A 51205-nucleotide genomic window follows, 5' to 3' on the forward strand; every position below is an offset into this window, starting at 1 on the left:
CGTATCGGGAGCGACAAATGGGTAGTGGAGGTGATGAGTAAATTTTCAACTTCCTACATAACATAACACCGGTGTTAAGTAGTATTATGTTGCGCCGGGTGAGCTAAAGCTACTGTTCAAAGGGCTAGCATGTCGCAAAAAATGAGTGTAGTGAGCGAACATAACACCTTAACTTCCCACATAACATAACACCGGTGTTATGTTGAGTGTTATGTTCAGGTTGGGCCTGAATCCGGCTTCTTTCTCTTTCTTTTTGTTAAACCTTGGATGATTTCAGCTACAGCACTGACAGCGGTTATTGCTAGAAAAGCGGCAAAGAAGAACCAAGGAGACTCAGGGGAGGGAAGCGTGACCCACACTATAAGGATCGCAATTCCGCCAATGGCTATTCCAAGTAGTCCATTGAGTAACGCCTTATAGATAATTAGCTGCTCCTTACTTTATGTGTCTTGAGTGAACGATAGCAGCTTCCACGAGACTTCAGCGCTTATTATTTTTTGTTAAGTCTGGTCTCACTTCGAACCGCGACCACCGGCCGAACCGCACCTACCGCCGCAGTTTCCGCACCCCATGCAACACCTGCGGCAACCAGCTAGCCAGCAATAACACCGCCAACAAGCGGATGATCTGGATCGCCACCACCTCGGCACCAGCACTGCCTTCCGCAGACAACGCCAACACCGTCTCCAGCGCGCCGGGGCTAGTGGCCAAGTAGGCCTCGAAATACGAGATATCCAGCCACACCGTCAGCGGCCACGCGCTCAGCGCGCACACCGCCATCAACGCACCCAAAAACGCGAACGTTGCAGGCAACTGCTTCGAGAAAAACGCCAGCGTATCGCGCTGCAGCGAACCACCGCACACCCAACCGATGGACAAAAACGCGACAATCGCCAAATATGCCGGCGGTGCCACCTCCACGCTGTCGGGAAGCAACGCGGCCGCCAACACCGTCGCCAAGAGTGGCCCCAACGCCGTCGGGGCGGGCACATGCAACCGCCGCGCGGCGGGCTCGGCACCCAGGGCAATCACGGCGAATATCACCAGCATCCACCACGGGCTATCGTTGCTCAAGCCTTCTTCGTGTAGCTGCTCACTCATGAACAAGTGCACGATCACCGGCAGCGTCAGCGAGAGCACCAGCACACGCAAAAACTGCGTGAGCATGACGTAGCGGAAATTCGCCCCGAAATCGATCGCCAGCGTGGACACCACCGACGCCCCACCCGGCAACATCGACAGCACACCCGTCTCCGGGCTGATGTGTCGCGGTTGCGCGCGCGATAACAGCACTCCACCGATCACGCCCACGGTCACCGTAAACACGGTCACAAACAACCCGGGAAGCAAGAAATGCAGCAGGTCAGCCGCCGGAATCTGCGTCAACGGCACCGCCGCCAGCGTCATGATGATGCCGCGGCCGAAACGATAAAACACCGGGTGCACATTCAGCTGCTCGCTCGTCGATAAGCTCCAGGTGCCAGAGATCAAAATCGCGGCGATAATCCACGCCGCCGGCAGCCCCACCGCATCCAACGTCCACCCGAGCGCCACGGACGCCGGTGCGAGCAGGAACCATCGCCAGGAATGCGGTCTCATCGCCGTCCACTGTAGTCCGCCCGTCCACTACCATGTGTGCCATGACTACTCAGCAGAAAACCGCCCTGGTTACCGGCGCGTCCTCTGGTATCGGAGCCGCCACCGCGAAAGCTCTTGCCGACGACGGCTGGCGCGTGGTCATAGCCGCCCGCCGCATGGATCGGCTGGAGAAACTCGCAGAACAAATCGGTGCCACCGCGCACCAGCTGGATGTGACCAGCCAGGAAAGCGTCGACAAGCTGGCGGCTGCCGTTGGGCGCATCGACCTGTTGGTGAACAACACCGGTGGTGCGATTGGCCTGGAATCGATCGCGGAATCCTCGCTGGAAGATTGGGACCGCATGTATGAGGTCAACGTCGCGGGTACGGTGCGCGTGACCAAAGCGTTTTTGCCGTCGCTGTTGGCGGTGGACGGCAACGCCGGCCTGGTGGTGAACATTGGTTCGGTCGCTGGCTGGACCCCGTATGCCGGCGGCGCGGGCTATAACGCCGCCAAGCACGGGGTGCGCGCGTTCAACCGGGTGCTGCGCTTGGAACACCCGGGTACGCTGCGGGTGACAGAGATCGATCCTGGCCGGGTGGCTACCGAGGAGTTTTCGCTGAATCGCTTCCGCGGCGATGCTGAAAAAGCCGCCGAGGTCTATGCCGACAAGCTGAACCTGAGCGCTGAGGATATCGCCGAGGCCGTGCGCTGGGTTGCGGCGTTGCCTGCGCACATGAACATCGACACCATGCAGATCACCCCGCGCGACCAGGTGTAAGGAATACCGCCGCGGTTCGGTAACCTGGCCGCTATGACGACTGCGGATAATTACCCCTCGATCCCCATCAGTGGTGCGTCGATCAAGCTGGGCCAATTCATCAAACTGGCCAGCCTGGTCGCCACCGGTGGGGAGGCGAAAGAGCTGATCGCTGCCGGTGCGGTGACTGTCAACGGCGCGCCCGTCGACAAGCGTGGCGCCGCGCTGCACCCTGGCGATGTGGTGTGCATTGACGACGAATGCGTGCTGGTGGCTGCGGCAGATGATCTTGGCGATGATCTCGCTGATGACGATTACTTTGACGAAGCCACCGCCGATGACGATTTTGATCCCGAGAAGTGGAGGAACCTGTAATGCCCGCATTTATTGCCGAAGTTGGCATGCCTTATTGGACGGATCTGACCACCTCGAACCCGCAGGCCGCGGCCGAGTTTTATTCCGAGCTGTTGGGCTGGGAGATCAGCGGTGATGATTACCGCATCGCGCGCCTGCAGGGTTTGCCGGTTGCCGGGCTGATTCCGCAACCGGAAGGCACGAATGCGCCGGATACCTGGGTGACGTACTTCTTGAGTGCCGATATCGCCGGTGACATCGCGAAGGTGCAGAAGCTCGGCGGCAGCGTGTTGGCGGACCCGCGCGAGGTGGAGCTGGGCACCATGACCGTGCTTGCCGACGCCGCCGGTGGCCTGTTTGGCCTGTTGCAGCCGAAGGGTGAGGATAAGTTCATCGCTGCTGGTGAGCCGTCGACCCCGGTGTGGCATGAGTTGACCTGCAATGCCGGTTTTGAGGATGCGGTGGAGTTTTATCACGAGCTGTTTGACTGGGGTATCCGCACGCTGACCGACGACGAAGCCAATGCCGACGGCGTATACCCGAACGGCACCTATGCCGCGGCGATGGCCGACGGTGCACCTTTCGCGGGCCTGTGGAAAGCAGAAGGTCAGTTCCCGCCGCAGGTCAAGGGCTTTTGGCAGACGTATCTGGGAGTCTCCGATGCTGACGAAGCCGCACGTCGTTGTGCCGAGCTGGGTGGGGAAGTGATCCGCGAGCCGTGGGATTCGCCGTTCGGGCGCCTGTGCTTGATCGCGGATCCGACCGGCGCCACCGTCACTTTGTGCGAGGTAGAAGAAGCACCGGAGGAAGGCCGCGAAGAAGATCCGCTGGACGGCATCGACCTGCCGTAGGCTTGCGTCGTAGTTTCGTGCCATAGATCTGGGTGGAGAAATGCCGCACCTTCTGGTGGAGAAATCCGGTAGGCAGAAGTGGAGAAATGCCGCAGGCTGCTGGGCCGAGGGTGTGCATGAATATCAAAAAAGCCACCTTGACCAGTCAATTTCCACGGCGTTTTCGTCGTCCCGCTGACAGTGCTTGGGGAATAACTGCGATCAGCAATTTTTGCCGAAAGTGAAGTGCCCAGCCATCTGTTGTGCTTCCTGCTCTGGCCCCAGCGGGATGCCTTTGCGCTCGCGCAGCAGGAAGGTGCAGACGAACCCGACAGTGGACATGCCGACTAGGTAAACAGAGATTGCAAACGTGGTGCCGGTAGCTTCCAGCAGAGCGGCGGCAATCATTGGGGCGAAGGCACCACCAAAGATGGACCCGATGGCGTAGGTGATGGATACGCCGGAAGCACGAATTGAGGCCGGGAATAGCTCCGCGTACAGCGCGGACTGTGGACCGTAGGTTAGGCCCAAACCGATGGTTAGACCGATGAGTGCCAGGTAGAGCATGCCCAATGAACCTGTGTTCACCAGCGGGAATAGTGCGGCTGCGCCGATGCCCTGCAGCACGAAGCCGATCAGGTACGTCATTCGTCGTCCGATATGGTCGGAGACCCACCCAGCAAATAGCGTCGAGAAGAGCCAGGTCACAGCAGATAAGGTGACAGCGTTTAGGACATCGCCACGATCCAGACCAATGGGGCCTTCTGGATTGGTGGTGTAGTTCTGGATGTACCCACCAGTGGTCATATAACCCACGGCTCCGTTACCCGCGAAGACCAGCGCTGCGGTGAATACCAGCGGCAAATAGCGCTTGAATAGGATGCCAATGGGATTGGGAGCTTCGGCGTCTTTGCGTTCAGAAATCTCGCGGAAAACCGGGGATTCGTCGACGCCCATGCGCACGGCATAACCAATGACCACCAGAACGATGCTGAACAGGAACGGGATGCGCCAACCCCACTCCAGGAACGCGTCACCTGGTGCGATGGTGTTCATGATCGACAGAACACCAGAGGACATGAGTAGACCCATAGGCACACCGACCTGTGGGCCAGCGCCGTATACGCCACGTTTGTTGTTTGGAGCGTGCTCTACGGCCAGCAGTACAGCTGAGCCCCACTCACCACCAGCGGAAATTCCCTGAATGATGCGCAGTGTGATCAGCAGAATTGGAGCCCAGATTCCCCAGGTGTCGTACGTTGGCAGCAAACCAATCAGGGTGGTGGCACCACCCATGGCAAACAGCGTGACCATCAAGACGGTGCGTCGGCCCAGTTTGTCACCGAAGTGACCAGCAAGGATCGCGCCGAGCGGGCGGAATAGGAATGAAAGGCCGACCGAGGCGAAGGAGATGATCGTCGCTAAGCCGCCTTCTAGGGGGCCGAACATAAGCTGGTTGAAGACCAGGCCAGCGACGGCAGCGTAAAGGAAGTAGTCGTACCATTCGATTGCTGTGCCGATGGTGGTTGCCGCGATTACGCGGCGACGTTCTTTCGCTGAGATCGTCGGTGCCGTGGTTATCGTCATAGACGTCCTTTCGGGAGGGGCGGGGCTTGCTTGTATATGAGTCTTGTGTATGAGTTAGGGTCGTGCATTGAGTAATCGTGAACTGTGGCTAATGTGTTGCACGTTCTTCTTGATTCTGCCTCGTCGCTAGCCTCGGGCCTGCGTATCGTACTTCGTGAGCTTTGCTTCCAGCTGCTTGTGATGCACCGGCGCTAGGCAACCGATCTTGACGACGTGCCGGGCTAAGTCCATATCGCCCATTTTCGCGCGGAAGGCCATGCCCATGGTCACGTCGTGGTCTGGCTTGCCGACGAGCTCCATGCCGTCACCTGCGGTGATGGTTCCTGGTGTGATGATGCGCAGGTACGCACCGCAGTCGCCGTGGTTGGTGAAGGATTTCAGAAAACCTTTTTCGTTGATCCAGCCGGCGAACGTGGCGCAGGGGCTGCGTGGAATAGAGACTTCTAAGAGTGCGTCGCCGATGGAGATTTGTTGGTTAATCAGAAGGTTTGCCAGGCTGATTCCGCTGGTGGTGAGGTTTTCGCCGAAGAATCCATTGCGAAAGTCACGGTGTAGTTCGGTTTCCCAGTAGTCGAGTTCTTCGCGGGCGAAGGCGTAGATGGCCTTGTCGGCGCCTCCGTGGTGTTTGTGGTCGCCGATGGAATCACCGATGATCCCGGACCCGTCGCCATAGTGTGGGCCGGGAGTGGATAATTCAATGGCTGGTTGCGGCTGTTTGTCGATGCCGGTGTATGTGTGCCTTCTACTCGGATCAGCCCGGCGGACGGCGACGTTGGTGGAGATGACCTTCATGGTTTCATTCTGGCAGAGTCTGATGGCCTGAATGCGTGGTGTTCTGAATCGAGAAGTACTGGCACGATTGTGCTTGGCAACATGTGCAATCAGGGTCATCAGAGCTGCCGTTGATGACCCTATGTGCGGGGCTAAGCCATACTCAGGATGTGATTATTGATGTGGTGAGTTTCGCTGAACGGTTTAAGTATACGTATTTGGCGAATTTGCCCGCTGGAAGAATGCTACGAAGCGGGAGATGGATTTTTTGGCTGTGATGGCGGAGCACGAAACTCCTTATGTTAAACGAGCGGCGATCGCTGACTCAATGGGCGTGAACACGACGAATAACGATCGAAATAACGCGTCTGATTTTTAAAACGGTGGCGGATCGTCAGACTTCTGCCGGGCGGCTGCCACCCAGGGGTCGCCTGCAACCTTGGGTTGAGTGATTGTGCACTCGTCTGTGCGATCCCGGGATTCAGCCACTGGGTCGAGGTTCCGTATCGCAGTGATTGCTTGTTGGATTTTGTTGATGTGTTTCCGGCAGGCGGCAATTTTGATCGTGCGGAAACTGTCGTGATTCAGCATGCTTTGTAGTTTTAAAATGTCGCTGTACCAGAGCTGTTGCTCTTCCGTCATTGTTTCCGATGTTCTGGATGATCTCGAAGTTCCGGATGCTTTCGGGGTTTGCGACGAGTTCGACATGCCCGGTGTATCTGTTTGGTTGTTCTCTGCGGCCAGGCGCTGCATTTTTTGTGCTTCTTCGCGCTGGGCATTGCGGTAGCACGACATTTTCTGTGCCACGGTTTGTACCCACCGGCGGTTTGGCTTAGCTAGTGGGCCTTCTGCTTCGGTGGATTGCCAGGTGCCGTCGGCGAATAGCCACACGATGGTTGCGGTGGCTGGTTCGAAGATGGGGCGGGCGCGTTTGTCGGTTTTGATGTTGTGGTGGTGCTGGCACAGTGATATGAGGTTGGCTGGGGTTGTGGGCCCGCCGTCGTCGTATTCGATGACGTGGTCCATTTGGCATATGGTTGCGGGTTCCTCACAGCCTGGGTAGCGGCAGTGTCCATCGCGGCCGGTTACGGCAGCGCGCATGGCTGGTGTGGTGGCATAGCCTGTGACCTCGTGGTTCGCAGCGGCATCCATGTCGTGGTGCTTGCAAGCTTGGTCGGCTAGGTTGTCGGCAGCGGTGCCAAACAGCGTGGTTATACCGGCACCGGTATCCGTGGAGACGAACAGTGGGGCGTCGGCAACGTCGTTGGCACGGTAGCAATTTAGGGTCACGGATGTTTGTGTTTTGCCCAAGAGCAGATCGATGGTGGCGTCGCGAAGCGAAAGTCCGGCTTGTTTCGCATGCTCACGGATGTGCGCATCGATTGTGACTGCAGTGGCGGCGTCAGTATCGAAGCGAATTTCATGCGTATCGGTATCGTTTCGCTCAAAATCGGGAATATCGTTAACATCGTAGGTTTTCCTGGGTGATTCCTTCTTCTTGTCTTTGCGCACCGAGGAATCAAGGGCATCAATTTCGCGAGTGATTCGGTTTCTGATGGTTCTTCTCGACGCCATCTGCTGGTTAGGTTTGGTAGGAGTGAGGAGCTCTACGAGCAGCTCATCGATGGCGGCAAACAGGCTGGCATTGACGGCACCTGCTTTATTCAGAGCACGATCAATGGTGATCCAATGTTCGAGATCTAATTGCCACATCGAGGTTGCTAGCTCGCGCAGCTGCGGAAGGTCTGACATGCGGTAAAACGCGCTGGCGATGTTACCAGCCTTGTGGCTGCCAACACCGCTGGCTGCAGTGATATACCGCAACATGAGGTCGTAATCATCGCTGGCAAGATCAGTGATTCGTTTCCACGCAAAATAAGCGTGACGACGCAGCTCCAGCATCGTCATGGCGTCTTTATCGTGTGGATTGCAGTGGGTGAAATATACCTCTGGGAACTCAGAAGAATGCTGGACGCCTTGCTGGCTTTTGCGGCGATGGTTGTTCTTTGCCATGACGTCCCTCCCCGAACGTGATTGCTAACTAGAATGATTTTAGTCTAGCGATGAAAAGACTAAAAAGCAATGGTGTTCGAATGAAAGTATGCCCCAAGAATTTGGGACACAGTGCTATGGAACTCTGGGAACCTTGGTTGTGGTGTGTGAATGTGCATGTAAAACTGCTGATAATGGCAGGGTTTTGGGGTTGTTTCTCGAGAATGCACGAGATCATGGCTGTTTTGTTGAACTAGAAGGCATGTTCGTATTTGTCGCATCAGTCTGCTAGTGTGCTGAATATGAAAGGTTATTTATGTTCGAATCGTTGCGGGCCGGTTTTTGGCAGGCGTTTGGCTAAAAATCCGTCGGCGTGAGGAGGGATAAAACACATATGGGGCGCACCACAAATGCCCTGATTTTGAAAACCAAACCGACTGAGTGCGAGACAATGGAAGTGCGGGCATAACTGTAAACAACTAAACAGAGTTACAAGCAGTCAAAAGCTACAGGCAGCCACAGGCAACTACAAGCAGCTACAAGAAAATGAAAGGGAGCATGGGCGTGGTTATTGTTCACATTGCTATCGTGCTCGGCGCCATCTTCCTCGGCGCACGAATTGGTTCCATCGGCATCGGTATGGCCGGCGGTTTAGGCGTCGTTCTGCTGGGCCTTTCTGGAATTCCCGTAACCCGGGAAGATATTCCTTTCGACGTCATCGCCATCATCATGACGGTCATCGCGGCGATCGCAGCGATGCAACGCGCTGGCGGCATGGACTACCTCGTGCACATTGCCGAGCGTTTCCTGCGCAAACACCCCAAGCGCATTACCTTCTACGCACCCATCGTTACCTGGCTGATGACGGTCCTCGCAGGTACTGGTCACACGGCTTTTTCGACGCTTCCGGTCATCGTGGAAGTTGCAAAAGAAGGCAAGGTGCGCCCATCACGCCCCCTGTCGGTAGCTGTTGTTGCCTCGCAAATGGCTATCTGTGCCTCACCGATCTCCGCCGCCGTCGTGTTGTTGGCTGGCCTGCTGGAACCTATGGGCATTGGCTACCTGCAGGTGCTCGCGGTTGTTGTCCCGGCGACCTTCATTTCAATCTTCCCGGCCGCCTGGTTAGCCAATAAATTCGGCAAAGAACTTGTCGACGACCCCGTCTACCTGGAGCGCAAAGCACAAGGCTTGGTGGCAGAACCACTCGGGGCAAAAAACTACCAGCCGCAAGCTGGCGCCAAAGCCTCTGTTTTGATTTTCCTCGCCGCCATCGTCATCGTCATGGCCTGGGCAACCATCACCTCCGATCAGGTCGGCCTCATCGCCGAGCCAACCTTGCCGCGAAATGAAGCCATCATGACGGTCATGCTGACGGCGGCGACGATCATCGTCATGCTCACCAAAGTCCCCGCTGGCGACGTTCTCAATACCCCGGTTTTCAAATCAGGCATGTCTGCCTGCGTGTGCGTATTGGGTGTGGCTTGGCTCGGAACCACGCTGATCAACCACTACCTCGATGACATTCAAAACCTCGCCGGTGGTGTTCTGGAATCTTCGCCATGGTTGCTTGCGGTGGTCCTTTTCTTCGGCGCGGCACTGCTGTACTCGCAAGCAGCGACGACCAAAGCGCTCATGCCAGCGGCCCTCGCCCTGGGCGTCAACCCGGTCACAGCCGTCGCAGCCTTCCCGGCAGTATCCGCACTCTTTATCTTGCCGACGTACCCAACGCTGCTGGCGGCCGTCGAAATGGACGACACCGGCACCACGCGCATCGGCAAAGCAGTGTTCAACCACCCATTCCTGATCCCGGGCGTGGTCAGCATCGCCAGCTCTGTGCTGCTGGGCTACCTCTTTGGTTCTGTGATTCTCTAATACTCGGTGACCGCTGCTAGCTCATCATGCCTAGCAGCATGAGCCAGGCGGTGCCGACAACGCCAAAGATGACGATGTTGATCACCGAAGCGATAAATGAGACACGGAACCACTCGGCGGTTTTCACGAAGCCGGAACCGTAAATCAGCCCAGCTGGGCCGGAAGCATAGTGCGTCAACGCGCCAATCAAGTTGCTGGCAAAACCCAGCATGAGCGCAGCAAACAGTGGCGGTGCACCCGCAGCAACAGCCGCACCCAAAAATACGGAATACAGTGCAATGATCTGGGCGGTATTCGAAGCAAACAGGTAGTGCACGTAAAAATACACCAGCGCCAAGATCGCAAAGGCCGCAATCCAGTGCATTCCGCCGATCACACCAGCGACACCTGCACCAATCCAGTCGACGACCCCCAACTCGTTGAGCTGGCTAGCCATGCCCACCAGCACGGAGAAGAAAATCAACGTCGACCAGGCGCCATTATTCGCAGCCATCGTCTTCCAGGTCAACACCTTCGTCACCAACAAAATAGCGATCCCCAAAAACGCCGCCGAGGTAGCTGAAACACCTAACTGTGAACCAAACATCCACAGCCCCAGCAACAGCGCGAACGTCGCCAGCATGATCCACTCGGCGGTGGTCATCGGTCCTAGGTCGCGCAGTTCAGCACGGGCGTGGCCCGGCGCATTCGGGGTCTTCTTCAACGTCGGCGGGTACACCTTCGACATGGCCCACGGCATCACGGCCAAAGCCACCAGGCCCGGAACCACACCAGCCAATGCCCATGTGCCCCAGCTGATGTCGATGCCCTGGTCAGCAGCCAAATTCACCGCCACTGGGTTGCCCGCCATCGCCGTAATAAACATTGCGGAAGTGATCGTGTTGACCTGCAGCGCAGTCAACGACAGATAAGAACCCAGCCGCTTGCGGGATTCATCAGTGTCTGGTCGGGAATCATTTACGTGCGCCAGCGATTTAATGATCGGGTAGACAACACCACCGGCACGCGCGGTATTCGACGGCGTCGCCGGAGCCAACACCAAATCCGTCAAGGCCATGCCATAAGACAGCCCGAGCGAACTCCGCCCCAGCGCAGACACAAACAACAGCGCGATGCGCCGGCCAAAACCGGTGATCAAAAACCCATCAGCAATGAAAAACGCGGCGACGATCAGCCAGATCGTGGAGTTACCGAAGCCCTGCAGCGCCTCTTCCTTGGCGTCCATCGTGCCGGTAATCATGGCCACAGCCAGGCCAATTAACGCAACAGAAGCCGTCGGCAAGGGTTGTAAGATTAGGCCCAAAATCGTGCCGACGAAAATCCCCGCCATGTGCATGCCGCGCGGGTCGACGCCCTCGGGTGCGGGTAGGAAGTAAATGATGGCGGTTGCGGCGACGATGATCGCGACGTGGATGGCGGTTTTCGCGGACCGTTTGGGTGCTTGTTCCTGGTCAGACTGCTTCGCGCTTGTCGACATCTTAGCCCTCCGGGTGTCGCGGGTTTAGCAGATCCGAGCCCTCCGGTGCATGTGCGGGATCGGCGCCGGCCTCCAGCTGCCTATTCTGCTCGTCGACGAAGATCACGCGAGAACGGTAGTCGCGTAGTTCCTCGTTGCTGTACTGCGCATACGCGATGATGATCACCAGGTCTCCCGGATTAATCAGCCGCGCGGCTGCACCATTGATTCCAATGATGCCCGACCCGCGCTCACCGGTGATCGCATAAGTGGTCAGGCGGTTGCCGTTGTTGATGTCGACGATGTCGATCTGCTCGCCTTCGAGAATATCCGCGGCCTCCATCAGCGCGGCGTCGATGGTGCAGGAACCGACATAATGCAGGTCAGCCTGGGTGACCGTGGCTCGGTGGATCTTGGATTTCAGCATGGTACGCAACACGGCACATACCTTAGTCGTCGTGGTGGTGTGGTGATAAATGGTCGAGTAAAGGCGTGATAAACGGCGTGCTAATGGGGTGATAAACGGTCGGGTAGAAAAGCGATAAATAGACTAGTAGGAATAAAACCCGCAGCTCGCGCTATGCTTCCCGACGCGCACCCGCCCCCGGAAGCGCTACCGCAAACTCGGGTTCGGCAAAACCGGCCTCGGCAAAAGCCCGCGCGATGGCCTCCGCGGCCAGCTCCACCTTCTCAGCAGGCAACAAAGCAATTGATGAGCCACCAAAACCGCCGCCGGTCATGCGCGCACCAAGTGCACCATGTTGCATCGCGACGTCGACCGAAACATCCAACTGCGCCACGCTGACCTCATAGTCATCGCGTAGTGACGCGTGGCTGGCCTGCATAGATTCGCCAAAGCCTGCCAGATCACCAGACTGCAATTGCTCGATCGCAGTGGCAGTACGGGCAATCTCGCTGACGATATGCCGGACCCGCTTGCCGACGACCTCCTGCCACGAAGCAGCATCGACATCTTCGGGGGTGTTGGCCTCCGCCCAGCGCGCAGATGCGGCCTCGGCATCGTCGGCATACCGCAGGCTCGTCACCTGCAAGTCAGCGGTGACGCCATCGACGACGGCACGACGTGAGGCGTACTGGCCGTCGGCAAGTGAATGCGGTGCGTTTGTATTAGTGATCAGCACGGCCAAGCCACGGTCGGCGATCTGGAACGGCACTTGGTGGGTGGAATCGGTGGCGAAATCAATCGCAAGCGCGTGGCCTGACTCGGCGAATAACGCAATGCGCTGGTCCAAACCACCAGTGGAAGCCCCAACGACCTCGTTTTCCGCGCGGATGGCAGCGTGCATCAAGGCGGTGCGATCAGTGCTGGTTTTGCTTAGGCCCGCCGCTGGATCCGCAGCCAGGTCTGCTGCCAGATCCGCCGCCGCCAACGCTACTGAACACTCCAGCGCTGCGGAACTCGACAATCCGGCGCCTACCGGCACGTCCGAGACAATCGCTATATCCAGGCCCGGAACCTCGAGGCCCGCGGCCCAGACCGTGCCGACGACATAACCCGCCCAATTATCCGGATAACCGGGGCAAACCTGGTCTATGGCAATTTCTTCGTGCATGGTTTCTGCCTGCGTGTTTTCCGCACCAAACTGTGAGACCACGCGGTAGACGCCGTCGTGGTTCAGCGCCGCAGCCACATAAGTACGCTGCGACAACGCAAACGGAAGGCAGATACCGCCGGCGTAGTCGACGTGCTCACCGATCAGGTTCACCCGCCCCGGCGCAGACCACACACCAGCGGGCTCTGTAAAGTGCTCGCGAAACAGCGCGGTGACATTGGCGATTGCTTGCTCGTTGCTGCGGGTGGAAAACCAATTAACCATCGTGATCAGCTACCTCTTTTTCGGCGATTTCCTCGTTTTCTGCAACTTCTCGGAATCGTGCGGCGATGCGCTCCGGGGTGGTATCGGAAATCCAGGCACCCTGGCCGGACTCACTACCAGCCAAGAACTTCATACGGCCCGGCGAACGCATCAGCGAAAACAGCTGCAGGTGCAACCGACCATCCTCCGGTGCATTGACTGGGGCCTGATTCCACGACGCAATATACGGGGTGCGTTCGACGCCGTCGAAAAAGCGATCCATGCGCCCGAGAATATCCAGGTACATCTGGGCCAGCTCGTCTTTTTCGGCATCGTGCAGTTCCGCAAAATTCGGCACCGCGCGGTGCGGGACCAACATGATTTCGACGGGCCATTTCGCCGCGACGGGCACGAAAGCGGTGAAATACTCGCCCTGGACGACGACGCGCTGGCCGTCGGCATGCTCGCATTCCAGGATGTGATCGAACAGATCTGGGCCGGTTTCAGCGCCACCAGTGCCAGCGCCAGACCCGCCTTGCGCTTCCCGAAATTCCTGCGCGCGGGCAGCGATTTGCGCGGCGCGCTCCGGAACGAACGGATAAGCATAAATCTGGCCGTGCGGGTGCTGCAGGGTGACACCGATTTCCTCGCCCCGGTTTTCAAACGGGTAGACGTACTCGATGCCAGGCAGCGCGGAAAGTTCTTTGGTTCGGTGCGCCCAGGCCTCGACGATGGTGCGGGCCCGGGTATACGGCAGGTCCCGGAAAGAAACCTGCGAATCCGGGGTAAAACACACCACTTCGCAGCGCCCATGGCCTGGTTTGCTGGGCACGAAAGCAGGCTTGGCCGTGCCTGTTGCAGGGCTAGAGCCAGCATCTAAACCAGCACCCAAACCAGAATCAGCACCCAAGCCAGCCTGCGATTCCGCCTGTGCCAGCGACGGGAATCGGTTTTGAAAAACCACGACGTCGTAGTCGTCGGCAGGAATCTCGGTGGGCAGCTGACCAGGGCGCGTCGGTGCCAGCGGGTTTTCATTCGCCGGCGGCAAAAACGTGCGGTTCATCCGGTGCGCGGCATAGGTATACCAGGCGCCGGTCAACGGGTCCTGGCGCAGCTCCGAAGCGCTGGTGGCGGCGGGCAACTCGCGTTCGTCGACAAGCGTGCGGGTGCGCTCGCCGGAGACGAACTCTGGCGTGTCATCGAAGTAGAGCAGCTCGCGGCCGTCGGCAAGCTGGGTGCGGGTAATGCGCATCGGATGCTGCATGGAAAACTCCAGACTTAATGGGTGGTGGAATCGCCGGATTGTGGCTCAGCTGCAGCGCTAGCCTCAGCGCCAGCCTCAGTCTCGTCGATTTTGATCGGGTTGGCCTTCGTCCACCAGAAGAACACACCGGCGGCGACCAGCATCGCCACGCCGGTCCACAGGTTATATGAGGAATCCTTCGCTGCACCCGTCGCGGCATCCACGCCCGGGTCCAGGAAGAAGAAGCTCAGCAGCAAGATCAGGCCGTACAGGCCCAGCAGTGCGCCGATGACGTTACGGATGTCGAATGCGCCGGTGGTGTGGGAGCGCTGCGATCCTTGTGTACTCATGATTATGCGTGCTCCTTGCTAGATGAAGATGATGTTGAGGATAACGACCAACACCAGGCACAGCACACCCAACGGGACAGTGCGGCGGTACCACGGTAGGCCATCTTCGGTGGAATCTGTGAGGTTTTCCTTCGGGGTGACGGACTTGACGAAGCCCACCAGCTCCTCGTCCGGCTTTGGCTTGGTGACCAGGGACACGACGATGGAAACCAGGATGTCCACGACGAAGGCCAGCGATGCTGCGACAAACGCGGTGCCTTGGCCCGGCAGGTTGAACAGGCCAGCTTCGACAGCAGAGAAGGTAGCAATCGCCCAATAAACAATCGCAGAACCAGTACCGGCAACCAGACCAGCCCAACCAGCAGTCGGGGTCATGCGCTTCCAGAACATACCCAAGATGAAGGTGGCGAACAGCGGCGCGTTGAAGAAGCCGAACAGGGTTTGCAGGTAGTCCATGACGTTGCCGAAGTTCGACGCCAGCAGCGCGGTGAACACGGCGATGACGGTGGCGCCGATCGTCGCCAAGCGGCCGACGCGGGTGTAGTAGTCGTCCTCGCGGTCTTTGACCACGTAGGTTTGCCACAGGTCATAGGAGAACACGGTGTTGAATGCGGAAATATTCGCGGCCATACCAGCCATGAAGGCAGCCAGCAGACCAGCCAAAGCGATACCCAGCAGGCCGTTCGGCAACAGATCGCGCATCAGGTACAGCATGGCGTCGTTCGGTTCCGCGGAACCATCCATCAGCGGGGTGACGGTGGCGCCGGCGATCATGCCAGGGATGACGACGATGAACGGCACGAACATCTTCGGGAACGCACCAATGATCGGGGTTTTGCGTGCCGACGACAGCGAATCCGCTGCCATGGAGCGCTGCACCTCAACGAAGTTGGTGGTCCAGTAACCGAACGAAAGCACGAAGCCCAGGCCGAAGACCAGGCCAATCGCGGAAACGATTGGGTGGTCGAAACCAGAAATTTCCGTACCGGGCCAAGCGCTGAAGTGGCTTGGATCAGCTACTTTTTCCTTCAGACCAGACCAACCGCCGACGCTGTGCAGGCCAATCAAGGTTAGTGGTAGCAGGGCAGCGATGATGACGAAGAACTGCAGCACCTCGTTGTAGATGGCAGCAGACAGGCCGCCCAAGGTGATGTAGGAGAGCACGATGACGGCGGCGATCACCAGCGTGACCCACAGCGGCCAACCCAGCAGCGAGTTGACGACCTTGGCCAGCAGCAACAGGTTAATACCGGCGATCAGCAGCTGCGCCAAGGCAAATGACAAGGCGTTGACCAGGTGCGCACCATTACCGAAACGACGGCGCATGAACTCTGGAACCGAACGAACCTTGGAGCCGTAGTAGAACGGCATCATCACGATACCCAGGAATACCATTGCTGGGATTGCGCCGATCCAGAAGTAGTGCATCGTCTCGAAGCCGTACTGCACACCGTTTGCGGACATACCGACGATTTCGACAGCACCCAGGTTGGCGGAAATAAAGGCCAGGCCCGTTACCCAGGCTGGTAGAGAGCGTCCGGACAAGAAGAAGTCGATGGAACTCGACACCTTTGACTTCGCTGCCCAGCCGATGCCCAGCACGAATAAGAAATAAATCGCCACCAGGGTGTAGTCCACCCAGGATGCATTCAAAAGCAGGGCGTCTTCCTGCATAACGGGAACCTCCCGGAAAATAGGCCTTCCCCAAAGCCGAGGAAGACCTGCATTGCTGGCCCGCTCGGTCCCTGTGTGAAGGAAAATGGATGTGCACCCAGCAGCGAAAACTACCCAAGTTAGGTAACCATCACATGAAAGATGCTTTGCGGCGCATTCATCATAACCCTAAAGGGTTGGTTTAGGGTGAGGTGGGGTCGAAGTGGCGGAAATTCCGAAACGGAACCTCATGCTGCTTGCCGACGCCAACTGCAGCAAACTTTCGCCACTGCGCAGTGCATTTGGCGGGCACGTCATCGGCTCCACGGCGACAGCCCTGCCGATGCTCGGGGCAGATTCCGGTGAAGTGTAGACCTGACACCAACTGAAATGCTCATCCGCCCACAGTATGGCGCCGTGGCCGTCGGCATTGCGCAGCTCGATCCGGTGGGCTGCGTGATCGCTGCTGGTTTGGGGTGCCTCCAGCCGGAAACAATGGTCCAACTCGATTCCCGCCATGTGTTGCTGCTTGTCGACGACTTCCGTGGCCGGGATTTCCGGCCCCGCCGGAAGCAAGCGGTCAGGGTCGAGCGGCAGATTCGTGGCTGCTGACATAGATAAGGTGCACTCATCCAGCGGTGCACCCAGCGCGCTGAGGTACGGGTGCCAGCCCAGGCCGAAGGGGCTGGACTCGGTGCCGGGGTGGGTAGTTTCGGTGCCGGTATTGGTGACAGTGAGTTCTGCGGACAGGCCATCGTCGGCAAGCGCCCAGGTGATGGAATAGTGCAGCGGCCAGGCCCATTCGGTGCGCGCCGGGCCCTGCCACTGCAAAGTCACGGCACTGCGGGAGTGCTCTGTGACGTGCCAGTTCGCCTCAGCGGCAAAGCCGTGTAAGGCGTTGTTGCGGTCGGCCTCGTTGCAGGCTAGACGGTAGATGGTGCCGTGATGGGAAAAGATGCCGTCGCCAGTGCGGTTCGGCCATGGGGCCAAAAGTGCTCCGGCGGTGAACGGACGCGTATGCTGATAGCCCGCTACCAGGGGTTTTCCGTCGTAAAGCAAGGTTGCCAGGCCAGCACCATGCGGGTCGATTGTGGCGGTGTAGGCGCCAGCGGAGATCTGTACTGCAGCGTGAGAGGTCATGCCCAGCAGTTTAAGTCGTGTGGTGGAAAGCATCGCGGTGGTGTGTCTCATGCCTATTTTGCTGGGAAGTTTCAACCGGTTGACTTGAAAAGATCATCAACCCGAAACTTTAAAAATTGCTTGGGAACTTTTCCCACTCGGGGTGCGACTACTTTGTGTAGTTCGCGGCTGCAGACGAGAACTTCACTTAACAAGTTTTAGTCCCCGAACCCGAAGGCTTTTGTCCATGACTCTACGCCAAGATCGCCCAGCGCAAGCATCTACCACGATGCCTGCTGGCGCCGTCGACGAGACCTCTGCGCGCAATAAACGTGGCGCACGCAAACCCAATGCACTGGTTGCGCTGCTCCGACGCCTGCATTTCTATGCTGGCATGTTCATCGGACCGTTCCTGCTCATCGCCGCCATCAGTGGTGCACTGTATGCAGTCGCACCCACCGCAGAAAAGCTGGTGTACCAGGACGTACTGACCGTCACCCCGCCACCCGGAGCAGAAGGCGTTACCAACACCATCTCGTTGGAAAAGCAAGTAAATAACGCCCACGAAGCCTTCCCGGATTTGGATATTGCCCAGGTGTGGCCGTCCTCGGAACCTGGTGAGACCACCCGCGTGCTGCTTATCGACGAAACCATTGACGAGGCAGAACTGCGCAGTGTGTTCGTCAACCCGTACACCGGAGCCGTCGTTGGTGACGAGCCATCTTATTCCGGTCTGGGCGAGTTGCCTCTGCGCCGGTGGATTTCACACCTGCATGAGAGCATGCACCTGGGGCCAGTAGGCGAGCTGTACTCGGAGCTGGCTGCCAGCTGGTTGTGGTTTTTCGCCTTGGGTGGCCTGGTGTTGTGGGCTTCCCGCAATAAAAAGGTGCAGCAGCTATTCGGGTTCGGTAACGCGCGTACCGGCAAAGAAGTGAAAAATGGTGGCGCCCAAGAGGTCAAGGATGCCAAGGACACCAAAAACAAAGGCAGCGGACGTCGTCGCCTGGTCAACCTGCACGGCGTGACGGGAACCTGGATGCTCATCGGCATGCTGGCGCTGTCGGTCACCGGAATTACGTGGTCCACTTACGCTGGCGGAAACGTGAACCGCACCGTGGAAGCGTTGCAGTGGCGGGCGGATCCGATCACCACGGAACTCAGCGGTGAATCAGCAGAAGCCGCAGACCCGCACGCAGAACACGCTGGCCACGGCGGTGGCGGTGGCGCGGAAGCAGAGGCAGAAGCTCGCACCTGGACCCCGGAGGAAATTGCCGAACAGGCCGATCAGGTCTTGGCGACGGCTCGTGAAGAGGGCCTGACCGGTTCATTGCGCATGTACCCAGGCGAAAGCGTGGAGCACGGCTGGCAGGCCAGCGAGCGCTGGACCGAATGGCGTACCACCTCGGATGCCATTTCCGTCGATGGTGAGACCGGCGAAGTCATCGACCGCCTGCCATTTTCCGAGCTGCCACTGTTTTCTAAGCTGACTTCCTGGGGCATTTACCTGCACATGGGCATCATGTTCGGCCTGCCGCTGCAGATCCTGCTGTTGGTCACCGCCCTGGCCATCGCGGGCCTGGTGGTGCTGGGCTACATGATCTGGTGGAAGCGCCGCCCAACCCCGGGCGCGACCGCAGGCATCCCGGGGCCACGCACGAAGCTGAGCACCAAGCAGTGGATCATCGTCGCAGTACTCCTGGTTGCCGTGGGCGGTTTCTTGCCGCTATTCGGAATTAGCTTGGCAGCGATGCTGCTTGCCGACGTCTTGCTGAGCAAGCGCGCCGGGCACACCGGGCACGAAACCAGGCGTGCACCTGTCGACGGCGCACGTGCTTAATTAGCATCAGTTTTCATTACTCCCAGGAGCTAGGCGCCTCGACGTGGTCGCGGCGTTCTTCTCCTTCGGCGTACAACGGCATGTCCTGACCGGCGCGGTAGAACGGTGCGTTGTTTGCTGGCAGTGGGTTCTTGCCCTTGATCAGGTCTGCTGCCTTCTCCGCGACCATCATCGTCGGCGCGTAAATATTGCCGTTGGTGATTGATGGGAAGACCGAAGCGTCGACGACGTACAAGCCTTCGGTGCCCCACACCTGCATGGTGTCTGGGTCCACCACTGCCATTGGGTCGTCCTCAGCGCCCATCTTTGCAGTACAGGAAGGGTGCAAAGCGGTTTCGCCGTCGTTGCGTACCCACTCCAGGATCTCCTCGTCGGTTTGCACAGCCGGGCCAGGGGAGAATTCGCGGGTGCCATGCTCGGCCATCGCGTCGGTGGCCATCAGCTCACGTGCCTTGTGCACAGCCTCGACCCATTCGCGGCGGTCTTGCTCGGTACGCAGGTAGTTGAACAGCATCTTGGGCTTGACGTGTGGGTCTGCCGATTGGATGCGCACCCAGCCCTTGGTATCGGAGAACATTGGGCCGACGTGCCACTGGAAACCATGCTTGACCTTGGCCGGGGTGCCGTCGTAGCGTACCGCCATAGGCAGGAAGTGGAACATCAGGTTCGGGTATTCTTCGTCGTCGTTGGAGCGCACGAAGCCACCGGCCTCAAAGTGGGAAGTTGCCACAGGGCCCTTGTGGGTCAGCAACCACTGCAGGCCCATGAAAGGCCAGCGCCACTTGCGCAGGTAAGGCTGCGAGGAATGCGGCGTATCTACCTCATACTGGATATAGACTTCCAGGTGATCCTGCAGGTTTTCACCCACGCCTGGCAGTTCCTTGACGACGTCAATGCCGTGCTCTTCCAGCAATTCGCGTGGGCCCACGCCGGAAAGCTGCAGCAGCTGTGGCGTGTTGATAGCGCCGGAAGCCAGGATGACCTTGTCTGCGTAGATTCGGCGGGTAGCACCCTGCCATTCGTATTCCACGCCCTTGGCGGTGGTGCCGTCGAAAATCACGCGACGGGTGAAAGCCTGGGTGCGTACTTCCAGATTTTCCCGCTGCAAGATTGGGTGCAGGTAGGCGCGTGCCGACGAATGGCGGCGGCCTTTTTTAATATTGCGGTCGAAAGGCGCGAAGCCTTCCTGCCGGTAGCCGTTGACGTCGTTGGTCAGCTCGTAGCCGGATTCCTGCACGGATTTGAACAGTGCCTGGAACAGCGGGCTGGTGGCCGGGCCGCGGGACAGGTACAGCGGGCCGTTGTGGCCACGGCGCGGATCGTTGGCGTCGGCGCCTTTCGCGGTTTCCATTTTGTTGAAATAAGGCAGGCAGTGTGCGTAGTCCCAGTGCTCTAGACCTGGGTTTTCTGCCCACTTTTCATAATCCAGCGGGTTGCCGCGCTGGAAAATCATGCCGTTGATGGAACCGGAACCACCCAAGACTTTGCCGCGGGCGTGGGGTACGCGGCGGCCATTCATCTCTGGCTCTGGCTCGGTTTCGTAGAGCCAGTCGTAGTCTTTATCGCCGATGGGGAAGGAGAAGCCCGAAGGCATGTGGATGAAAAGGTCCCAGATGCTGTCTGGGCGTCCGGCTTCCAGGACGACGACGCGGGTATCAGGGTCTTCGGTCAAGCGGTTAGCAACCACCGATCCTGCAGATCCACCGCCGACGACTACGACATCGCTGACCTCGTCGGTAACTGGCGCCGAGTTTTTCGACGCTTTTTTGGCCGAGGTCGCGGCATTCATGGAATTAAACAGTCGCGAAAAAATGCTCACGCTGTGTCCTTTCTACTGCTAGAGCCCACGGCGGTAGCCGTGTGCGGAACAATATTCCAGCCTAGCGGTGAAAAATAGCCCTAGCCAATGACTGTGTGATGGTATACAGTCAAAAAGCTTGAAAACTGAGAATTGGTTCAAAATGGAATCAAAAAATCCGCACAACGCAGCAGCATATGCGTAACAGTAAAATAAGGAGATGGTGGTGGCTGAACAAGCTGAGCCGCAATCGACAAATACTAGAGCTTCGCGGTTTATCCCGCGGGCGCTGGTGGGAACCTTCCGTGTAGAAACCGGCTATGATCACGGCGATGACGTCCCAGTGGCGAAGCCGAACTGGATGGTGTTTGGTTTTTCTAGTGCGATCATCTTGGCAATCGCGCTCTACACCTTCATTGCTACGGAATCTGCGGAAAACAACTTGAACGCGATCACCAGCTGGATCGCCGGTAATTTTGGCTGGTTTTATATTTTGACTGCCACCGCGGTGGTCATCTTCGTGTTGGTTGTAGCATTTTCTCGCACCGGCAGTATCCGGCTGGGGCCGGACCACTCCCGTCCGAAGTACAGCCTGTACACCTGGGCATCGATGTTGTTCGCTGCCGGTATCGGCGTCGACCTGATGTTCTTCGGTGTCGCTGAGCCTCTCACGCAATACTTTGAGCCACCAACAACGGACCCAGAAACTTACGCTGCGGCAAAAGAAGCCGTGGCCTGGGCTATGTTCCACTACGGAATCGTCGGTTGGGCTATGTACGCGTTGATGGGCATGGCTTTTGGTTACTTCGCCTACCGCTTGAACATGCCGTTGGCGATCCGCTCGGCGCTGTATCCCATCATCGGCAAGCGTATTCACGGTGCTGCTGGGCATTCCGTGGAAGTTGCCGCGATGCTGGGTACCGTTTTCGGTATCGCAGCGTCGCTGGGTATCGGTGTGGTTCAGCTCAGCTACGGTTTGCACATTATCTTCGGCTTTGAGGTGACCATGGGCTTGCAGGCTACCTTGGTTGCCGTCGGCGTGATCGTGGCGACGATTTCCGCTATTTCCGGCGTCGACAAGGGTATTCGCCGTCTTTCGGAGCTCAACGTGGCCGTCGCCATTTTCTTGGGCTTGTACGTGCTTATCGCCGGTAAGACCGCCTGGTTGCTGAACTCGCTGATCGATAACGTCGGCACGATGCTGGCGAGTTTCCCGGCTTGGGTGATGGACACCTACGCCTACGCGGATGATCAGGAAGCCGTCAGCGCGTGGATGGAAGCCTGGACGCTGTTCTTCTGGGCCTGGTGGATTGCTTGGGCGACCTTCGTCGGCCTGTTCCTGGCACGCATTTCCCGCGGCCGCACCCTGCGCCAATTCGTCATCGGTACCTTGATGTTCCCATTCCTATTCATCGTGCTGTGGATGTCGTTTTTTGGTAACTCGGCACTGGATTTGGTCATGGGTGGCAATAATGAAGAATTTGCCGAAACCGCCATGGCACAGCCGGAGTCCGGTTTCTATGAACTGCTGGGTACTTACCCGGGTGCATCGGCCCTGATTTTGCTGGCTACCTTGTGTGGTCTGTTGTTGTACATCACCTCGGCGGACTCCGGTGCGCTGGTGATGGCGAACTTCACCTCGCATATCATTGACCATCGTCAGGATGGCGCACCGTGGTTGCGCGTGTTCTGGTCGCTGACCGTCGGCGTATTGACGCTGGGAATGCTGGGTATTGGTGGTGTGGCTGCGGTGCAGGCTGCCACGGTGATCATGGGCTTGCCGTTCGCCTTCGTGATGTGGATGGTGATGTTCTCGCTGTGGAAGTCCCTGCGGCAAGAAAATATCCAACGCGATTCCCGTGCAGTGGCGCTGCACTCCGCGATCGCCGGTCGTGTTGCCGGTGCCCGGTGGAAATCCCGGATTGGTCGTGCCAACCGCTGGCCAAACGGCGAGGAAATTACCGCGTACTTCGAGAACACCGCCACTCCTGCGCTGGAGAAACTCTGCACCGAGTTGCGCAACGAAGGCCTGGATGCCCGTTTGCTCACCAGCTTGGTACCGGAGTGTCAGCTGCCGCAGCTGGACCTGGAAATTCAGCTGGGCGACGAGCGCGAGTTCCGTTATCAGTTGTACCCAATCCAGACTGAAAGCCCGGATTTCGTGGACGGAAATAGTGATTATTATCGCTTGGAGGTCTTCGATAACAACGGATCCATGGGCTTTGACGTCTATGGCTACGACGAAGATCAGTTGATCAATAACGTGCTTGACCTCTACGATCGCCATTTGGAGTACCTGCACATGCAGGCGCCGCTGCGTGGTTCTTCGGACCTGTCGGATAATTCGGATCCGGTTCGCAGCTGGAAGGAAGACTTCTCCGAATAAAGCCGGTGTTATTGACCCTGGCTAGTAACCGAGGTGCGATTAGCGCGTCAGCAGTACAGCTATAGTGAAGCCCCCAGATCACCTTGTAGGCAACAGTCCGCTGTGATTCCGGGGGTTTCTTGCTGTTCGGATGAAGCTATTGTGTGGCTTTTATTGTCCAAAAAGAAGTAACAGCAGCAGCTGTCAGGAAAGTTGGAACCAAAAGCCACAGTCCGCCGGTGGAGTCAACAAAAATCATCAACAGTATAGGGATGATCAATGCTGCCCATGCGGCAATGATGCACGACTGCGCCAGTTTTGAATAGCTCATGAGGACTCCTTAGCAAAAAGCAGCAGCTCCGGTGTTAGCAGTGTGTAAATTATCGCATTCATTAAATAACTTGCGACCCACATTCAGCTCAGTACAAGACTTCTCCGAATAAAGTATTGTAATGCGCATGAATACAAAAAACATTGCGCTGTCCTTAGCTGCTGCCGCAACGATGGCAGCAAGCATCATTACCGCTCCAGTCGCTCACGCCGTACAGGGCGGAACTCCAGTTTCCGATGACGATGCAAACGCGAAAAACGTCGTTATCGTCTCCGGATGCACCGGCACCGCCATCAGCCCACACTGGGTGCTGGCTGCACGGCATTGCTTCGGTGACGGCACCACCGCAAAGCTGGTGCGCACCGGAATTGAAAAGACCGGCACTAAAGGATCCGAAGAGGTCTATCACGCACCGAGTGGCGATATTTCCTTGGTGCGCATGTCTACGCACTCCTCATTTGATTTTGACAGCTACCCAGAGCTGGCCACTGAAGAACCGAAACCAGGCCAGGTAGGAACCTTCTACGGCTGGGATAACACCTCACACAAGCGGCTGCCACACTCCCAGGCTGAGGTGCAAGGTATGTACCAGGACGGTAGTTACGACAACGGCAAGATGTATACCGTGCACCACAAAGACGGTGCGTACTCGCAGCCAGGCGATTCCGGTGGGCCGTTCTTCATCAACGGCAAGCTCTCTGGTGTGGCTTCCGCAATTTCCGGTGACGGCGTGCCACTGAATTTGGCCGATATTTCTGCGCAGCTGGACTGGATCAAACAGACCATGGCGAAAAACGGTGACGAGCCAAACCTGGGCAATGGCGCGGTTAATGGCATGGACAAAATTTTGCAGGAGAAGGGGCTGAAGAAGCCGGGGGCAGAAAAAGATAAAGAGAACGGGCAGCAAACTCAGGAGCAGGCACCAAATCCAGAGCAACCACAGCCGCAACCTGCGCAGCCAGAGAAGCAGGAACCAAAACCTGCCCAGCCAAAGCCTGGAAAGCAGCAGCCAGCGAAACCTGCACGGCCTAACCAGGGCAGTCCGCTGCTGTCGTCGTCCAGCCTGTAAATTTCTGTCCGGGAATTTCTTTTTTTGGACCACGCTGAAATGAACCGCAGAGGAATCGTCTGATGCGGTTTACACAGGGGGGTATGCGGGGCTTAACGGATTGTTAAATTACTCTCATATGGTTTTTAGTCGAAATGGAGACTTTTCCAAATGAAGTATTATGTCCCGCATGAACATAAATAAGATTGCGCTATCATTAGCTGCTGCCGTAACAATGGCAGCAAGCATTATTGCCGCCCCGTCCGCTCATGCCGTGCAGGGCGGCACTCCGGTCTCGGATGACGATGCACTGGCGAAAAACGTCGTCATCGTTGGCGGATGTACCGGAACTGCCATCAGCCCGCACTGGGTTTTGGCAGCAAAACACTGCTTCGGCAACGGCACCACGGCACACATGTTGCACACCGGTGTCGAAAAGACTGGAGTGGATGGCACTGAAGAGGCCTACCACGCACCAACCGGCGATATTGCCCTGGTGCGTATGTCCACGCATTCCGCATTCACATTCGACAGCTACCCAGAGCTAGCTACTGAAGCGCCCAAGCCAGGACAAGTGGGTACCTTCTACGGCTGGGATAGCACCGCGCACAAGCGGCTGCCGTACTCCCAGGCAGAAGTGAAAAACTTATATCAAAACGGCAGCTATAACAACGGCAAAATGTACACCGTTCACCACAAAGACGGAGCGTATGCACAGCCTGGTGATTCCGGCGGACCATTGTTCATTGACGGAAAGCTATCCGGCGTAGCCTCCGCGATTTCTGGCAACGGAACGCCGATGAACTTGGCCGATATCTCAGCTGAGATCAACTGGATCAAGCAGACTATGGCGCGCAATGGAGATGAACCAAATCTAGGCAATGGAGCGGTCAACGGCATGGATAAACTGTTGCGGTTGAAAGGTTTCTTGCCACGGGCGTGAGCAAACTTGCACAGCGCGGGGCCACCTTTCGCAGTAAAATTGGGATATTCAGACATGAAAAACCCAAGCGAAAGGTGTCATTTTGACCAACGCGAATAACCGCAGCACGCTGTTTGACCCCACCACCACGGACTTGCTTGCCGACGTCTACCGCGCCGGAAACGACGCCCCAGCCAGCTTGTTCATTGGTGGGCAGTGGCGCCAGGCGCAAAAAGGCGGCACTCGCACCATTAACTGCCCTGCTGATGGCACCACGGTGGGCATGGTCTCGGAAGCCACGGATGACGACACCATCGCGGCTATCAAGGTAGCCCGTGAAACTTTTGACTCCGGCGTGTGGTCGTCGGTGCCAGCCCGGGACCGTGGCCGTCTGGTCATCGGTATTGCAGATAAAATCCGGGAAAATAAAGAACTCTTCGCCGCCGCAGAATCTGCAGACACCGGTAAGCGCTTCGAAGATTCTCTGGTGGATATGGACGATATCGCCGCAGCCTTCGAACATTTCGGCACCTTAATCGGTCACCAGGCCGGCCGCGTGATCGACCCGGGCATGGATAATGTGCGCTCGCGCATTGATCACGAACCAGTCGGCGTCGTCGGCATGGTTACCCCATGGAACTACCCGCTGCTGCAGGTCGCCTATAAGGTCGCACCGGCCATCGCTGCTGGTAATACCTTCGTGCTCAAGCAGGCAGAACTGACCCCGCACACCGCAATGCTGTTGATGGCCGTCACCAAGGAACTCGGCCTGCCTGACGGTGTGGCTAACCTGATCACCGGTGCAGGTGCAAACTGCGGTAACCCATTGTCTACGCACCCTGACGTGGACATGGTCTCGTTCACCGGTGGCCTGCAAACCGGTAAGCTCATCGCCCGCAACGCGGCAGAAACCGTCAAGCGTGTGGCCCTGGAGCTGGGCGGCAAGAACCCGAACATCATCTTCGCGGATGCAGACTTCGACGTTGCCGTCGACAACGCGTTGAACGGCGCGTTCTTCCACTCCGGCCAGGTTTGCTCGGCGGGTTCGCGCATTCTGGTGGAGGAATCGCTGCACGATAAATTCGTCGAAGAGTTTGCCAAGCGCGCCAACAACATCAAGTTGGGTGGCCCAACCGACGACAAGGCAGAAACCGGCCCGCTGATTTCCGCCGAGCACCGCGAGAAAGTCGCCGGTTATGTAGAAGAAGCCCGCGAGCACGGCGCGAAGATCCTCTCTGGCGGTCGCGTTGCCACCAGCGAGGACACCAACGGCCAGCACGGCACCGGGCAGTCGGATCTGGGCGCAGGTTTTTATTACTTGCCGACGGTCATCGACGGCGTCGACCGCAATGCCGACATGGATTTCGTTTACGACGAAGCCTTCGGCCCAGTCGTCACCATCGAGACTTTCCGCGATGAAGACGAAGCCCTGGAGATCGCCAACGACACCATCTACGGCTTGACCGGTGCAGTATTTACCACCGATGCCGGCAAAGCCGAGCGCATCGTGCGCGGGCTGCGGCACTGCACCATCTGGATCAACGACTACCACCCATACCTGCCGCAGGCAGAGTGGGGCGGTTACAAGCAATCCGGTAACGGCCGCGAGCTAGGTGAGGTCGGCTTGGCGGAATACCAGGAGCACAAGCACGTGTACCATAACCTGACGCCTACCGTGCACGGTCAGTTTGGCCAGCAGTAACTAGTGAGTCGGTTGCTTATTCGGTAACTGGCTGACCGCCGTATACAACTCGTCGTGGGGTTTGGCCGCTTTGTAGGCGGCCACCCAGACGTAGATAAACGACACATACAGCACGATTCCGGTGACGATCTTGCTGCCGATGAGCAGCACGAGGTCGTCGCCAAGAATATTCCAGCCGAAGTGGCAGGCGAACGCCACGGCAAACCAACCCAGCGCGTGCGTGAGCCGCCACCCCAGGCTCCGGTCAGCGGCAAACAATGCCCAACCGATGCCCCAACCGGCCAGACCGGTGAACGCGATATGTAAAAACGGGCCGAGGAACACTCGCGCACCCCAAATCTGCAGAACCCCCATGATGTCTGAGGATGGGTGGATCGGCGACATCACGATGCCGTAAAGCAGATTTTCAAAAGATTCAAAACCTAAGCCAACCAGCATGCCGATGACAAAACCATGCCACGGGCGGTTGAGCTGCTTAAACGCCAATAAAATAAAAACTACGCCGGTGGCTTTCGCGATTTCTTCTGGGTACGCCCCGCCCCAGGACGCGGCTGTTGTCGTGGCGCCGGTATGTGCGGCAAGGTCAATAATCGACGGTGCGCTCACCGACACCAGCGCGTAGCTGGTGCCCGCACCCCACAGCACCGCCAACAACGCGGGTGCCCAGCCCTGGTATGGCCACAGGCGGGTCTTGCGAACCACTGCGATGAGAATACCCAAATACAACACAGTGAACACTGTGCTGATTACCGCTGGCACGGGGAGGGCGAGAGCATGCGTCAGCACCGGCAGAGCCATGAATGGCAAGCCCAGCAGGATGAACAAAAATAGCGAATAGCGGAATAATTTACTCATGATTATGCGACCCGCCTGACGGTGTGTGCTTGTGTGTTGCTGTGTGTTTGTGCGCTCGTGTGTGTTTGTGTGCTCGGATGTGGTGCTGCGTTATGCACGGGTTGTGGTTCTGGGGCTCGCAGCGGATTGTCTGCCGCATCGCTGCCCGTTCCGGTATAGCTTTGTAGCAGCTCACGGACGATTTCTGGCAATTCCTCGCCGGAAATTTCCCGCCAGGAGCCGGTGACAATATCTAAGTTTTCGTTGATGCGCCCGCGGAACACGATGACCTGGGAAGCGCCGAGTTGGCTCGTCGACATGGCGATACCGTGGCCGTTGGGCTCGATAAGCAAACGCTGTTCGCCTGCGCGCAGAATATCGCCTTCGGGCAGGTCGGTGCCCGTCACAAAACGAAACATGCGGCGCAGCGTCAGGTCCGGATCACCGGCGTGCGGGGTAGTCAGCGATTCAATATGTAGACCAGGGCAGTTCCAGCCCTGCCCGGTCAGCGCCATGGCATCAACGGGGCATTCCCGGTCCGCTAGGCGTATCTCTGCACCGGCCACAGGGTCTTTCACCACCAGGGGGGTGGTGGCCTGCTGCGCCGACGGGGTGACCTTGTTGAGCACCACCGGAGCGAGCATGGCGGCGACGACCACCAGGACAAGCACCACCCACAGCAACGTGGTGCGTTGCGGCTGGCTACGGTACAAGCGCAGTTGGGTGGGGCGCAGATTGGGCAGAGAAACTGGAGCGGGCATGCTAGCCAGCCTAGTAAACTAGACAAACATGAATGACCTATATAGCTATGTCAACGGCCCGTGGTTGGAAAACCATGTGATCCCGGACGATCGCGCCGTGGATGGCACCTTTCACAAATTACGTGATCAGGCCGAAGAAGATGTTCGCGAGATCGTGAACGAGGACAACGGCCGCGCCGGTAACCTGTTTGCCTCTTTCATGGATACCGAAGGCGTCAATGCTGCTGGGTTGGAACCGCTTGCCGACGACTTCGCCAAGCTTTCTGTCGCTGATATTGGTGAGTTTGTAGAAAACCTGGGTGCACTGGAACGCGTCGGCGTCGGCAGCCCGCTGACGTTCTGGGTAGAAAAGGATTCTGGCAGTGAAGATTCGGTGGCCTACCTGGTGCAATCCGGGCTTGGTCTCCCGGATGAGGCCTACTATCGCAGCGAAACCCATGCGGAAACCTTGGCTGCCTACCGCGAGCACGTCGCAAAGATGCTGGGCTTTGTGGATCCCGCGAAGCTGTTCGGGTTGGATGCCGACGTGGCCGCAGAGCGCATCGTGGCCCTGGAAACCGAAATCGCCTCTGGGCATTGGGATGTGGTTGCTAGCCGCGATGCCCTGAAAACCTACAACCCGACGGATTTCGACGAGCTGCCAGAGTTGATCCAGCGCTTGCTACGTGGTGGCAACTTGCCGGAGCACCGCCTGGTGAACATGATGCCGAGTTATGTGGAACATCTGGTTGGGCTGCTTACCGACGACCGGTTAGCGGACTGGCAGCTGTGGGCCACCTGGCACATTCTGCTCTCCCGCGCGGGCATTCTGCCGGAAGAAGTGACCGAGGCGAACTTCAATTTCTACGGCCGCCAGCTCACTGGTTCCACCGAGCAGCGCGATCGTTGGAAGCGTGCTGTCGGAATCGTGGAATCTGTGGTGGGGCAGGAGATCGGCAAACTCTTCGTCGACAAGCATTTCCCGGCCTCGTCTAAGGAAGACATGCTGGAGCTGGTGGATTACCTGATTCGCGCCTACCGCCAGCGCATCTCTGAGCTGGAGTGGATGACGCAAGCTACTCGTGAACGTGCGTTGGAGAAACTGGAACAGTTTAAGGCGAAAATCGGGTACCCGGATACCTGGCGGGACTATTCCGGCTTGGAGTTCTCCCCGAAAGGTGCCGATCTGGTGGCAAACGTGCGCGCCGGGGCTGCGTTTAGCCATGACTATGAGCTGGGCAAGGTTGGCAAACCGGCGCGTCGTGACGAGTGGGTGGCGAACCCGCAGACTGTCAACGCGTTTTATAACCCAGTGGTCAACGACATCACCTTCCCGGCCGCGATTTTGCGCGCGCCGTTTTATAACCCAGAGGCGGATGCCGCGGAGAACTTCGGTGCGATTGGTTCCGTCATCGGGCACGAGATTGGTCATGGTTTTGACGACCAGGGCTCGAATTACGACGGCCAGGGCAACCTGAACCAGTGGTGGTCGGATGAAGACCGCGCGGCTTTTGATGAGCTGACCGAGAAACTAGTGCAGCAATTCGATGGTTTGGTGCCATCAGTACTGCAGGCCGCGGGAAGCGGTACAGACGGTTCTGCCGACAACGCTGAGAGCACCGACAGCGTTGAGAAGCCGGGCGTGAACGGTGAGTTCACCTTGGGTGAAAACATTGGCGACCTGGGAGGATTGGGTATCGCCGTGGTGGCGTACCGGTTGTATCTGCAGGATCGCGGCATGAGCTACGACGACACCGCCGTGGAAGCCTTTGCGGTTGAAGGCGCGCAGCCTGAGCTTTATGAGCGGAAGTTCAACGGCCTACAGCGGTTGTTCCTGGCCTGGGGGCGGGTCTGGCGCACTGCGATTCGCCCAGAAATGGCGAAGCAGTACTTGGCCATTGACCCACACTCACCAGCGGAATTCCGCTGTAACCAGATCGCAGCAAACATCGATGAATTCTACGAGGCCTTCGAAGAAGTCGACACGGATTCGCCGATGTATTTGCCGCCGGAGCAGCGCGTCAGTATTTGGTAACTACTGCGCAAGTAGCTCGTAGCATGCAGCACGCAGCTGCCTGCGTTATTTCACCGTGAGGCTGGCGAGGACATACTCTTCGCCATTGTCGCGGTGCACGCCCAGCAAGCCATAGGTGTCTTTTTCATCTTGCTCGCTGGGCGTTAATTCTGTGCGGAAGTGCAGCTCAAAGTTTTTCACTTCACCGTCGACGTTGACGGTGCCTTCCGCGAAATCAACGGTGCCCTTGTCTAGGTGTACTGCGCTGATGTGGGCATCGGGGGATTTTCCGGTGCCGCGGATGGCGAAAATCGGGATGATGCCGTTGGAAAACGCCGCACCCCGCTGCCCAGTCATCATGGCGCGTACCCACTGTTCGACGGCGACGGAATCGCATAGTCCGTAGGCCACGGAGCGTTGCCCCAGTACAGAATGTTGCATGGACACGATCGGGTTATCTGCCGCGCGTGGGTCCAGGTTGTCTGCGGCGCGGTAGCTGAGTGATAGTTGGCGGAGCTGCTCGGAATCGTCGGTGCCCACACAGACCTCGATGCCGACTTCCCCGGCCGGGTCCACCAGGCGGTAAAAGCCCTGCAAATCGGTGATATTGCCGTATTGTGCGGCGATTTCTTCTTTGCCTGGTTGTAACTTCGCATTAAAAATTTCTGCGACTGCGGTCATCAGGGACTCCTTTCACATGGATCACTGTTGGGCCCCATAGTACCGAGCCAGGCCTGCCTGACGTCTGGATTAGACGGCTGGACCCGACGCCTGGATTAGAAGTCTGGACTAGTCAGCTGGACTAGCCACGTAAACTACAACCCATGACGGAAAATAGTGCGATCAATAAAAACGTCAGCAAGCAGCGCCCAGAAGGTTTAAGTGCGGAAGAAGCACGCATGTACGACGATTTTCAGATCGGCGGCCACGAGCGCGAGATGCCGGAAAGCGAACGCTTGGAGCAGCTGGCGTCGTTTATTGATGCTCACTACGATAAACCCGCGGGCTGGGAGGCAGAGGCCGGGAAAAATGCCTCTGAGTATGCTGCATCTGCACAGGCCGACGCAGCCCAGTTGGGAACTGACCACCCAGGCAACCAGCTTGCCGACGCGCGCGCAGAAATCGAAAATTACCTGGCCCGCCTGCCGGACCGCATCACCCACGCTGCGATGATCATGCTGGGAAGCGCGGTGGATCATTCGTTGCCAGTTACGGCCTATGCCCAAGGAATCGAGACTCGGGACGATGAGTTTGGCCGGTGGTACCTGCCAGAAAACCCACGTGGGGTGGCCGTCGCGGTGGTTGGTGGCTGGTGGTATGCCGGTGCTGCCCGCGAAATGTCGTGGGAGCCGGAGATTGCCGCATTGGCTGGTTATTCGCAGCGGGCAATTTTCAGCGTGCATTTTCCTTTGTTGCCGGAGGCTTCTGTTGCAGAAGCTAGTGCATTTGTACGCCGTGCGGTGGAGGCAGTGCGTGCTTCGGCGGAAACCACTGCAGAAAGCAACGAATTGCTCGCGTGGGGCAAGTGGGCTGGGGCCGATTTGTTGCTGGAGCACGCTGATCTGGTCGACGCCCTGGTGCTCACTTTCGGGAGTGCAGATTCTTCTGCGGTTGCGGGCGTCGGCAAGCGGGTGGTGCGGCAGCAACTTACCGCACACCGCCACGTTGCCACGCCTACCACGGCGCGTGCGGCAGTCCGGGAAATTGCGGAGTTGTGGGGAATTCGCTGATGCCAATTGAGCCAAACGAGCCGAATGCGCCAAATGAGCCAAGTGCTCCGCGGCTGCAGACCGATCTCAGCGTGATCATGTCGGTTTATCACAGGGACCAGCCCGATGCCTTGCGTGCGTGCCTGGATTCTTTACTGCACCAGACGCGCCCGGCGGAAGAAATCCTCGTTACCGTCGATGGCCCCGTTGGGCAGGAGCTGGACGCGGTGTTGGCGGAATATGCCGATCGCATCACGCTGTTTCGTTTGCCAGCAAACTGTGGGGCTGCCATCGCGCGCCAACGCAGCTTAGATGAGGTCACAACCACCTACACCGCAGTGATGGACGCCGATGATGTGTGCTTGCCGCACCGCTTTGAGTTCCAACTGGCCGCGCTTGCCGACGACGACCTGGACCTAGTGGGTGCGGCCATGTATGAATTCGACGGGGATGGTGACGGTGAGCCGGAAGAACTTATCGTGGCGCGTCGTCCGGGAACGCCGACCGAGGAAATTGCCAAGAAAGTAAAAACGGTGACGCCGTTCAACCATCCGACGATCATCATGCGCACCGAACTCGCACGCGCAGCTGGTGGCTATCGTCCTGTGGCGTTGTTGGAAGACTACGACTTTCTTGCACGCATGCTGGCACACGGGGCAAAGGCCGCAAACTTAGTGGAACCTTTATTGTACTTTCGGGTGAACGATGCGATGTTTCAACGCCGCTTGCATAAAAAGGCGTTTGTTTCCGAATGGCGGCTGCAGCGTAACTTGGTCAGCTATGGTCTGATCTCGTGGCCCCGGGCCGTGTTTAATTTTTTCGCGCGTAATACTTTCCGGGTACTTCCGCCGCCGCTGCTGCGATTTGCGTATCGGGTGTTGTTCCGGTCAGAAGCCGGGGCAGGAAACAGCTAAAGGAGCAAATTCGTGCGTTGGATGACTGTAGCGATGGTGTTTGCTGCCGCCAGCGGATATGTGGTCATGGTGTTGGCCGCTGCCGTGCTGAGCACTGATGGGGCCGACCGTTGGTTGGTGTTTTGGTCGTCGTTTTTTGCGGTCGCGGCTGTGGCTAACGGCATGCTGCAAGAAACCACTCGGGCGGTGGGGGAGGCGCAAAACCAGGAAGGGCAAAAAGCACAAGAAGCGCAGGAAAGGCAGAAAGCGCAAGACGCACAACCAGTAGCCGCACCTGCTGCTACTACCGCTGCGCGCCCGAATAAACCAGCAAATCCACTGCGCACAGGCGGGATCATTGGTATTGGCTTGGGCGCATTAGCGGCGTTGACGGCCCTGTGGTGGGCGCCGTCGGTGGCGCCAGAACATTCGTGGTGGGCGGGCATCCTCATGGCCGTCGGTATCGCGAGTATCTTCGTGCAACAAACCGTCGCGGGCTTGTTATCAGGCACAAACCGGTGGAACCGCTACGCCGCCTTATTGGGGATGGATGCTGCGCTCCGCTTGGCGATCGCCGGGTTATTATCCCTGGATTATTTGACCGTGCAGATGATCCCACCAGCGGGCTACCAAATTGGCTTCATGATTGCGACGGTTTGCGGCGCGATCTCGTGGATCATCGTCATCGCCGCCTCCCGCGACCGGCGGAGCATCGTGCACGCCGAGGTCGATGTCACGGGTCGGCAGCTGTGGCGCAACAGCCTGGCTGCCATGGCCGCTACCGTCGCCACCGCGCTGATGGTCACTGGATTTCCGGCCCTCGTGGATCTCAGCCTGTCGATCTCACCGACGACCACCGCGGTACCTATCGCTGCCTTGCTGTATTGTGTGATGCTTACCCGCGCCCCACTTCTGGTACCACTGACAGCATTCCAATCCGCCGTCGTCATGTTCTTTTTGCGCCGCCGCGAACAACCACTCGGGGCTTTGCGTGCCCCGGTGGCAGGTCTGGTTGGGCTCGGTATTGTCGGGGCAGGTTTAGCCTGGGCAATTGGGCCGTGGTTGTTTGGCCTGTTTTTGGATGATGATTTCATTTTGCCCGGCTCAGTGCTCGCGGTATTGACAGCGGCATCGGTGGGAACTGCACTGTTGATGCTGACCGGTTCGGCGGTGCTCGCGCACCAGCGGCACCGCTCGTATACCCTCGGCTGGTGGGCAGCAGCGATTGCTTATATATTGCTGCTATTGGTGCCGTTGGATCTGGTGACCCGTTCCGCGTTGGCCCTCGCGGTTGGCCCCTTGGCTGGGGTGGCCTGGCATGTCGCCACACTCGCCCGGCTTCGTCCAAAATATGCGTCTGATTAGGATATAGTAACGTTTGATGAAATATTCCGATGTCTGGCTGGTGATCCCGTGCTTCAATGAAGCGACGGTGATCCGTGACGTAATCGCAAACGCGCGAAAGACCTTTCCAAATATCGTCGCGGTTGATGATGGCTCCAAGGACGGCTCACCAGAACAAATCCTGGCTGGCGGCGCGCACCTGGTGCAACACCCAGTGAACTTGGGGCAGGGGGCGGCGATCCAAACCGGCGTGGAATACGCGCGTGCACAACCCGGTGCACGCATTTTTGTCACCTTCGACGCCGACGGGCAACACCAGGTCCACGACGTGGAGAATATGATTGCCCGGTTGCGCCAAGATGACCTAGACATCGTTGTTGGTACGCGTTTTGGCGCTTACGAACGCGAATCTTCCCAGGTTCCGCTGCTGAAGCGCATCGTGTTGCGCATCGTGGTGGCACTGTCGCCGAAGCTAAAACGCCTGGGCTTAAGCGACGCCCACAATGGCTTGCGCGTGATGGGGCATCGCTTCGGCAATGCACTGCAACTACGCATGAACGGAATGAGCCACGCCAGTGAATTCGTGGACATTATGGGCAGCGGCGATTGGGCTGTGGGCGAAGAACCCGTCGACGTGCTGTACACCGAATATTCCATGTCGAAGGGCCAGTCACTGTTCAACGGTGTCAATATTCTTGCCGACGGGCTACTGGGAAAGAGGCTGGATTAAATGTTGTTGATTCAAATTCTGCTGGTCATCGCGGTTGCCGCGTTGACGCTGTATTTCCTGAGCAACCGCCGCAAGGCACGCGCGAAAGCCGGCGTGAAAATCGGCTTCGTGACATTTCTGATCCTTGCTATTTTCGCGGTGCTGTTCCCCGACGCGACGACGTGGGTGGCGCAACTGGTAGGCGTGCAGCGGGGAACCGATTTGATGCTTTATGCGCTGATCGTAGCCTTCGTGTTTGTCACGGTCAGCTCGTATCTGCGCTTCCGCGAACAAGAACTACGCTTTGCTCGGCTGGCGCGTGCGGTGGCATTGAGTAATGCCCAGGCTCCGGATGATCTGAATGATGCGGACGATCTTAAGGGCGCGGATAATGCGGAGGATGCGGAACCAACCGGTGCCAGAGAAAACCGGGCCTAATAATGATTAGGCCCAGCGGTGACCGGGCTTAGTAGCTACCAGTCCTAGCTGCGACTGGTCCTAGCTGCGGAAGTATTCCACGGTTTTCGCCACACCTTCTGCGATATCTACCTGCGGGCGCCAACCTAACAACTGCTCAGCTTTGGCTGGGTTCAGGCAGCTGCGTGGCACATCGCCCAGCCGCGCCGGGGCAAATTCTGGGGTATCCGGGGCCCCAGCGGCCGCGGCAACCAAGGTGTGCAGCTGCCGGTCTGAAGTTTCCACACCCGTACCGATATTGAAGCGCTCGCCACCACCTGCGGTGCCAGAAGCCGCCAGGTAGGCCGCGACTACGTCATCGACGAAAATATAATCCCGGGTATTGCTCCCGGTGCCGAAGACTTTCGTGGGCTCACCGGACAACAACCGCTGCGCGAAGATCGCTACTACGCCGGCTTCCCCGTGCGGGTCTTGCCGCGGGCCGTAGACATTCGCCGGTGCAATATGCGAACACTCCAGGCCGTAGAGGTGCCGGTAGGTATTCAAATAAATCTCGCCAGCTGCCTTGCTGGCCGCATACGGCGAGTGCGGATCAATTGCGGTGGATTCATCAACTGGGTAGTCGTCCGGAACCCCATAAATAGAACCACCGGATGGCGTACCAACAATTTTGCGGACCCCAGTTTTCCGTGCGGCTTCGGCCAGACGAATCGTACCAATAATATTGGCTTGCGCATCATGCAATGGATCCGTCACGGAGTGGCGCACGTCGATCTGCGCGGCCAGGTGGAAAATTACTTCTGGCTCATGTTCTGCACAGATGCTTTCGAGATCGCCGGTGATGATGTCGGCTTCCACGAAACTGAAACCGTCATGGTCGCGCGCCAGTTCTAAGTTGGCACGGTTACCCCGACTGAGGTTGTCTAGGGCGACAACCTCGTCGCCCCGTGCCAAAAGTTGATCGACCAATGTAGAACCGATGAATCCGGCGCCGCCGGTAACCAAAGCCTTCATGCCCCTAAGGTTACGCCTTCCGCCCTATGGTGTCTGCGGCGGGTATGGGCTATTCTCCAGGATCTTTTCCAATTCTGCGGCACTAAACATTTCGTCGACGGCGTAGATGGTGACTTCGCGGTGGCGGTACACTTCGGTGAGTCCAGGCGCGGTATCTCGCAAGTTCAGCAAGACGTCATTGGGTGGTTGCTTTTCTGGACCCCAAAAATTCGGTGGACTGATGAACACATAGTTTATGTTCATGCGTTTGAGGATGGCGTCGACTTCTTCGCCGTCGTTAGTACCCGAACCCGCTTGGTCCAGGGTGTGGAAAAGCGCGGTCAGCTCCGGTTCTACGGCACCGGTATAGAAATAATGCCGTGCGGTGCTAGGAAGCCGGTTATAGGCATACATCCAGCCGCTTCCTTCATCCGGGTTCACAAGAATGTGCCCGTCATAGGCTTTCGGCTGTTCAGCCAACCAATCATAGGCGCGCAGGTCGCGCTCGCTCACCAGGCGGCCAGAGCGCGAATCTTGAGATAGTGCCCGGGCCGGTTCTTGTAACGTGATCAGGGAAGTACCCGCCACGATGGCGATCACGACGCTGGTGGCCCCGACTGTGACGGGTAGTTTACGGATGCGGTCTTTGTTCATCGCCGCGGCTACTTTGTGGATGATCCACCCCAGCAGTAGAGCAGCTGTGGCCGCCACCAGAATGGATACCCACACGTTGATGCGCCGGGCATCCGAATAAAACGGGCTCACAATCTCTTGTAGGAAATCTCCCACCGGGGTTTCAAAATACTTCATGGCGTGCGCAGACAAGGCCACGCCAAAAGCCCACAGCAAAATAGGCCAGACGGTTTTGCGAGCCAGCAAAACCAGCGCACCAATGCCACCGATGATCAGCAAATGCCAAGTAGGGCCAAATTCATTCGTGTGCCTCGTGAGCAATCCCGCAGCCAAACGCCAGCTTTCCGCGCGGTCAATTCCCGGGACTTCGAAGGTACGGGCGAAATCACCGAAATCTTCTGCATCCTCGTTGCCAAACAGAAACACAGCAGCCGGAATGGCGGTAGCCACTGCACCGAGGCCCACCGCGGCCAAAGTTAAGAAATCGCCCAAGCGTGAGCGCGTCGGTGCGAACAGCGCATGGAAAAGCCAGTAGAACACCACCAGGAACACCGCCACCAACAAACCCTGGGGCTGGCTGCTCAGTGCACCAAACAACGCGAAGATGGCAAAGGGGATGGCTCGGCGATCGCGCAAGCAATGGATCGTCAACATCGCCGCCATGACCCCCAGCATCATTGAGGTAGCAGCGGGGATTGCTGCCACACGAATCTCGATCCATGGCAGTGCCGGGAAAAACGCGGTGCCGGCTCCAGCGATGCCGGCCACTGCACGCCCACCCAGCAGGCCAGCCAATGCAGCCACTGCCCAAGGAGTCACCAAAGCCAGCATGATGCCGGACCCGAGGTTGTACTCGGCCATCGTGGTGAGATCCACCCAGCGCGCAGGAATGGAAACGACCGAATGCCACGCGGTGGGGTAGTACATCGGGGCTCCAGTGAACTGGTGATGCAACGCGCCCATCTCGCCCGGAGCCGCAATACCTTCCTCACTGATAAACGCCAGCACATTCGCGTGCCAGTGCGCGTCCCAGCCTTGGAAGACATTGTTGATGCCATGTGGCATATCCGCCAAGTAATTCCAGTACATTCCGCCGATGCTCAGTGCACCCGCGCCCACACCGGCAACCGGAAGCCAATCTTTTGCTTCCCAACGACGGCGCTTCGGCGCTAGCGTCGACGCTACCGGTACGGGCACCAGACGCCCCCACAATTCCGCCAGCACAACGGCAACCAGCAAGGTGATCGCGGCCGTCGGCAAGCGCCAGCCAGCCCCAAACACGTTGCTTATTTGTACACCAGCAGCGACGATGCCAAACGTAATCGCCGGTGCCGCCAGCAGAGCAACTGGCACTGACAGGCGAGCCCGCCAGCCAACCAGCAACCCGGGCAAGATCACCACGGCGATGAGACTGGCGACGAAAATCGCTGCGTCCATTGCTTAACTCCGTTCTTTACGGATTTTCATATCCGAGCTGTGCCACAGACCGCTGCGGGTGTGCTCGCTGTAGTCGATCGTAGCTTCATCCGGGGCATTGCCTGCAGAATCGCGTCGCAGCTCGTATTTGTGCACCGCACCCCAGTCGCGGTTCCAGTCGCCATCCAAATAGCCGGGGATTTCATAGGACCAGTTCACAGCTTCTGCCGTGGCCATCGCGCCACCACCGTAGTAGTCCTGGAAACCGCCCAGCTGGGATTGCGCATCAGAATCCGGCAACACGCGGAATTCTGGGATCTCTGTGACGCCTGCGTAGTGGTCAAACGGGCGCTGGCACGGGAACTGGAAGGCCGTCGACCAGTCCAGCAGTGCCGGGGTATCGCCGTCGAAACGTTGGCTCACCGGCTCCAACTCCGGGTTGCGTGGCGGGGTCAGCGCGATCCAGTCTTCCGGGTCCAGCGAATAGTCCTCGGCCACCAAGCGCACCACGTCGGCGTCTTCGGGGATTTCCTCCAGTGGGAAGCGCAGGTTGCGCCAGTCCGGGCGCTGGCCGACGTCCATCATCTCCACCTTCTTGGTGTTTTTGACCTTGCCATCCGCACCGCGGGTGCCGTATTCCAGCAACAGCTCTTCGCCTTCTTGCTCGATGCCGTTAATGTCGTGGTGGGCGATGCGACCAGCGGCCGAGACCACCAGCAGCGGGGCCGACTCGCGGCGTTCCGGCAGTTCATACCAGCCCGTGCTCAGCTCTGCGGCTGCCTGTGGCTCGGATTTATCCACCCACGAACCCAACACTGGCACCCGGTTATAGTCCAGGTTGAATGGCAGACGGATGGTGGATTCGTTTACGCCAGCATCGGCACGGTTACCGTCCTGGGTCTCCTCAGTCGATTCCGAACCCTGGCCCGCGCTGGTTGGCGAATCGGCATCACCGATCACACCGACAGCAGCTGAATCGCCACCATCCGGCTCGATCTCAGAAGGCACACCATTCGGGGTGAAACCGCGCGAGTCACCAGCCTCGAGCGATTCGCCGAGTTCCCCATTAACCGGACGCAAGAACGAATCATTGGTATTGGTTTCTAACAAGGCGTCGTCGGCAAGCGCGCAATGGTCCCCCGTCAACGCCTGCAGATTTCCTTTGCCGATGGAATACGACGGGTATTGATCTACAAAAGCTTTCGCGAATGACGCCATCGACAGCGCAACCGCTAGCGCAGAAACCACCGCGATTGGTGCCGCCATTACACCAGCCCAACGCGTATTGCGTTCTGGTTTCGGTGAGCGGAAAGAATAAACGACGCCGACCAGCAACACGATCAGAGCCAACAGCAACACAACGTTGGTGGCTTCGACACCGCGCAACTGGATCGTGCGATCCCACCAAGGGATACCAAACGACGACACATACCACCAGGCATTCCAACCGGCCAGAGTGAACGCCAGCAGGAACAACACGCCTGCGATCGACAGCACACGAGCGCGCCGGGAGCGCACCGCTACCTGCGAAAGCACCACTGCACCCAGTGCGGCGATTGCGGCGGCAATACCGGCATAAATACCGAAGTGGTGGGTCCACTTCGTTGGGGTGAACATGAGGAAGAACAGCGAGACGAAGACGATCAACACCAGGCGCAACGCCGGGCCATTCGCCATCTTCCGGTCCCGCACAAATGCGTACAGAATCAGGGCGATGCAGGCGAACATCACCACCGGGCCGAAGCGGCGGGTAAACGAGCCATCCACGGTTTGTTCAAACAAGGTCTGGTAGCGGACGAACTCGAAGAACCACTCCAACGACGGACCGACCTCGCCGCGCACGCGGGTAGATTCCATGACCGTCGCGATGGTTTGGTTGTTGAAGATCATCACCATGATCATGGTTCCGGCAGCCAAAAACGGTGCGATCATCGCCGCGGCCGTCAGCTTGCCACCTTCCAACAACTGCAGGCGGTAGAACAGAATCCGCAGCAAATAAGGCAGCGCGATCAGGAACGAACCGACCGCAAACAGTCCCGTCGGTCCCGCGGCCAAGGTGACCGTTGCGATGAAGGTGCCAATCGCCGCAGGCAGCAGACGCTGAGCCACAATCGCCCGCTCAAAAGATACCCAGGTGAGCACCACTCCCAGGGCGACGAATGGCTCCGGGCGGATACCGTTGTTGAAAGGCAACCAGAAGGCCAAAAACACTAGCGCGGCGGTCCAATGTGCCACGCGTCGTTCGTTCACCATCTCGCCCAGGCGCGGCAGAATCTCGCGGGAAAGTACCCACCAGATCGCCAGACCACACAGCAGCGCAGGCAGGCGCATCCACAGCGAGTTCGTGGATACCGAAGCAAAAAGCGCCAGCAGATCGTAGTACGGGGTACCAAACGGTGATTCCGGCACGCCATACCAGCGGTAATAATTCGCCATATAATCGGCGTGTTCAGTCACCCGCGCCATCGTCAGGATATAGCCGTCGTCCGAGGTGTTTGCACCAAAAACGTGCCAGAACGCCAGCACCGCCACCACTAGGCCATCCAGCGGGCGCAACTTAAACCAATGCGGCGGCAGCACCCGCAGGTCCTTTCGGCCATCCAGCAGATCCATCCGCGCCAAAGCGATCAGCGAAAGCACCATGAAGAACACACCCAGCCCCATCGCCAGCGATTTCGCGAGCGTTGGGGTGGAGGTAAACCGCGAGTTGATCTCCACGTCCACATCCAGGCCTGCTGCGGTCAGCGTGGCCACATTTTCCGGAGTGTCCTCGATCTCGGTGTAAATGCCGGTGACCTGCGGGCGCAGATCATCTTCCGTCTCCGCGGAATGCTTGCCGACGGCTACCTCAGCACCGTCAGCAGTAACCGCAATATCGATCAGTGCGTCGTCGGCAAGCGCAGCGACCTGCGATTCCTGCAGGCTCAGTAGCACCTCGTCGAGCGCAAAAACGTCCAAGCCACCATCGGTAGAACGCACGAATAGCCCGCGGTTGGAGGCCTCAGTGGAATCCTCCGGGACCGTGCCTAACACCAGGGTTTGTTCGTCGCGCAGCTGATCCAGCGCAGAAACCGGAATCGTGGCATGGAAAGATTCCGGGGCCACGGAAATCAGTGGTGCGTTGACGGAATTCAGTGAGTCATTTTGCGGCCAAGCAAACGAGGATTGCGTTTGGGTGACCGGCAGCAGCGGAGTGGCAATAAACAGCAAAAAGCCCACGACGCCGGTGATGATCGCCGTGAGTTGGAGCTTTTTTGCATGTGCGGCTGCGGTGGGGTTCGAGGCGCTGTGGGCACTGGCTGCTCGCTGTGCTGATTCCTCGGTTCCGACTGACTGGGGGTTGAGAGGTTGAGGTGACACAACGTGTCAGTTTAGCCCAGCCGCAGCCGAAAATTGGTCTTGACTGGGCCCTTGTTCTGGCCCATGTGACCAGCGCACTATTGGGTGTGCTTACTTGGTGCGATTAATCACCACATAAGGCCCGATCTGTTCGACATCCCACAAACTTTGGTCTGCGAAAACCTCGGCGTTGAAAAATACCCCTTGATAGGCCACATTCGGGTTATTCGGGTACAGATCCACCGCGATGTGCGTCTTGTATTCCTCGTCGTTTTTATCGCCGCGGAAGACGAAAACATCCGGGCCCTTCCACTGCTCATCCTCCAGAGCGGCGGCGAAATCCTGGGGGTCGGAAAGCTCTTCGAATGACGCTTCCGCCCAATGCTTGATGGTGTCGTTGCGCTCTGTGAATTGCCCCATCGGGTTGGCATAGTGCGAGGTGAAACCATTGAACCCATAGAACGGGTAATAAGACAGCAGCAGGTTTTCGTCGGTTAGCACAACCGTTTGCTGTGGGGAGTGGCCTGCAGCACCGAGCGTCGCGACGATCTTCTGGAAGTATTTCGCCGAACCTGGGGCGAATTGGTCGGCGCGTTCGCCGTAGCCGTCAGTGTCGGTATAGGCGTGGTCAATTTCATCTTCGTTGGTTACGGAAATCTGCTGCGCATAGCCAATGCTGATTGCTACCAGTAGCACTGTGAAAGCGCCGGAGAGCTGGCGGGCGGACAACGTGAGCTTCCGAGACTCGAAAAAGCGCACCACCGCGGTGCGGTCGGCATCGGCGAAGGCGAAAAAGCCTGCGGTTGACAAGATCAGTGCGATCGGTAGTTCGATGCGGAAGCCCAGCAGCGTGGAGCCCAACAGCGTCATCAACATTGAGGCCAGCACCCAGCCGTAGAGCACGATGGTGGCGATTAACAACGGACGGCGCTTGCTGCGCAGCACCAAGTAGAGCAAGCCGAGCAAGCTGAAGAAGCCGAGCGCGGAAAACTCGAAAAATGGCAGCGGAACCTGCGTTCCTTCGGACGGCAGGAAGTGCTGAGCGACTGACGACGGTTTGTAGTCTGCCGTGGCTACCAAATACAGGTATGGGCCCCATGAGATGGCAGCGATAGCCATAGAGCCCAGCCCCATGACCGCCAGGCGGATAAACGGTCCGAGGTTGCGCCGACCCGGTTGGCTGGTCCAGAAATAGTGGATGGTCAGCACAATGGTGATCAGTGCAGTCACGCCGACGAACAGCGTGTACATTGTGGCGGAAACTCCCAGGTAGACCGCCACACCAGCGACAGCCAACCAGGAGCCACGCACTGCGCGGGCAGCCATCACTACCGCCGGAGCGATACCCATGCCGACGATGGCAGCATAAGGTTCATCTGCCGCCATAGAAAGCGTCACCGCAGTATTCGCGAGCGCCAAAGTCGTCGCCAGGGGCAACGATCCGGTTAAGGCTTGCCACACGGGAACGAGCAGCGCGGCGGCCGTCGCCAAGGACACTAGCGCCCACGGCTGATAAACCTCCCAACCGGGCATATCCAGCAGGTTCGCCAAACGCCCGCCACCCCAGAACCAGCCCAGCGGGTAGTAAGTGGGCATATCCAGGTAATTCATGTCCTGGTAGCCCAAGTTGGTGGCGGTGCGGGTGAGGAACTGTGTGCGGAACAGCTGGTCTACTTGCAGGCCGTCAAGCCACAGGCGAGTGGCAGAAAGCGGAATACCCAGCGTAGCGATGGTCAGCCCGGCAGGCGAGAGATAGCTGACTAGGTAAGTCAGCGCGGTACGCCATTGGGGCTGTGCGCGGTTGTCAGTTTTGCGCCACTGCCACAACAACACGGCCACCAGCACGAGCAAGCCGACCGCGAATGCGGTGGCCAGCGCGCGGGTGACCATAGAGGTATTAAAAGCCGGTAGATTCGTTCGATCCAGGATGATCCAGGCGACGAGTGCGACGACAAAACTGCCCAGCCCCGTGCAGGCTAGGGCCGTGAAAATCTGGGGCCGGGTGAGTTGGTCTGGTTTGTTCATTCAGGGTTTCTTGTCGGGCAGGCAGGAAGCTTAGAACGGCAGGCGACGGAAAATCGCCTGTGGGATGAACTGGAACGCCAGCGAGACGTAGCGGAACAGCGGGTGGACGAAGATATTGTCCTTGCCGTCTTTGATCGCCTCGACGGTGGCCTTGGCGACGTCGTCGACGTTGACGGTCAGTGGCGCCTCGCCGGCTTCCGCCGACATCTTGGTGCGCACCTGGCCTGGGCGCACGACCAGCACGTTCACGCCGGAATCGCGCAGGGCTTCACCCAAGTTGACGTAGAACCCGTCCATGCCTGCTTTGGCGGCACCGTAGACGAAGTTGGAACGACGCACACGCATACCCGCCACCGACGACAACGCGACGATGGTGCCGTGGCCCTGCTGGCGCATTTTCTGGCCGAGTGCCACGCCCACCGACACTGGGCCGGTGTAATTCACCTGGGCCGAAGCCACCGCGGCTTCGTGGGATTGCCACAATTCTTCCTGGTCGCCCAAGGTGCCGAAGGCAACCACCGCGACATCCACATCGCCGGTAGCGAATGCTTCCTCCAGCACGGCTGGGTGGGAATCGTAATCGGTGGCGTCGAAATCAATGACGTTGACCTCGCTGGCACCGGCATTTTCCAGGGTGCGCTTAGAATCAGCCACGCGCGGCGAATCCTTGCGCGCAGCCAGAGTGACCTTGGCTGGGCCGGCCGCCAGCAATTCGCGGGCGATGCCGACGCCAATTTCACTGGTTCCGCCGAGCAACAAAATGTGCTGGGCTTGACCTACAGCATTCAACATAAAAATAGGGTCCTTAAAAATCTTTGGGGATTAGTGCAGCTTGTGGGCTTAGCGTAGCTTGTGGGTTTAGTGCAGTTCCAGACGACGCGACATATCCGAAGCGAACACGCCGGTCGGGTCAATCTGATTACGGGTATCCAACCACGACTGCATCTGTGGGTACATCTGGTGGAATTTCTCCGCCGAGGTACGCGATTCCTTTGCCAAGTACAAGCGGCCGCCGAAATCCAGCACGCGCTTGTCCAACTCGTCCAAGAAGTGCCCCAGGCCCGGTTTGATGGGGAAGTCCACACAAATATTCCAGCCCGGCATCGGGAAGGACAACGGAGCGCGGTTGCCTTCGCCGAAGAGCTTGAAGACGTTCAGTGCACTGTAGTGGCCCGAGGCCTGGATGGAACGGACGATGGACTTCAATTCACTCGTGGCTTCGCGTGGCACCACGAATTGGTACTGCAAAAAGCCGCGCGAACCATAGCCGCGGTTCCACTCGCCGATCAAATCCAGCGGCTGATAGAACTGCGTCAGGTTCTGCACCTGGCCGCGGTATTCACCGGATTTCAGCCACCAAGCCTGGCCGACGGCTTTCATCGTCAGTTTATTCATGGTGAAGTTTGGGAAAATATCTGGCACGGTCACAAGCTGCGGTGCGCTGAACTTCAACGGGTCCTTCGCCAGTTTCGGGGAAAGCTCTTTCAGCTGGTCCAACGTCGCCAAGCTGCCACGGGAAATCGCGGCGCGGCCTAGTTTCGGTTCCGGGCTGATGGCATCGAACCACGCCGAGGAGTAGGTGTAGTTGGTCTCGGAGCCGTCGGCATGAAACTCGATGGTTTCGTCGAAGTTACTGGTCAAATCACCATCGGCAATGAAAAACGCGGTTTCGGTCTTGGTCATGCGGATCGTTGCATGCACGATGATGCCGGTCAAACCCATGCCGCCGACGGTTGCCCAGAACAGCTCACCGTCTGGATCATCCTCGGAGCCTTCCGGCTTCAGCGTCAGGATCTCGCCACTGGCTACCAGCAGGTCCATGGATACGACGTGGTCACCAAAAGAACCAGCCGAGTGGTGGTTTTTGCCGTGAATATCCGGCCCGATCGCACCACCGATGGTCACCTGGCGCGTACCAGGCAGCACGGGAACCCACAGGCCATACGGCAGGGCGGCCTTCATCAACTGATCCAGGGTCACGCCACCATCGACGACCACCAAGGCGGTGTCCGGGTCGATGGAATGGATCTTGTTGAAGCGCTGCATGTCGATGACCAAACCACCCGCGTTTTGGGCCGGGTCGCCGTAGGAGCGGCCCATGCCGCGGGCGATGACGCCGCGCTTGAGGTGGTCGGGCTTGTCAGCGTTGTCGTCGGCAACCTGCTTGACGGCCGCGACGATGGTGTCGAGGTCTTCCGTGCTCAGAACTTGCGCGCGGGTTGGGGCAGTGCGGCCCCAGCCGTGCAGGGTGGCTTCGCTGGTGTGTAATTCCATAATTACTACTATAAGTCCATCAAATGGCGGATGGGGGCAGGCAACTCGTCCTGTGAGGTGATCGTGTCTCCGTCGTATTCGCGCAACAGGCGATAGACCTCGCGCCGGGAGGTGCTATCCAGCATGGGAAGCTCCTCGGCGAACAGTCGCGTCATGAACTCATTGAGCGGCAGGTTGGTTTCCTGCGATGCAATATAAGAGCCGTTCAGACGGTCATTTTCGGCGTCATAGGAGTCTTTTTTCCGTTTTCCGAACATGCTTTAAGCCTACGTGTTCTGGCCTGCTCGTCTACCCTGGGGCGTATGCGCAGGCACAGCAACGTCGTGTATTTGCGGGAGCGGACTGTCATCGTGCGGGCTTCCCTGGTGCGTGACGATTATGAAATTCACCGCCATATCGGGGTCTCCGAATCCCTGGATTTGGCGGAGCTTGCCGACGTGTTGGCCACTTGTTTTGATCTGCGTGATGAGCAAACCCCCTGGCACTTCACGACGACGGGTCGCTTGCCGACGAGCTTGCGTGTAGAAACCTCCCGGCTCGACCCACAGCATCTGGTTGGTGAATACCTGGGCCGCGAGCACGCCGGTTTGAATTTTCACTGGGGCCTGTGGGTCTTTCAGTTACAGACCGTGGAGACGTACCCGCGCGATAAGGAAACCCCGGTGGCGTTGTGCGTCGGCGGCTCGGGCTCGTTTTTGGGCAGTAAATTTGATCTCACCGCGATTAACGCGCAGTTGACGGGGCCGGATGCCATTGATCAGGTGTTGGCGGAGGTAAACCCGGAAGTTGGGGCGTTGATTCGCCGTTCCGGCGTGACGGATCTGGTGCCGTTGTTGCAGGCGATTGATGTGCGCCGAGAGTGCACGGTCGATGCGCAGGTGCGCGCGCGGTTGGAACAGTTGCCGCTGGAAACCGAGCCGCGGCGCAGGGAAGCGTTTTGGGCTTGTGTACTGGGCCTTTCGTGCATGGGTGGGTCGGAAATGACCGACGAGATCGCTGGGGTGTTGTTTGCTGCGCTGGGGCATTCTGGGCAATCAGGCCAGACAGGCCAGACAGGCCAAAGCATTAAGCCACGCCAGTTGTGCGCGGATTCGCTTGCCGTGTTGGCACAGTGTGTGGCGGCGGTGGCGCCGGTGGACCGGTTGGATGTGTATCGCGTGGTGTTGCGCGGTGCCGATGCTGCCGGTTAGGTAGGATCTGTGCAGTTGTTGTTTGCCGTTGCTGGTTTTGCCGTTGCTGGCAGATTGTTTGCCGAGAAAGTCGAGTGAGTTTCATGCCTAAGTTTTCCGCGGTACAGGCGTTGCGTTCGTCGTCGGTGGATGATTCGAAGAAGCTGCAGACGCAGTCGCTGAAATTCTTGCTCACGGGCATCGTTGCCGCGATCGTGGACTTTTCGTTGACGTGGATTCTGCAGATCGGCCTGGAAGCCTTGGCTCCGTTTTGGGCTCGTACCGTTGGTTTTATTTTTGGCACGCTAACGGCGTATTTGTTGAACCGTGCGTGGACGTTCCGGGCGCAGAAATCCTTCCGACGCTTCGCGGCGGTGGCGTTGCTGTACACGATGACGTATCTGATTAACGTCGGTGGTTCGCGCCTGCTTTTCGAGTTGTTTTCGGAAGTTTTCGGCTGGGCAGACTCGATTGCGCTGGCGGTTTCGTTCGTGATCGCGCAGGGTACTGCCACGGTCATCAACTTCTTCGTGCAGCGCCTGTTCATTTTTAAAAACGCTGAGCCGATTTAACGCGCAACCCCCAACGTCAGATTGTGAGGTTCCTTGATGGAGTCAATGGAATCAATGAAAAATACTTTGCAGCCTGCTCCACCTGACAAGATTTTTCTAGCTTATGTCAACCGAAAGCCGCTGGATAATATGGATATGAGGTGGGGTAAGCAGGTCCTAGCTGGCGCCAGTTTTAGTGAAAATGAGGTGTTGGATTGGATAGAAAAAGGTAAACAAGTTGAGCATGATATTTGGTATGAAGAATTAATCCTGGAAAATCCTCACGAAGTCTCCGGCACACCAAAAGAAGTTTTTGTGTATTTCAGTGGTATTACTTGCGAGGGCTGGGAGGAAGACTTTGAGTGGATGGATCCGGTGGGGCGTAGAGCCACTATTCCAATGAATTATGTGGGTGTGCCACGGCCTTGGCCAGCGCAAGCTGAAACCGGAGAGGAATATGGTGACATAGTGTGGAATCGGCAGGATCTTCATCTCTGGAGGGTTCCGTGTCCTTGGATGAGTGCTTATCTTCTTGCCCCGTTTCCTCATGCCAGCAGCCCAGATATAAACTACGGCAAACCTTGGACAGTCTAAATTAATCGATGTTCCCGGCCCGGGCAGCCGACAGCGGTGTCATGGCGCTACCTGCAAAGCCCAGGTAACAGTTTTCTTAGCCCTGAGGTCGACGGAAATCTTCCGTGCGTCCCCGATTATGCAGGCGCAACCAGTTTTTAAAACCAGCGAAATCACGGCGCTGCACCAAGAAGAACCACCCAAAGCGGGCGAATTCCTGCGGCAATAGCTTCTTCATTCCACGCTGCCACAAGATATAACCGCGGTTGCGGTATGTGAAAAATCGCTTTCCTGGATTATCGGGAAATTGCGTGTGCATCTTGCCACCGAGAATCGGCTTGAACTCGTCGGCACCATCCGGGTGTAAATACGCCGCGGTCAGGCACGTGCCAAAACGTAAACCGGAATTGACCAGGCGGCGGTGGTATTCCACCTCATCTCCACGGATAAACAGACGATAATCCGGCACACCGATCTGTTCCATGGCGGCAGCCGAAATCAGCGCGCCGTTAAACAGCGAGGCGATGCCCGGCAAAAACTCGCCGTCCAACTCGTCCACGCGCCGACGCCAAACCAGGCCCTGCCGCAGCGGAAAGGCCAGGCGCTGCGGATCGTTGATATTGCACACGACTGGGCTGACCTGGTGCAGCCCGTGGGATTCGGCCACGGAATACAGCTTGTCCAGCACGTGCTTATCGGCGGGGCGGCCGTCGTCGTCGGCACACCAAATGGCATCCGCGCCCAGCGCGAGGGCCGTGAGAAAACCATAAGCGAAACCGCCGGCACCACCTAGGTTCGTGTGGCTCGGCAAATAGTGGCCACGCGCGCCAGCTAATTCGTCGACAAGCGTTTCCACCGCAGCTTCCGCTCCATTGTCGACGACGATGATCCAGTCAACCGGGTGCGTTTGCGCAACCACCTGCTCAAGCGAGGCACGCAATAATTCGGCACGCCGGTGGGTCACGATCACCGCGGCGGTCGTACCTGTACGGTGTAGCGACGACGTAGAGGCCGGCTCTGGCGAAGCAGAAGAAGCTGTCATGGGATCCATCCTATTGCTGAGGTTGGGGGTAACTCTGGAAACGCTTAACTCTGGAAGCGTCGTACCAGATCACGCACGTAATTACCGGCATCGACGCCTTCGTAATCCTCGACGACGTCCTCCACGCGGCCCACGGAACGGATCTCGCCCTTGTCCACCCATAACGCCGTGTTGCACAACTGCGCCAAGAAATCGTTGGAGTGCGAAGCAAACACCAAAATACCGGCGCGTTTGACCAGCTCTTGCAGGCGCACGCGGGCTTTGGCCATGAAGGCGGCATCCACGGCGCCGATACCTTCGTCGAGAAGCAAAATTTCCGGCTCAATGGACGTGACCACACCCAGCGCCAAGCGCACCCGCATACCCGTGGAATAGGTACGCAGCGGCATGCGCAGGTAGTCGCCGAGCTCGGAGAACTCCGCGATCTCGTCCATTTTCTTTTCCATCTGCTTGCGCGACTGGCCCAAAAACAACCCGCGGATGATGATGTTGTCGTAACCCGAAATCTCCGGGTCCATGCCCACGCCCAAGTCAAAAACAGGCGCGACGCGGCCACGAACATCGGCGCTGCCACGGGTGGGCTCGTAGATGCCGGACAGCAGGCGCAGCAAGGTAGATTTACCTGCGCCGTTGTGGCCGACGAGCCCGACGCGGTCGCCTTCGCGCAGGTGCAAGTTGACGTCACGCAGCGCTTCGACGACGACGGTGTTGCTGGCGTTTTTCCCCAACGCGCCGCCGGCGGTGGACAGCATTGCTTTTTTCAGTGAGCGCGACTTGGCATCGAAGATCGGGAAATCGACGCAGGCGTTGTAGGTATCGATTGAGACCATGGTGGAAACTCCTTAAACAATCCCGCAGGATGAAACCCAGCTAAATTAAACCCAGTAGCTAACGCGGAAACGCCAGCGCTTCATCGCCAGCAACGCCAGACCAAATCCGGCGACGGTGCAGCCCAGCACAACCCACCAGTGGTAGGCGTCGACAGGCTGGCCGATCAGCGGGCCGCGGACGATTTCGAGGTAGTGGAATAGTGGATTCAGCTCCACCAGGCGGGCTGGGCCTTCGATACCGTCGCCGCCTTGTTCTTCCAGCGTGCGCACCGTCCACACGATGGGGGTGACATAAAACAGCAGCTGGGTCCTTG

At 58.2% G+C, this 51205-nt stretch carries 43 protein-coding genes and 1 pseudogene; 18 read left to right on the plus strand and 26 right to left on the minus strand.

What is annotated here, in order from left to right; translation table 11 throughout:
* Positions 1-546 precede the first annotated feature (546 nt).
* Positions 547-1599, minus strand: coding sequence for an AbrB family transcriptional regulator (locus tag A5774_RS03645; RefSeq protein ID WP_064833405.1), 1053 nt, complete (start codon positions 1597-1599; stop codon positions 547-549).
* 32 nt (positions 1600-1631) lie between these two features.
* On the opposite strand from A5774_RS03645, the gene A5774_RS03650 reads away from it, so the two are divergent.
* The 3 genes from A5774_RS03650 to A5774_RS03660 are packed head-to-tail and all read left to right on the plus strand — an operon-like array spanning position 1632 to position 3544.
* The gene (locus A5774_RS03650) at positions 1632-2360 is read left to right on the plus strand and encodes an SDR family oxidoreductase (RefSeq protein WP_064833407.1); all 729 of its coding nucleotides are present in this window, start codon (positions 1632-1634) and stop codon (positions 2358-2360) included.
* A 33-nt stretch (positions 2361-2393) separates the two neighbouring features.
* Positions 2394-2714: an RNA-binding S4 domain-containing protein gene (locus tag A5774_RS03655; RefSeq protein ID WP_064833408.1), complete on the plus strand. Its 321-nt coding sequence runs from the start codon at positions 2394-2396 to the stop codon at positions 2712-2714.
* Positions 2714-3544: a VOC family protein gene (locus A5774_RS03660; RefSeq protein ID WP_064833410.1), complete on the plus strand. Its 831-nt coding sequence runs from the start codon at positions 2714-2716 to the stop codon at positions 3542-3544. Before A5774_RS03655 ends, A5774_RS03660 begins: the two co-directional genes overlap by 1 nt.
* 201 nt (positions 3545-3745) lie before the next feature.
* On the opposite strand, the gene A5774_RS03665 is transcribed toward A5774_RS03660, so the two are convergent.
* The 3 genes from A5774_RS03665 to A5774_RS03675 form a co-directional block, all read right to left on the minus strand.
* Entirely contained in the window at positions 3746-5110 is a 1365-nt protein-coding gene (locus A5774_RS03665; RefSeq protein ID WP_064833412.1) for an MFS transporter, read from the minus strand.
* A gap of 126 nt (positions 5111-5236) precedes the next feature.
* Positions 5237-5902: an MOSC domain-containing protein gene (locus A5774_RS03670; protein WP_064833414.1), complete on the minus strand. Its 666-nt coding sequence runs from the start codon at positions 5900-5902 to the stop codon at positions 5237-5239.
* 354 nt (positions 5903-6256) lie between these two features.
* Positions 6257-7894 carry an HNH endonuclease signature motif containing protein gene (locus tag A5774_RS03675; protein WP_064833416.1) on the minus strand — a complete coding sequence of 546 codons (1638 nt, stop codon included), beginning with the start codon at positions 7892-7894 and terminating at the stop codon, positions 6257-6259.
* Positions 7895-8437: 543 nt separating this feature from the next.
* Here A5774_RS03675 and A5774_RS03680 point away from each other — a divergent pair.
* Positions 8438-9745 (plus strand): anaerobic C4-dicarboxylate transporter, encoded by a 1308-nt coding sequence (locus A5774_RS03680; protein ID WP_064833456.1) that lies wholly within the window; start codon positions 8438-8440, stop codon positions 9743-9745.
* Between the two features lie 16 nt (positions 9746-9761).
* Here the strand turns inward: A5774_RS03680 and A5774_RS03685 are convergent, their stop codons facing one another.
* The 7 genes from A5774_RS03685 to A5774_RS03715 all read right to left on the minus strand — a co-directional run bounded on the left by A5774_RS03685 (position 9762) and on the right by A5774_RS03715 (position 17404).
* Entirely contained in the window at positions 9762-11222 is a 1461-nt protein-coding gene (locus A5774_RS03685; RefSeq protein WP_064833418.1) for a DASS family sodium-coupled anion symporter, read from the minus strand.
* A 1-nt stretch (position 11223) separates the two neighbouring features.
* The gene (panD, locus tag A5774_RS03690) at positions 11224-11640 is read right to left on the minus strand and encodes an aspartate 1-decarboxylase (RefSeq protein ID WP_064833420.1); all 417 of its coding nucleotides are present in this window, start codon (positions 11638-11640) and stop codon (positions 11224-11226) included.
* Positions 11641-11779: 139 nt separating this feature from the next.
* Positions 11780-13039 carry a galactokinase gene (gene galK / locus A5774_RS03695; protein WP_064833422.1) on the minus strand — a complete coding sequence of 420 codons (1260 nt, stop codon included), beginning with the start codon at positions 13037-13039 and terminating at the stop codon, positions 11780-11782.
* Entirely contained in the window at positions 13032-14282 is a 1251-nt protein-coding gene (gene galT / locus A5774_RS03700) for a galactose-1-phosphate uridylyltransferase (protein WP_064833424.1), read from the minus strand. Before galT ends, galK begins: the two co-directional genes overlap by 8 nt.
* A gap of 14 nt (positions 14283-14296) precedes the next feature.
* On the minus strand, positions 14297-14611 hold the full coding sequence (locus tag A5774_RS03705) for a hypothetical protein (protein WP_064833426.1): 315 nt from the start codon (positions 14609-14611) through the stop codon (positions 14297-14299).
* Between the two features lie 18 nt (positions 14612-14629).
* Positions 14630-16285, minus strand: coding sequence for a sodium:solute symporter family protein (locus A5774_RS03710; protein ID WP_064833428.1), 1656 nt, complete (start codon positions 16283-16285; stop codon positions 14630-14632).
* Positions 16286-16453: 168 nt separating this feature from the next.
* Positions 16454-17404 carry a hypothetical protein gene (locus A5774_RS03715; protein WP_064833458.1) on the minus strand — a complete coding sequence of 317 codons (951 nt, stop codon included), beginning with the start codon at positions 17402-17404 and terminating at the stop codon, positions 16454-16456.
* A 226-nt stretch (positions 17405-17630) separates the two neighbouring features.
* Here A5774_RS03715 and A5774_RS03720 point away from each other — a divergent pair, with 226 nt between their 5' ends.
* Positions 17631-19220: a PepSY domain-containing protein gene (locus A5774_RS03720; RefSeq protein WP_082936086.1), complete on the plus strand. Its 1590-nt coding sequence runs from the start codon at positions 17631-17633 to the stop codon at positions 19218-19220.
* A gap of 16 nt (positions 19221-19236) precedes the next feature.
* Here A5774_RS03720 and betA read toward each other — a convergent pair whose 3' ends face one another.
* The gene (betA, locus tag A5774_RS03725) at positions 19237-21009 is read right to left on the minus strand and encodes a choline dehydrogenase (RefSeq protein ID WP_027018349.1); all 1773 of its coding nucleotides are present in this window, start codon (positions 21007-21009) and stop codon (positions 19237-19239) included.
* Between the two features lie 229 nt (positions 21010-21238).
* Between betA and betT the strand changes: the two genes are divergently transcribed.
* A complete protein-coding gene (betT, locus tag A5774_RS03730) occupies positions 21239-23404 on the plus strand; it encodes a choline BCCT transporter BetT (protein WP_024272634.1) in 2166 nt (721 codons plus the stop codon).
* 136 nt (positions 23405-23540) lie between these two features.
* On the opposite strand, the gene A5774_RS11195 is transcribed toward betT, so the two are convergent.
* Complete coding sequence (locus A5774_RS11195) at positions 23541-23714, minus strand: hypothetical protein (RefSeq protein ID WP_023018560.1); 174 nt, start codon at positions 23712-23714, stop codon at positions 23541-23543.
* 127 nt (positions 23715-23841) lie between these two features.
* Here A5774_RS11195 and A5774_RS03735 point away from each other — a divergent pair, with 127 nt between their 5' ends.
* From A5774_RS03735 to A5774_RS03745, 3 genes are all read left to right on the plus strand, one after another.
* A complete protein-coding gene (locus tag A5774_RS03735; protein ID WP_231892333.1) occupies positions 23842-24783 on the plus strand; it encodes a trypsin-like serine protease in 942 nt (313 codons plus the stop codon).
* 169 nt (positions 24784-24952) lie between these two features.
* Positions 24953-25705 (plus strand): trypsin-like serine protease, encoded by a 753-nt coding sequence (locus tag A5774_RS03740; protein WP_231892334.1) that lies wholly within the window; start codon positions 24953-24955, stop codon positions 25703-25705.
* 82 nt (positions 25706-25787) lie between these two features.
* Positions 25788-27386 carry an aldehyde dehydrogenase family protein gene (locus A5774_RS03745; RefSeq protein ID WP_021352067.1) on the plus strand — a complete coding sequence of 533 codons (1599 nt, stop codon included), beginning with the start codon at positions 25788-25790 and terminating at the stop codon, positions 27384-27386.
* Here A5774_RS03745 and A5774_RS03750 read toward each other — a convergent pair whose 3' ends face one another.
* Positions 27387-28241 carry a PrsW family intramembrane metalloprotease gene (locus tag A5774_RS03750; RefSeq protein ID WP_064833434.1) on the minus strand — a complete coding sequence of 285 codons (855 nt, stop codon included), beginning with the start codon at positions 28239-28241 and terminating at the stop codon, positions 27387-27389. It lies immediately after the preceding gene.
* 2 nt (positions 28242-28243) lie between these two features.
* Positions 28244-28981 carry a hypothetical protein gene (locus A5774_RS03755; RefSeq protein ID WP_064833436.1) on the minus strand — a complete coding sequence of 246 codons (738 nt, stop codon included), beginning with the start codon at positions 28979-28981 and terminating at the stop codon, positions 28244-28246.
* A 28-nt stretch (positions 28982-29009) separates the two neighbouring features.
* Between A5774_RS03755 and A5774_RS03760 the strand changes: the two genes are divergently transcribed.
* Positions 29010-30995: a M13 family metallopeptidase gene (locus A5774_RS03760; RefSeq protein WP_023018555.1), complete on the plus strand. Its 1986-nt coding sequence runs from the start codon at positions 29010-29012 to the stop codon at positions 30993-30995.
* A 45-nt stretch (positions 30996-31040) separates the two neighbouring features.
* On the opposite strand, the gene A5774_RS03765 is transcribed toward A5774_RS03760, so the two are convergent.
* Complete coding sequence (locus tag A5774_RS03765; RefSeq protein WP_064833438.1) at positions 31041-31655, minus strand: ADP-ribosylglycohydrolase family protein; 615 nt, start codon at positions 31653-31655, stop codon at positions 31041-31043.
* 143 nt (positions 31656-31798) lie between these two features.
* Here A5774_RS03765 and A5774_RS03770 point away from each other — a divergent pair, with 143 nt between their 5' ends.
* The 5 genes from A5774_RS03770 to A5774_RS03790 are packed head-to-tail and all read left to right on the plus strand — an operon-like array spanning position 31799 to position 36067.
* Positions 31799-32704: a hypothetical protein gene (locus A5774_RS03770; RefSeq protein ID WP_064833440.1), complete on the plus strand. Its 906-nt coding sequence runs from the start codon at positions 31799-31801 to the stop codon at positions 32702-32704.
* The gene (locus A5774_RS03775) at positions 32704-33597 is read left to right on the plus strand and encodes a glycosyltransferase (protein WP_082936087.1); all 894 of its coding nucleotides are present in this window, start codon (positions 32704-32706) and stop codon (positions 33595-33597) included. The genes A5774_RS03770 and A5774_RS03775 overlap by 1 nt, the downstream gene beginning before the upstream one ends.
* Before the next feature lie 12 nt (positions 33598-33609).
* Complete coding sequence (locus tag A5774_RS03780) at positions 33610-34941, plus strand: hypothetical protein (protein ID WP_064833442.1); 1332 nt, start codon at positions 33610-33612, stop codon at positions 34939-34941.
* A gap of 16 nt (positions 34942-34957) precedes the next feature.
* Positions 34958-35650, plus strand: coding sequence for a glycosyltransferase family 2 protein (locus A5774_RS03785; protein ID WP_021352075.1), 693 nt, complete (start codon positions 34958-34960; stop codon positions 35648-35650).
* On the plus strand, positions 35651-36067 hold the full coding sequence (locus A5774_RS03790) for a DUF2304 domain-containing protein (RefSeq protein WP_156519536.1): 417 nt from the start codon (positions 35651-35653) through the stop codon (positions 36065-36067).
* Positions 36068-36127: 60 nt separating this feature from the next.
* Here A5774_RS03790 and A5774_RS03795 read toward each other — a convergent pair whose 3' ends face one another.
* From A5774_RS03795 to A5774_RS03825, 7 genes are all read right to left on the minus strand, one after another.
* Positions 36128-37060, minus strand: a complete 933-nt coding sequence (locus A5774_RS03795; protein WP_023018551.1) for a GDP-mannose 4,6-dehydratase — start codon at positions 37058-37060, stop codon at positions 36128-36130.
* A 24-nt stretch (positions 37061-37084) separates the two neighbouring features.
* Entirely contained in the window at positions 37085-39109 is a 2025-nt protein-coding gene (locus tag A5774_RS03800; RefSeq protein ID WP_082936089.1) for a DUF6541 family protein, read from the minus strand.
* Between the two features lie 3 nt (positions 39110-39112).
* Positions 39113-42448 (minus strand): arabinosyltransferase domain-containing protein, encoded by a 3336-nt coding sequence (locus tag A5774_RS03805; protein ID WP_197490245.1) that lies wholly within the window; start codon positions 42446-42448, stop codon positions 39113-39115.
* 90 nt (positions 42449-42538) lie between these two features.
* A complete protein-coding gene (locus A5774_RS03810; protein WP_023018548.1) occupies positions 42539-44452 on the minus strand; it encodes a galactan 5-O-arabinofuranosyltransferase in 1914 nt (637 codons plus the stop codon).
* A gap of 30 nt (positions 44453-44482) precedes the next feature.
* Positions 44483-45244, minus strand: a complete 762-nt coding sequence (locus A5774_RS03815) for a decaprenylphospho-beta-D-erythro-pentofuranosid-2-ulose 2-reductase (RefSeq protein WP_064833444.1) — start codon at positions 45242-45244, stop codon at positions 44483-44485.
* 66 nt (positions 45245-45310) lie between these two features.
* The gene (locus A5774_RS03820) at positions 45311-46726 is read right to left on the minus strand and encodes an FAD-binding oxidoreductase (RefSeq protein ID WP_064833446.1); all 1416 of its coding nucleotides are present in this window, start codon (positions 46724-46726) and stop codon (positions 45311-45313) included.
* Between the two features lie 8 nt (positions 46727-46734).
* Positions 46735-46983 carry a hypothetical protein gene (locus A5774_RS03825; protein ID WP_021353564.1) on the minus strand — a complete coding sequence of 83 codons (249 nt, stop codon included), beginning with the start codon at positions 46981-46983 and terminating at the stop codon, positions 46735-46737.
* 45 nt (positions 46984-47028) lie between these two features.
* On the opposite strand from A5774_RS03825, the gene A5774_RS03830 reads away from it, so the two are divergent.
* From A5774_RS03830 to A5774_RS11660, 3 genes are all read left to right on the plus strand, one after another.
* A complete protein-coding gene (locus A5774_RS03830; protein ID WP_064833448.1) occupies positions 47029-47916 on the plus strand; it encodes a hypothetical protein in 888 nt (295 codons plus the stop codon).
* Between the two features lie 83 nt (positions 47917-47999).
* Entirely contained in the window at positions 48000-48467 is a 468-nt protein-coding gene (locus tag A5774_RS03835; protein WP_023018545.1) for a GtrA family protein, read from the plus strand.
* A gap of 45 nt (positions 48468-48512) precedes the next feature.
* A complete protein-coding gene (locus A5774_RS11660) occupies positions 48513-49040 on the plus strand; it encodes a hypothetical protein (RefSeq protein ID WP_231892335.1) in 528 nt (175 codons plus the stop codon).
* 76 nt (positions 49041-49116) lie between these two features.
* Here the strand turns inward: A5774_RS11660 and A5774_RS03845 are convergent, their stop codons facing one another.
* The 3 genes and pseudogenes from A5774_RS03845 to A5774_RS11465 all read right to left on the minus strand — a co-directional run.
* Positions 49117-50061: a glycosyltransferase gene (locus tag A5774_RS03845; protein ID WP_064833452.1), complete on the minus strand. Its 945-nt coding sequence runs from the start codon at positions 50059-50061 to the stop codon at positions 49117-49119.
* A 44-nt stretch (positions 50062-50105) separates the two neighbouring features.
* Positions 50106-50891, minus strand: a complete 786-nt coding sequence (locus A5774_RS03850; RefSeq protein ID WP_064833454.1) for an ABC transporter ATP-binding protein — start codon at positions 50889-50891, stop codon at positions 50106-50108.
* A gap of 45 nt (positions 50892-50936) precedes the next feature.
* Positions 50937-51205 (minus strand): annotated as a pseudogene (locus A5774_RS11465) (ABC transporter permease); the annotation flags it as partial.

It is taken from the genome of Corynebacterium sp. EPI-003-04-2554_SCH2473622, from assembly GCF_001665955.1.
Classification (GTDB): domain Bacteria; phylum Actinomycetota; class Actinomycetes; order Mycobacteriales; family Mycobacteriaceae; genus Corynebacterium; species Corynebacterium pseudodiphtheriticum.

What these genes read in the sequence shown, in the direction of transcription:
- A5774_RS03645 (WP_064833405.1), bottom strand. Translation starts at nt 1,599, where the DNA reads ATGAGACCGCATTCCTGGCGATGGTTCCTGCTCGCACCGGCGTCCGTG.
- A5774_RS03650 (WP_064833407.1), top strand. Translation starts at nt 1,632, where the DNA reads ATGTGTGCCATGACTACTCAGCAGAAAACCGCCCTGGTTACCGGCGCG.
- A5774_RS03655 (WP_064833408.1), top strand. Translation starts at nt 2,394, where the DNA reads ATGACGACTGCGGATAATTACCCCTCGATCCCCATCAGTGGTGCGTCG.
- A5774_RS03660 (WP_064833410.1), top strand. Translation starts at nt 2,714, where the DNA reads ATGCCCGCATTTATTGCCGAAGTTGGCATGCCTTATTGGACGGATCTG.
- A5774_RS03665 (WP_064833412.1), bottom strand. Translation starts at nt 5,110, where the DNA reads ATGACGATAACCACGGCACCGACGATCTCAGCGAAAGAACGTCGCCGC.
- A5774_RS03670 (WP_064833414.1), bottom strand. Translation starts at nt 5,902, where the DNA reads ATGAAGGTCATCTCCACCAACGTCGCCGTCCGCCGGGCTGATCCGAGT.
- A5774_RS03675 (WP_064833416.1), bottom strand. Translation starts at nt 7,894, where the DNA reads ATGGCAAAGAACAACCATCGCCGCAAAAGCCAGCAAGGCGTCCAGCAT.
- A5774_RS03685 (WP_064833418.1), bottom strand. Translation starts at nt 11,222, where the DNA reads ATGTCGACAAGCGCGAAGCAGTCTGACCAGGAACAAGCACCCAAACGG.
- galK (WP_064833422.1), bottom strand. Translation starts at nt 13,039, where the DNA reads ATGGTTAATTGGTTTTCCACCCGCAGCAACGAGCAAGCAATCGCCAAT.
- galT (WP_064833424.1), bottom strand. Translation starts at nt 14,282, where the DNA reads ATGCAGCATCCGATGCGCATTACCCGCACCCAGCTTGCCGACGGCCGC.
- A5774_RS03705 (WP_064833426.1), bottom strand. Translation starts at nt 14,611, where the DNA reads ATGAGTACACAAGGATCGCAGCGCTCCCACACCACCGGCGCATTCGAC.
- A5774_RS03710 (WP_064833428.1), bottom strand. Translation starts at nt 16,285, where the DNA reads ATGCAGGAAGACGCCCTGCTTTTGAATGCATCCTGGGTGGACTACACC.
- A5774_RS03715 (WP_064833458.1), bottom strand. Translation starts at nt 17,404, where the DNA reads ATGACCTCTCACGCTGCAGTACAGATCTCCGCTGGCGCCTACACCGCC.
- A5774_RS03720 (WP_082936086.1), top strand. Translation starts at nt 17,631, where the DNA reads ATGACTCTACGCCAAGATCGCCCAGCGCAAGCATCTACCACGATGCCT.
- betA (WP_027018349.1), bottom strand. Translation starts at nt 21,009, where the DNA reads ATGAATGCCGCGACCTCGGCCAAAAAAGCGTCGAAAAACTCGGCGCCA.
- betT (WP_024272634.1), top strand. Translation starts at nt 21,239, where the DNA reads ATGGTGGTGGCTGAACAAGCTGAGCCGCAATCGACAAATACTAGAGCT.
- A5774_RS11195 (WP_023018560.1), bottom strand. Translation starts at nt 23,714, where the DNA reads ATGAGCTATTCAAAACTGGCGCAGTCGTGCATCATTGCCGCATGGGCA.
- A5774_RS03735 (WP_231892333.1), top strand. Translation starts at nt 23,842, where the DNA reads ATGAATACAAAAAACATTGCGCTGTCCTTAGCTGCTGCCGCAACGATG.
- A5774_RS03740 (WP_231892334.1), top strand. Translation starts at nt 24,953, where the DNA reads ATGAACATAAATAAGATTGCGCTATCATTAGCTGCTGCCGTAACAATG.
- A5774_RS03750 (WP_064833434.1), bottom strand. Translation starts at nt 28,241, where the DNA reads ATGAGTAAATTATTCCGCTATTCGCTATTTTTGTTCATCCTGCTGGGC.
- A5774_RS03755 (WP_064833436.1), bottom strand. Translation starts at nt 28,981, where the DNA reads ATGCCCGCTCCAGTTTCTCTGCCCAATCTGCGCCCCACCCAACTGCGC.
- A5774_RS03760 (WP_023018555.1), top strand. Translation starts at nt 29,010, where the DNA reads ATGAATGACCTATATAGCTATGTCAACGGCCCGTGGTTGGAAAACCAT.
- A5774_RS03765 (WP_064833438.1), bottom strand. Translation starts at nt 31,655, where the DNA reads ATGACCGCAGTCGCAGAAATTTTTAATGCGAAGTTACAACCAGGCAAA.
- A5774_RS03770 (WP_064833440.1), top strand. Translation starts at nt 31,799, where the DNA reads ATGACGGAAAATAGTGCGATCAATAAAAACGTCAGCAAGCAGCGCCCA.
- A5774_RS03775 (WP_082936087.1), top strand. Translation starts at nt 32,704, where the DNA reads ATGCCAATTGAGCCAAACGAGCCGAATGCGCCAAATGAGCCAAGTGCT.
- A5774_RS03785 (WP_021352075.1), top strand. Translation starts at nt 34,958, where the DNA reads ATGAAATATTCCGATGTCTGGCTGGTGATCCCGTGCTTCAATGAAGCG.
- A5774_RS03790 (WP_156519536.1), top strand. Translation starts at nt 35,651, where the DNA reads ATGTTGTTGATTCAAATTCTGCTGGTCATCGCGGTTGCCGCGTTGACG.
- A5774_RS03795 (WP_023018551.1), bottom strand. Translation starts at nt 37,060, where the DNA reads ATGAAGGCTTTGGTTACCGGCGGCGCCGGATTCATCGGTTCTACATTG.
- A5774_RS03800 (WP_082936089.1), bottom strand. Translation starts at nt 39,109, where the DNA reads ATGGACGCAGCGATTTTCGTCGCCAGTCTCATCGCCGTGGTGATCTTG.
- A5774_RS03810 (WP_023018548.1), bottom strand. Translation starts at nt 44,452, where the DNA reads ATGAACAAACCAGACCAACTCACCCGGCCCCAGATTTTCACGGCCCTA.
- A5774_RS03815 (WP_064833444.1), bottom strand. Translation starts at nt 45,244, where the DNA reads ATGTTGAATGCTGTAGGTCAAGCCCAGCACATTTTGTTGCTCGGCGGA.
- A5774_RS03820 (WP_064833446.1), bottom strand. Translation starts at nt 46,726, where the DNA reads ATGGAATTACACACCAGCGAAGCCACCCTGCACGGCTGGGGCCGCACT.
- A5774_RS03825 (WP_021353564.1), bottom strand. Translation starts at nt 46,983, where the DNA reads ATGTTCGGAAAACGGAAAAAAGACTCCTATGACGCCGAAAATGACCGT.
- A5774_RS03830 (WP_064833448.1), top strand. Translation starts at nt 47,029, where the DNA reads ATGCGCAGGCACAGCAACGTCGTGTATTTGCGGGAGCGGACTGTCATC.
- A5774_RS03835 (WP_023018545.1), top strand. Translation starts at nt 48,000, where the DNA reads ATGCCTAAGTTTTCCGCGGTACAGGCGTTGCGTTCGTCGTCGGTGGAT.
- A5774_RS11660 (WP_231892335.1), top strand. Translation starts at nt 48,513, where the DNA reads ATGGAATCAATGAAAAATACTTTGCAGCCTGCTCCACCTGACAAGATT.
- A5774_RS03845 (WP_064833452.1), bottom strand. Translation starts at nt 50,061, where the DNA reads ATGACAGCTTCTTCTGCTTCGCCAGAGCCGGCCTCTACGTCGTCGCTA.
- A5774_RS03850 (WP_064833454.1), bottom strand. Translation starts at nt 50,891, where the DNA reads ATGGTCTCAATCGATACCTACAACGCCTGCGTCGATTTCCCGATCTTC.